This window comes from Pseudomonas sp. YuFO8 (assembly GCF_035065025.1).
Lineage (GTDB): Bacteria > Pseudomonadota > Gammaproteobacteria > Pseudomonadales > Pseudomonadaceae > Aquipseudomonas > Aquipseudomonas putida_AE.
On record NZ_JAXDEQ010000011.1, the window covers coordinates 112,431 to 168,694 of the forward strand.

57 protein-coding genes (2 of these 57 cut by a window edge) are annotated in these 56,264 nt (G+C 59.0%); 12 read left to right on the plus strand and 45 right to left on the minus strand.

Features of this window, described 5'->3' with window-relative positions:
- Window positions 1–433, plus strand: the 3' portion of a protein-coding gene (gene tsaA / locus SOP95_RS12555) for a tRNA (N6-threonylcarbamoyladenosine(37)-N6)-methyltransferase TrmO (RefSeq protein ID WP_323607278.1). The gene continues 266 nt to the left of window position 1, outside the view; the window shows 433 of its 699 coding nt (coding positions 267–699); its start codon lies off the left edge, out of view; its stop codon occupies window positions 431–433.
- A gap of 128 nt (window positions 434–561) precedes the next feature.
- Here the strand turns inward: tsaA and fpr are convergent, their stop codons facing one another.
- Window positions 562–1,341, minus strand: coding sequence for a ferredoxin-NADP reductase (gene fpr / locus SOP95_RS12560; RefSeq protein WP_008054100.1), 780 nt, complete (start codon window positions 1,339–1,341; stop codon window positions 562–564).
- Window positions 1,342–1,480: 139 nt separating this feature from the next.
- On the opposite strand from fpr, the gene SOP95_RS12565 reads away from it, so the two are divergent.
- Window positions 1,481–2,407: a LysR family transcriptional regulator gene (locus SOP95_RS12565; protein ID WP_274073314.1), complete on the plus strand. Its 927-nt coding sequence runs from the start codon at window positions 1,481–1,483 to the stop codon at window positions 2,405–2,407.
- Here SOP95_RS12565 and SOP95_RS12570 read toward each other — a convergent pair.
- The 3 genes from SOP95_RS12570 to SOP95_RS12580 all read right to left on the minus strand — a co-directional run bounded on the left by SOP95_RS12570 (window position 2,404) and on the right by SOP95_RS12580 (window position 4,456).
- Window positions 2,404–2,766, minus strand: a complete 363-nt coding sequence (locus tag SOP95_RS12570) for a diacylglycerol kinase (protein WP_034149863.1) — start codon at window positions 2,764–2,766, stop codon at window positions 2,404–2,406. The genes SOP95_RS12565 and SOP95_RS12570 overlap by 4 nt on opposite strands.
- Window positions 2,767–2,842: 76 nt before the next feature.
- Window positions 2,843–3,493, minus strand: a complete 651-nt coding sequence (gene erdR / locus SOP95_RS12575; RefSeq protein WP_034149864.1) for a response regulator transcription factor ErdR — start codon at window positions 3,491–3,493, stop codon at window positions 2,843–2,845.
- 219 nt (window positions 3,494–3,712) lie between these two features.
- Window positions 3,713–4,456, minus strand: a complete 744-nt coding sequence (locus tag SOP95_RS12580) for a tRNA-uridine aminocarboxypropyltransferase (protein ID WP_274073313.1) — start codon at window positions 4,454–4,456, stop codon at window positions 3,713–3,715.
- Between the two features lie 183 nt (window positions 4,457–4,639).
- On the opposite strand from SOP95_RS12580, the gene SOP95_RS12585 reads away from it, so the two are divergent.
- Window positions 4,640–5,062 (plus strand): PA3611 family quorum-sensing-regulated virulence factor, encoded by a 423-nt coding sequence (locus SOP95_RS12585; protein WP_274073312.1) that lies wholly within the window; start codon window positions 4,640–4,642, stop codon window positions 5,060–5,062.
- Between the two features lies 1 nt (window position 5,063).
- Here SOP95_RS12585 and SOP95_RS12590 read toward each other — a convergent pair whose 3' ends face one another.
- On the minus strand, window positions 5,064–5,258 hold the full coding sequence (locus tag SOP95_RS12590) for a hypothetical protein (RefSeq protein ID WP_180203236.1): 195 nt from the start codon (window positions 5,256–5,258) through the stop codon (window positions 5,064–5,066).
- A gap of 483 nt (window positions 5,259–5,741) precedes the next feature.
- Between SOP95_RS12590 and SOP95_RS12595 the strand changes: the two genes are divergently transcribed.
- Window positions 5,742–6,860: a TIGR00730 family Rossman fold protein gene (locus SOP95_RS12595; protein WP_274073311.1), complete on the plus strand. Its 1,119-nt coding sequence runs from the start codon at window positions 5,742–5,744 to the stop codon at window positions 6,858–6,860.
- 43 nt (window positions 6,861–6,903) lie between these two features.
- Here SOP95_RS12595 and recX read toward each other — a convergent pair whose 3' ends face one another.
- The 5 genes from recX to SOP95_RS12620 all read right to left on the minus strand — a co-directional run bounded on the left by recX (window position 6,904) and on the right by SOP95_RS12620 (window position 11,083).
- Window positions 6,904–7,371, minus strand: a complete 468-nt coding sequence (gene recX, locus SOP95_RS12600; RefSeq protein WP_274073310.1) for a recombination regulator RecX — start codon at window positions 7,369–7,371, stop codon at window positions 6,904–6,906.
- An 8-nt stretch (window positions 7,372–7,379) separates the two neighbouring features.
- Complete coding sequence (gene recA, locus SOP95_RS12605) at window positions 7,380–8,438, minus strand: recombinase RecA (RefSeq protein ID WP_008060630.1); 1,059 nt, start codon at window positions 8,436–8,438, stop codon at window positions 7,380–7,382.
- 83 nt (window positions 8,439–8,521) lie between these two features.
- Window positions 8,522–9,022 (minus strand): CinA family protein, encoded by a 501-nt coding sequence (locus SOP95_RS12610; protein WP_274073309.1) that lies wholly within the window; start codon window positions 9,020–9,022, stop codon window positions 8,522–8,524.
- 105 nt (window positions 9,023–9,127) lie between these two features.
- Window positions 9,128–9,694, minus strand: coding sequence for a glycoside hydrolase family 19 protein (locus tag SOP95_RS12615; RefSeq protein ID WP_274073308.1), 567 nt, complete (start codon window positions 9,692–9,694; stop codon window positions 9,128–9,130).
- Window positions 9,695–10,318: 624 nt separating this feature from the next.
- Window positions 10,319–11,083, minus strand: a complete 765-nt coding sequence (locus SOP95_RS12620) for an SDR family NAD(P)-dependent oxidoreductase (protein WP_323607279.1) — start codon at window positions 11,081–11,083, stop codon at window positions 10,319–10,321.
- Window positions 11,084–11,344: 261 nt separating this feature from the next.
- On the opposite strand from SOP95_RS12620, the gene SOP95_RS12625 reads away from it, so the two are divergent.
- Window positions 11,345–12,289, plus strand: a complete 945-nt coding sequence (locus SOP95_RS12625) for a helix-turn-helix domain-containing protein (protein WP_323607297.1) — start codon at window positions 11,345–11,347, stop codon at window positions 12,287–12,289.
- Window positions 12,290–12,381: 92 nt separating this feature from the next.
- Here SOP95_RS12625 and SOP95_RS12630 read toward each other — a convergent pair whose 3' ends face one another.
- Window positions 12,382–12,813 carry a LysR substrate-binding domain-containing protein gene (locus tag SOP95_RS12630; protein WP_323607280.1) on the minus strand — a complete coding sequence of 144 codons (432 nt, stop codon included), beginning with the start codon at window positions 12,811–12,813 and terminating at the stop codon, window positions 12,382–12,384.
- An 82-nt stretch (window positions 12,814–12,895) separates the two neighbouring features.
- Between SOP95_RS12630 and SOP95_RS12635 the strand changes: the two genes are divergently transcribed.
- From SOP95_RS12635 to SOP95_RS12650, 4 genes are all read left to right on the plus strand, one after another.
- Window positions 12,896–13,465, plus strand: a complete 570-nt coding sequence (locus tag SOP95_RS12635; protein ID WP_323607281.1) for an NAD(P)H-dependent oxidoreductase — start codon at window positions 12,896–12,898, stop codon at window positions 13,463–13,465.
- 126 nt (window positions 13,466–13,591) lie between these two features.
- Entirely contained in the window at window positions 13,592–14,329 is a 738-nt protein-coding gene (locus SOP95_RS12640) for an SDR family oxidoreductase (protein ID WP_323607282.1), read from the plus strand.
- A 122-nt stretch (window positions 14,330–14,451) separates the two neighbouring features.
- Complete coding sequence (locus tag SOP95_RS12645; RefSeq protein ID WP_323607283.1) at window positions 14,452–14,715, plus strand: Atu4866 domain-containing protein; 264 nt, start codon at window positions 14,452–14,454, stop codon at window positions 14,713–14,715.
- A gap of 206 nt (window positions 14,716–14,921) precedes the next feature.
- Window positions 14,922–15,323, plus strand: a complete 402-nt coding sequence (locus SOP95_RS12650) for a GFA family protein (protein ID WP_323607284.1) — start codon at window positions 14,922–14,924, stop codon at window positions 15,321–15,323.
- A 171-nt stretch (window positions 15,324–15,494) separates the two neighbouring features.
- On the opposite strand, the gene SOP95_RS12655 is transcribed toward SOP95_RS12650, so the two are convergent.
- The 4 genes from SOP95_RS12655 to SOP95_RS12670 all read right to left on the minus strand — a co-directional run bounded on the left by SOP95_RS12655 (window position 15,495) and on the right by SOP95_RS12670 (window position 18,795).
- Window positions 15,495–16,151, minus strand: coding sequence for a transposase (locus tag SOP95_RS12655; RefSeq protein WP_323607285.1), 657 nt, complete (start codon window positions 16,149–16,151; stop codon window positions 15,495–15,497).
- Between the two features lie 88 nt (window positions 16,152–16,239).
- Entirely contained in the window at window positions 16,240–16,650 is a 411-nt protein-coding gene (fos, locus tag SOP95_RS12660) for a fosfomycin resistance glutathione transferase (RefSeq protein WP_323607286.1), read from the minus strand.
- A 143-nt stretch (window positions 16,651–16,793) separates the two neighbouring features.
- Window positions 16,794–17,192 carry a DUF5329 domain-containing protein gene (locus SOP95_RS12665; RefSeq protein ID WP_323607287.1) on the minus strand — a complete coding sequence of 133 codons (399 nt, stop codon included), beginning with the start codon at window positions 17,190–17,192 and terminating at the stop codon, window positions 16,794–16,796.
- A 28-nt stretch (window positions 17,193–17,220) separates the two neighbouring features.
- Complete coding sequence (locus SOP95_RS12670; RefSeq protein WP_323607288.1) at window positions 17,221–18,795, minus strand: phospholipase D family protein; 1,575 nt, start codon at window positions 18,793–18,795, stop codon at window positions 17,221–17,223.
- 471 nt (window positions 18,796–19,266) lie between these two features.
- Here SOP95_RS12670 and mutS point away from each other — a divergent pair, with 471 nt between their 5' ends.
- Window positions 19,267–21,834 (plus strand): DNA mismatch repair protein MutS, encoded by a 2,568-nt coding sequence (gene mutS, locus SOP95_RS12675; RefSeq protein ID WP_323607298.1) that lies wholly within the window; start codon window positions 19,267–19,269, stop codon window positions 21,832–21,834.
- A 142-nt stretch (window positions 21,835–21,976) separates the two neighbouring features.
- Window positions 21,977–22,300, plus strand: a complete 324-nt coding sequence (gene fdxA, locus SOP95_RS12680) for a ferredoxin FdxA (RefSeq protein WP_274073301.1) — start codon at window positions 21,977–21,979, stop codon at window positions 22,298–22,300.
- 496 nt (window positions 22,301–22,796) lie between these two features.
- Here the strand turns inward: fdxA and rpoS are convergent, their stop codons facing one another.
- The 8 genes from rpoS to SOP95_RS12720 all read right to left on the minus strand — a co-directional run bounded on the left by rpoS (window position 22,797) and on the right by SOP95_RS12720 (window position 30,019).
- Window positions 22,797–23,804: an RNA polymerase sigma factor RpoS gene (gene rpoS / locus SOP95_RS12685; RefSeq protein WP_046816537.1), complete on the minus strand. Its 1,008-nt coding sequence runs from the start codon at window positions 23,802–23,804 to the stop codon at window positions 22,797–22,799.
- Between the two features lie 108 nt (window positions 23,805–23,912).
- A complete protein-coding gene (locus tag SOP95_RS12690) occupies window positions 23,913–24,770 on the minus strand; it encodes a peptidoglycan DD-metalloendopeptidase family protein (RefSeq protein WP_274073300.1) in 858 nt (285 codons plus the stop codon).
- A 212-nt stretch (window positions 24,771–24,982) separates the two neighbouring features.
- On the minus strand, window positions 24,983–25,618 hold the full coding sequence (locus SOP95_RS12695; RefSeq protein WP_274073596.1) for a protein-L-isoaspartate(D-aspartate) O-methyltransferase: 636 nt from the start codon (window positions 25,616–25,618) through the stop codon (window positions 24,983–24,985).
- Window positions 25,619–25,656: 38 nt separating this feature from the next.
- Window positions 25,657–26,409, minus strand: coding sequence for a 5'/3'-nucleotidase SurE (gene surE, locus SOP95_RS12700; RefSeq protein WP_274073299.1), 753 nt, complete (start codon window positions 26,407–26,409; stop codon window positions 25,657–25,659).
- Window positions 26,397–27,455 (minus strand): tRNA pseudouridine(13) synthase TruD, encoded by a 1,059-nt coding sequence (gene truD, locus SOP95_RS12705; protein ID WP_323607289.1) that lies wholly within the window; start codon window positions 27,453–27,455, stop codon window positions 26,397–26,399. Before truD ends, surE begins: the two co-directional genes overlap by 13 nt.
- The gene (gene ispF / locus SOP95_RS12710) at window positions 27,452–27,925 is read right to left on the minus strand and encodes a 2-C-methyl-D-erythritol 2,4-cyclodiphosphate synthase (protein ID WP_274073297.1); all 474 of its coding nucleotides are present in this window, start codon (window positions 27,923–27,925) and stop codon (window positions 27,452–27,454) included. The genes truD and ispF overlap by 4 nt, the downstream gene beginning before the upstream one ends.
- Window positions 27,926–27,966: 41 nt before the next feature.
- Entirely contained in the window at window positions 27,967–28,815 is an 849-nt protein-coding gene (gene fghA / locus SOP95_RS12715; RefSeq protein ID WP_323607290.1) for an S-formylglutathione hydrolase, read from the minus strand.
- A 91-nt stretch (window positions 28,816–28,906) separates the two neighbouring features.
- The gene (locus SOP95_RS12720; protein WP_015093777.1) at window positions 28,907–30,019 is read right to left on the minus strand and encodes an S-(hydroxymethyl)glutathione dehydrogenase/class III alcohol dehydrogenase; all 1,113 of its coding nucleotides are present in this window, start codon (window positions 30,017–30,019) and stop codon (window positions 28,907–28,909) included.
- A 107-nt stretch (window positions 30,020–30,126) separates the two neighbouring features.
- Here SOP95_RS12720 and SOP95_RS12725 point away from each other — a divergent pair, with 107 nt between their 5' ends.
- Window positions 30,127–31,023 (plus strand): LysR substrate-binding domain-containing protein, encoded by an 897-nt coding sequence (locus tag SOP95_RS12725; protein WP_323607291.1) that lies wholly within the window; start codon window positions 30,127–30,129, stop codon window positions 31,021–31,023.
- A 103-nt stretch (window positions 31,024–31,126) separates the two neighbouring features.
- Here SOP95_RS12725 and ispD read toward each other — a convergent pair whose 3' ends face one another.
- The 22 genes from ispD to tsf all read right to left on the minus strand — a co-directional run.
- Window positions 31,127–31,834 (minus strand): 2-C-methyl-D-erythritol 4-phosphate cytidylyltransferase, encoded by a 708-nt coding sequence (gene ispD / locus SOP95_RS12730; RefSeq protein ID WP_274073293.1) that lies wholly within the window; start codon window positions 31,832–31,834, stop codon window positions 31,127–31,129.
- Window positions 31,831–32,109, minus strand: a complete 279-nt coding sequence (gene ftsB / locus SOP95_RS12735) for a cell division protein FtsB (RefSeq protein ID WP_008057335.1) — start codon at window positions 32,107–32,109, stop codon at window positions 31,831–31,833. Before ftsB ends, ispD begins: the two co-directional genes overlap by 4 nt.
- Before the next feature lie 163 nt (window positions 32,110–32,272).
- On the minus strand, window positions 32,273–33,562 hold the full coding sequence (eno, locus tag SOP95_RS12740) for a phosphopyruvate hydratase (protein WP_077184442.1): 1,290 nt from the start codon (window positions 33,560–33,562) through the stop codon (window positions 32,273–32,275).
- A 151-nt stretch (window positions 33,563–33,713) separates the two neighbouring features.
- Window positions 33,714–34,559, minus strand: a complete 846-nt coding sequence (kdsA, locus tag SOP95_RS12745) for a 3-deoxy-8-phosphooctulonate synthase (RefSeq protein WP_274073292.1) — start codon at window positions 34,557–34,559, stop codon at window positions 33,714–33,716.
- 5 nt (window positions 34,560–34,564) lie between these two features.
- On the minus strand, window positions 34,565–36,196 hold the full coding sequence (locus SOP95_RS12750; protein ID WP_274073291.1) for a CTP synthase: 1,632 nt from the start codon (window positions 36,194–36,196) through the stop codon (window positions 34,565–34,567).
- Window positions 36,197–36,470: 274 nt separating this feature from the next.
- Window positions 36,471–37,799 (minus strand): tRNA lysidine(34) synthetase TilS, encoded by a 1,329-nt coding sequence (gene tilS / locus SOP95_RS12755; protein WP_323607292.1) that lies wholly within the window; start codon window positions 37,797–37,799, stop codon window positions 36,471–36,473.
- 118 nt (window positions 37,800–37,917) lie between these two features.
- Window positions 37,918–38,865, minus strand: coding sequence for an acetyl-CoA carboxylase carboxyltransferase subunit alpha (locus SOP95_RS12760; protein ID WP_274077160.1), 948 nt, complete (start codon window positions 38,863–38,865; stop codon window positions 37,918–37,920).
- A 150-nt stretch (window positions 38,866–39,015) separates the two neighbouring features.
- Window positions 39,016–42,537 carry a DNA polymerase III subunit alpha gene (gene dnaE / locus SOP95_RS12765; RefSeq protein WP_274077161.1) on the minus strand — a complete coding sequence of 1,174 codons (3,522 nt, stop codon included), beginning with the start codon at window positions 42,535–42,537 and terminating at the stop codon, window positions 39,016–39,018.
- 77 nt (window positions 42,538–42,614) lie between these two features.
- Window positions 42,615–43,241, minus strand: coding sequence for a ribonuclease HII (rnhB, locus tag SOP95_RS12770; protein ID WP_274077213.1), 627 nt, complete (start codon window positions 43,239–43,241; stop codon window positions 42,615–42,617).
- Window positions 43,242–43,252: 11 nt separating this feature from the next.
- Complete coding sequence (gene lpxB / locus SOP95_RS12775) at window positions 43,253–44,383, minus strand: lipid-A-disaccharide synthase (protein ID WP_272604841.1); 1,131 nt, start codon at window positions 44,381–44,383, stop codon at window positions 43,253–43,255.
- 2 nt (window positions 44,384–44,385) lie between these two features.
- Complete coding sequence (gene lpxA / locus SOP95_RS12780; protein ID WP_274077162.1) at window positions 44,386–45,162, minus strand: acyl-ACP--UDP-N-acetylglucosamine O-acyltransferase; 777 nt, start codon at window positions 45,160–45,162, stop codon at window positions 44,386–44,388.
- Window positions 45,159–45,599, minus strand: a complete 441-nt coding sequence (fabZ, locus tag SOP95_RS12785; RefSeq protein WP_007978374.1) for a 3-hydroxyacyl-ACP dehydratase FabZ — start codon at window positions 45,597–45,599, stop codon at window positions 45,159–45,161. The genes lpxA and fabZ overlap by 4 nt, the downstream gene beginning before the upstream one ends.
- Before the next feature lie 108 nt (window positions 45,600–45,707).
- Entirely contained in the window at window positions 45,708–46,763 is a 1,056-nt protein-coding gene (gene lpxD / locus SOP95_RS12790) for a UDP-3-O-(3-hydroxymyristoyl)glucosamine N-acyltransferase (protein WP_274077163.1), read from the minus strand.
- A 3-nt stretch (window positions 46,764–46,766) separates the two neighbouring features.
- Complete coding sequence (locus SOP95_RS12795; protein ID WP_008057318.1) at window positions 46,767–47,270, minus strand: OmpH family outer membrane protein; 504 nt, start codon at window positions 47,268–47,270, stop codon at window positions 46,767–46,769.
- Between the two features lie 45 nt (window positions 47,271–47,315).
- Window positions 47,316–49,691: an outer membrane protein assembly factor BamA gene (bamA, locus tag SOP95_RS12800; RefSeq protein ID WP_274077164.1), complete on the minus strand. Its 2,376-nt coding sequence runs from the start codon at window positions 49,689–49,691 to the stop codon at window positions 47,316–47,318.
- A gap of 72 nt (window positions 49,692–49,763) precedes the next feature.
- Window positions 49,764–51,116, minus strand: a complete 1,353-nt coding sequence (gene rseP, locus SOP95_RS12805; protein ID WP_323607293.1) for an RIP metalloprotease RseP — start codon at window positions 51,114–51,116, stop codon at window positions 49,764–49,766.
- 41 nt (window positions 51,117–51,157) lie between these two features.
- Window positions 51,158–52,348: a 1-deoxy-D-xylulose-5-phosphate reductoisomerase gene (ispC, locus tag SOP95_RS12810; RefSeq protein ID WP_274077166.1), complete on the minus strand. Its 1,191-nt coding sequence runs from the start codon at window positions 52,346–52,348 to the stop codon at window positions 51,158–51,160.
- A complete protein-coding gene (locus SOP95_RS12815) occupies window positions 52,345–53,151 on the minus strand; it encodes a phosphatidate cytidylyltransferase (RefSeq protein WP_323607294.1) in 807 nt (268 codons plus the stop codon). Before SOP95_RS12815 ends, ispC begins: the two co-directional genes overlap by 4 nt.
- Entirely contained in the window at window positions 53,151–53,906 is a 756-nt protein-coding gene (uppS, locus tag SOP95_RS12820) for a polyprenyl diphosphate synthase (RefSeq protein ID WP_008057310.1), read from the minus strand. Before uppS ends, SOP95_RS12815 begins: the two co-directional genes overlap by 1 nt.
- Before the next feature lie 13 nt (window positions 53,907–53,919).
- A complete protein-coding gene (gene frr / locus SOP95_RS12825) occupies window positions 53,920–54,477 on the minus strand; it encodes a ribosome recycling factor (RefSeq protein ID WP_274077168.1) in 558 nt (185 codons plus the stop codon).
- Entirely contained in the window at window positions 54,474–55,217 is a 744-nt protein-coding gene (pyrH, locus tag SOP95_RS12830) for a UMP kinase (RefSeq protein ID WP_003222124.1), read from the minus strand. The genes frr and pyrH overlap by 4 nt, the downstream gene beginning before the upstream one ends.
- Before the next feature lie 211 nt (window positions 55,218–55,428).
- Window positions 55,429–56,264: the 3' portion of a translation elongation factor Ts gene (gene tsf, locus SOP95_RS12835; RefSeq protein ID WP_274077169.1), read on the minus strand. Its footprint extends 28 nt past the window's final position; only the last 836 of its 864 coding nucleotides appear in the window; its start codon lies beyond the right edge, outside the window; its stop codon occupies window positions 55,429–55,431.

Below are 56,264 nucleotides of genomic sequence, written 5' to 3' on the forward strand. Positions count from 1 at the left end.
CACGCGCGCCACCCACCGGCCCAATGGCATTGGCCAGTCCGTGGTCAAGCTGGACAAGGTCGAAGCGGATCGCCTGTGGATATCCGGGATCGATCTGCTGGATGGCACACCGATCCTCGATATCAAACCCTACGTGCCATATGCAGACATCATCGACACAGCCAGCAACAGTATCGCCAGCGCTGCGCCGTCGCTTATCGCCGTGCAGTGGACGGACTCGGCCCTGCAACAGGCTCACGGGCATGCTCAGCGCCTTGCAGAGCCCCTGGTTGAGCTGATTGAGCAATGCCTGGCGCAAGATCCGCGTCCGGCGTACCAGACGCCTGCGCCGGAACGGGAATATGGTGCGCAGTTCTGGGATGTGGATGTGCGCTGGCACTATCCGAGTCCGGAGCTGATCCGGGTCCTTGAAATCATTCCCGCAAAAGCCTGAACGCCGCAAACAACTGTGGGAGCGAGCCTGCTCGCGATTGCGGTGTGACAGCCAACATTAATGTCGACTGACACCCCCATCGCGAGCAGGCTCGCTCCCACAGGTAAAACAAAAGCGGTTGCTGGTGCTTATTTCTCTACGAATGCACGCTCGATCAGGTAATCACCCGGCTCGCGCATCCGCGGCGAAACCTTCAGGCCGAAGCTGTTCAACACTTCGCTGGTCTCGTCGAGCATGCTCGGGCTGCCGCACAGCATGGCGCGGTCGTCCTGCGGGTTGATCGGTGGCAGGCCGATGTCGCTGAACAGCTTGCCGCTGCGCATCAGGTCGGTCAGGCGACCTTCGTTCTCGAACGGCTCGCGGGTCACGGTCGGGTAGTAGATCAACTTGTCACGCAGCGCGTCGCCGAAGAACTCGTTCTGCGGCAGGTGCTCGGTGATGAATTCGCGGTAGGCGACTTCATTGACGTAACGCACGCCGTGGCACAGGATCACTTTTTCGAAACGCTCGTAGGTTTCCGGGTCCTGGATGACGCTCATGAACGGCGCCAGGCCGGTACCGGTGCTGAGCAGGTACAAATGTTTGCCAGGCTTCAAGTCATCCAGCACCAGCGTGCCGGTAGGCTTCTTGCTGATGATGATCTCGTCGCCTTCCTTCAGATGCTGCAGCTGGGAAGTCAGCGGACCATCAGGCACCTTGATGCTGAAGAACTCGAGATGCTCTTCCCAGTTCGGGCTGGCGATCGAGTAAGCGCGCATAAGCGGGCGGCCATTGGGCTGTTGCAGGCCGATCATCACGAACTGACCGTTCTCGAAGCGCAGGCCCGGATCACGGGTGCACTTGAAGCTGAACAGAGTGTCGTTCCAGTGATGAACACTGAGGACACGCTCGTGGTTCATGTTGCTCATGTACGGGGACTCCTGGAGATTGGGTCTGCGCTTGCTCTTTCAGGAAGAGACCGGCGGTGCGCAATTGCATCGCATTCTAATAGCGCCGACAATATCTGTTAACTGGATTATTAAGATAAGGGTTATCGGTTATATCGATATGCGATTTACTCTCCGTCAACTTCAAGTGTTCGTCGCCGTCGCCCAGCAGGAAAGCGTCTCCCGTGCTGCGGGCCTGCTCAACCTCTCGCAGTCGGCGGCGAGCACGTCGATTACCGAGCTGGAGCGCCAGTGCAGCTGCCAGCTGTTCGATCGCGCCGGTAAACGCCTGAGCCTCAACGCCCTGGGTAAACAGCTGCTGCCCCAGGCGGTCGCCCTGCTCGACCAGGCCAAGGAAATCGAAGACCTGCTCAATGGCAAGTCGGGTTTCGGCTCATTGGCGGTGGGCGCAACCCTGACCATTGGCAACTACCTTGCGACCCTGTTGATCGGCGGTTTCATGCAGCGCCACCCGGAAAGCCAGGTAAAGCTGCATGTGCAGAACACCGCCAACATTGTGCAACAGGTCGCCCACTACGAAATTGACCTGGGTCTGATCGAAGGCGATTGCAGCCACCCGGACATCGAAGTGCAAAGCTGGGTCGAAGATGAGCTGGTGGTCTTTTGCGCGCCACAGCACCCGCTGGCCAAACGCGGCACCGCGACCATGGAGGAACTGAGCCATGAAGCCTGGATCTTGCGTGAACAAGGTTCAGGCACGCGCCTGACCTTCGACCAGGCCATGCGCCATCACCGTAGCGCGCTGAACATCCGCCTGGAGCTGGAACACACCGAGGCCATCAAACGCGCCGTGGAGTCCGGCCTGGGGATAGGCTGCATCTCGCGGCTGGCGCTGCGGGATGCGTTCCGTCGCGGCAGCCTGGTCGCGGTGGAGACCCCGGACCTGGACCTGGCGCGACAGTTCTATTTCATCTGGCACAAGCAGAAGTACCAGACCTCGGCGATGCGTGAATTCCTCGACCTGTGCCGCGCGTTCACCGCCGGGGTGCAGCGCAGCGACGAGATCGTCCTGCCAGCGATCGCTTAAAGCAGGATCACCGCCCAGACCAGCGCAATCATGGTCAAGGCGACGAATTGCGCGGCACTGCCCATGTCCTTGGCGTTTTTCGACAACGGGTGCAATTCAAGGGAAATGCGGTCGATGGCCGCTTCCACAGCCGAATTGAGCAACTCGACGATCAGCGCCAGCAGGCAGACCGCAATCAGCAACGCCTGCTCGACACGACTCACGTTCAAGAAGAACGACAGCGGGATCAGGATGACGTTGAGCAACACCAGTTGCCGAAATGCCGCCTCGCCGGTGAAGGCTGCGCGCAGGCCGTCCAGCGAGTAGCCGGAAGCATTGAGGATACGTTTCAGGCCGGTCTGGCCTTTGAAAGGTGACATAGAGTAGGAACTGACCAAAAAAGGGAGTGGGAAAGCTAGATTAACCAAAGTCAAAAAAGCGTGAAGGTGCCAGCGCTTAATGGCTTGAAATTGACTCAAGTTGTTGCAGCAGCAGCGCCGCCTGGGTGCGAGTGCGCACATTCAGCTTACGAAAAATCGCGGTGACGTGGGCCTTGATGGTCGCTTCGGACACACTCAGTTCGTAGGCGATCTGCTTGTTCAGCAACCCTTCGCAGACCATGGTCAGCACCCGGAACTGTTGCGGCGTCAAGCTGGCAAGGCCTTCGCTCGCCGCCTTGGCTTCATCTGAAACGCTGACGGCTTCGAACGCCTGCGGTGGCCAGAACACATCGCCATCAAGCACCGCGCGCACGGCTTTCTGGATGACACTCAGGTCGCTGGACTTGGGGATGAAACCGCTTGCACCAAATTCCCGGGATTTCACCATGATCGTCGCTTCTTCCTGGGCCGAGACCATGACCACAGGAATTTGCGGATACTGGCCGCGCAACAGCACCAACCCGGAAAAACCGTACGCACCCGGCATGTTCAGATCCAGCAGCACCAGGTCCCAGTCAGCCTTTTCGGTCAGGCGGGTCTCCAGCTCGGCAATGCTCGCCACTTCCACCAGGCGCACATCCGGGCCCAGGCCCAGGGTCAGCGCTTGATGCAGGGCGGAACGAAAAAGCGGATGGTCATCGGCAATCAGGATTTCGTATGTGGCCATTTTTCAAATGATCCTGTTCTTCATGGGACGCCCGATGCATTCGGGCATCGCCAAAACAACTCGAGGTAACAGCCACGGAGCTGCACCAACAGGGCACGTTCAACGCAAAAAACGGCGTTTCAAACTCTGGCCGCACCCTAATCGGCGCCAAGCATGCCCAGCGAAACCGGGGTGGTCAAGCGACATGGCCGGCACACTTTATTGCAGCATCGGCGACAATCAGTCCATCAATACCACTGCTGGCTGAACATAGGCCATCAACTCGGTGTGCGCCGGGGTCGAAACATTCATTTCCAGCTGACGCTTGGCGTCGAGGTAATGCTGGCTGAACACATCGAAATAGGCATCGAGTGCCGATGCCGCCTCGCCATCGCCCGCCAGATCGAGACACAACGCCGCGACTTCCGCGGTGCACAGGTGTTCGCTGCGGGTGGAACGGCGCAATTGATAGCGCGAGAGCTTCTCGGGCAACAGGCTAAGGATCGGCAGCGCGTCGAAATAAGGGCTCTTGCGGAAAATCTTGCGGGCTTCGGTCCAGGTCGCGTCCAGCAAGATGAACAGCGGTCGCCGGGTGTCATCGACTGCCACGCTGTGAGTCACCCGCTCAGGCGCGACATATTCACCCGGGAACACCAGATAAGGCTGCCATTGCGGGTCGGACAGCAACGCCAGCAACTGTTGATCGACCTCGGTACGCGACCAGATGAAGGCATGGTTGTCACGCACCACATCGGCAATCAGCCAGCCGGTGTTGCTGGGTTTGAACACTTCCTTGCCGGTCATGATCAGGCACACTCCGGAGCGGGTCTCGACCTGCGGACGCCAGGCGCACAGGCAGTGACTCTCGATCACGCGGCACGCGCGGCAACGAGTCGCCCGCCAGCCACGGGCCTGGATCGGCTTGATGCCTTCCTCTTCGCGCTGGTCGCGCAGACGGGCTACGGCGTTGGGGGCATGGTTCATCGCAGGCCACGGCAGAAAAAAGAGATCGACACGAAAAGCACTCGCAGGGTGAAAGTGCAGGCAGTTTACCAGACCCACCAGAGCAAACCTGTACCGTCCAGGCCCGCGCCCCTATAATTCGCCGCCACTGAACGCACAGTCATGTGATGGGTCAAACCCCCATCACTGCCCCAGGAGAGTTTCATGCTGCGCCTTATCGTTCCCACCGCTGCCATTCTGCTGGCGTCGTCCTTCAACGCTCAGGCTGCGTCCTTGAGTGAGCAGAATCTGAACAGAGAGCTGCGCAACGTCGCCACGCAAAGCAGCGTCGGCACTCCACGGGCGATCAATGAAGACATTCTCGATCAGGGCTACACGGTCGAGGGCAATACGCTGATCAACCACCTGAGCGTGCAAAGCAGTCACGCCAACAAAATGCGCGCCGACCCCAAGGCCGTGTACTTCCAGCTTGGCGCCTCGGTCTGCAACAACCCGTCCTTCCGCAAGCTGATGGCCAAGGGCGCGGTCATGCGTTATGACTTCACCGAGGTCAAGACCAACCGTGCGGTGGGCTCTGCCAGCTACCAGGAATCGGATTGCCCGAAAGCGACCCAGAAGAAAAAGTAAGTCAGTGGGATTTTGCGCGCCGCTGTTCATCCTCGGCGCGCAGTTCCGCCACCAGCGCCTGCAAATAGCGTGAACGCCGCTCCGCGCCCATAAGACGCCGGCAGCACTCCTCCTCGAGACTCAAATGATTGATCTCGGCTGATGACTTCAGCAATCGATACAGTTGCGTATCGATCTCCAGAATGACCCTGGCCATGGCTTACCGGCTCCCTGCGCTTCGCTCGTAATGAGCGAAAAATCCTTTAACCGCTTGTACCTTGCGCCCTGCCCTTGACGCCAAGTTGTCGTGTAGTACCTGTAACTTAGTAAATCAGAGCACAGCATACTCGGGGCGGGTTCAGACGAGCGGTGAAACCACCTCGCAAATCGTCAATAAACGGTTGCCAGGAAAGACTTTGCGGCGCAATGATCAAGGCAGCACGAATCATCGCAAGGGTCTAGATTTCAGGTATCCACGTTCATTTGTCAGGGCATGAAAAGGTGCCGCCCGTTACACCTTGCGCTGTGCGAACGTTTCTTTCATCCAAGGGAAAAACAGAGCCGGTATGGATGACTCGATCACCGGTCGGGTCAAGTGGATCGCCCAGGCATGGGCCTGGGCAGACAGCGCCACATGAAGTGGCGTGGCGTAGACGCTGAAGGGTCGACGCCGATGGCTCTGTGCAGAAGGAGAAGTTGAATGCCTTACCAACCGAATGACCTCCTGAGCCGTCATTTTCAAGAAAGCGGCCACGACCTCATCAGCAAGGTCGAAGAACAGCTCAACCTGGTTTCACCCAATAGCCCGAACATCCCGATCTACCGCGACATGATCCTGACTGTGCTGCGCATGGCCCAGGAAGACCACAACCGCTGGAATGCCAAGATAACCCTACAGGCCCTGCGCGAACTCGAGCACGCGTTCCGGGTGCTGGAGCAGTTCAAGGGGCGACGCAAGGTCACTGTTTTCGGCTCCGCACGCACGCCAGTGGAACATCCCTTGTATGGCCTCGCCCGGGAACTCGGCGCCGCCCTGGCGCGCTCGGACATGATGGTCATCACGGGTGCGGGAGGCGGCATCATGGCCGCGGCCCACGAAGGGGCTGGCCTTGAGCACAGCCTGGGATTCAACATCACCCTGCCCTTCGAGCAACATGCCAACCCCACCGTCCAGGGCACGACCAACCTGCTGCCCTTCCATTTTTTCTTCACGCGCAAGCTGTTCTTCGTCAAGGAAGCGGATGCCCTGGTGTTGTGCCCGGGTGGTTTCGGCACCCTGGACGAAGCGCTGGAAGTCCTGACACTGATCCAGACAGGTAAAAGCCCATTGGTGCCCGTGGTACTGCTGGACGCGCCGGGCGGCAAATTCTGGCAGGGCGCGCTGGACTTCATCCGCCAGCAACTGGAGGAAAACCACTACATCCTGCCCGCCGACATGAAGCTGGTGAAGCTGGTCTACAGTGCCGAAGAAGCGGTGGAGCAGATCAACCAGTTCTACAGCAATTACCACTCCAGCCGCTGGCTCAAGCATCAGTTCGTGATTCGCATGAACCACAAGCTCAGTGACCAGGCACTCGAACACATGCAGGAGGCATTCGCCGACCTGTGCCTGAGTGATCAATTCCATCAACATGCCTACAACGGCGAAGAGCACGATGAAGCACAGTTCAGTCACCTGGCGCGACTGGCCTTCACCTTCACCGCCCGTAATCAAGGCCGACTGCGCGAGCTGGTGGATTACATCAACCTGGCGGAAAACTGGGCACAAAACCAACCAACAGTGCAGCCGCGTACGCGAGAGCCAGTAAAGGTCATGTGAGGCAAAAAAAACGGCCCGCTATCGAAATAGCGGGCCGTTTCAGTCAATCATCCATCCCTCGGCCGCTGAACAAGCGGCTGATCATTTCCATGGAATATCCCCGATACGCCAGGAACCTGCCTTGCTTGGCACGCTCCCGAGCGTCTATAGGCAAGTGCCCGGAGAATTTGCGCCGCCAGGTGTCCTGCAGCTGCTCCTGCCAGTCGATGCCGCTCTCGCGCAAGGCGAGTTCGATGTCGCTGCGTTGCAGGCCGCGCTGCCCCAACTCTTCACGAATGCGCAAAGGGCCATAGCCGGAACGGGCACGGTAGGAAACAAAGCTTTCAAGGTAGCGGGCTTCGGACAACAAGCCCTCTTCCGTCAACCGGTCGAGTGCTGTTTCGATCATTTCGGGGAGAGCGCCGCGCTGACGCAGTTTACGCGTCAGCTCGACTCGACCGTGCTCGCGTCGTGCGAGCAGGTCCATTGCGGTTCGCCGCACCGCGACGAGGGTATCGAGTACGGCGGTCATCGGATCAATCAGATATCAGCGTCAGCCAGATCGTCTTCGGTCTCTTTTACCGCAGAAGCCTTGGCGTCCGCTACCGAAGCCGGCGACAGCAGCTTGTCACGCAGTTGTTTCTCGAGCGTTGCGGCAATATCCGGGTTATCCGCCAGGTACTTGGCCGAGTTGGCTTTACCCTGGCCGATCTTGGTGCCGTTATAGGCATACCAGGCACCGGACTTCTCAACGAAACCGTGCAGAACACCCAGGTCGATCATCTCGCCATTGAGGTAGATGCCCTTGCCGTAAAGAATCTGGAACTCGGCCTGACGGAACGGCGAAGCCACCTTGTTCTTTACAACCTTGACGCGGGTCTCGCTACCGACGACTTCATCACCTTCTTTCACCGCACCCGTGCGGCGGATATCCAGACGAACCGAGGCGTAGAACTTCAGCGCGTTACCACCGGTAGTGGTTTCCGGGCTGCCGAACATCACGCCGATCTTCATGCGGATCTGGTTGATGAAGATCACCAGGCAGTTGGCGTTCTTGATGTTACCGGTGATTTTACGCAGCGCCTGGGACATCAGGCGGGCTTGCAGGCCCACGTGCATGTCACCCATCTCGCCTTCGATTTCAGCTTTTGGCACCAGCGCTGCCACGGAGTCGACGATGATCACGTCAACCGCATTGGAACGCACCAGCATGTCGGTGATTTCCAGGGCTTGCTCACCGGTGTCTGGCTGGGAAACCAGCAGGTCGTCGACGTTGACGCCCAGCTTGCCGGCGTACTCAGGGTCGAGGGCGTGCTCGGCATCGACGAATGCGCAGGTCGCGCCGGCTTTCTGGGCCTGGGCGATCACGGACAAGGTCAGTGTGGTTTTACCGGAAGATTCAGGACCGTAGATTTCAACAATGCGGCCTTTTGGCAGACCGCCAATGCCCAAAGCGATGTCCAGACCCAGAGAGCCAGTGGAGATGGCCGGGATCGCCTGACGGTCCTGATCGCCCATACGCATTACGGCACCCTTGCCGAATTGACGTTCGATCTGACCCAGGGCCGCAGCCAAGGCTTTCTTCTTGTTGTCGTCCATTAAAGTCCTCACGTAATCAATAAGGCCTGACGGCCAACACCTGTATAAGTAGACAGTATTATTCCACAGCGTTTGCGGATCGCCTACCCCTGATTTGAGATTTCTCCCGCGGCATGGCGAAGCAGCCCCTCTAGCGCGGCCTTCACCGTTTGTCGGCGGACCTCGTCGCGGTTACCGGCGAAGTGCTGTACCTCGCTGAACACCTGGTCGTCGACGCCCCACGCCAGCCAAACGGTGCCCACCGGCTTGCTGGGAGAACCGCCGTCCGGCCCTGCCACCCCGCTGACCGCCACGGCAAAACGCGCACTGCTTTTTTTCTGTGCGCCACGGACCATGGCCTCGACCACCTCCCGACTGACCGCTCCCACCGTTGAAAACAGCTCGGTCGGGACATTCAGCTGAAGCGTCTTCTGGCGGTTGGAATAGGTGACATAACCGGCCTCGAACCACGCCGAGCTACCCGGTATCCGGGTAATCGCCTCGCTGATACCGCCGCCCGTACAGGACTCGGCGGCGGTGACGTGGGCATTGAGAACCTGCAGACGCCTGCCAAGTTCAGCGGCCAGCTGAGTGATTTCTTTCACGGTCAACTCCTGATCGGACGGAATGAGGCTAACGTACACGAGCGAGTAGCGCTTGCAAGTGACGGACTATCTAGATGTGCGCGGGCAAGCGCTCTGACACAGGCCTCACGGGCTTGCAGGCGGGCATAACACGGCCTTTGCCCGGTCCCACAGCAGCAAACGATCCTGCAACCCGTTCAAGCCACCATTGATACGTCGGGTAATACGGTTGAACTCATCGCCGTCGGCCAGTTCATTGAGGCCGTTTCGCTCCCAGAACCAGGCCGCGGATTCGGCGGCCCACTGTGGCAGTTCCAACAGTTCGGGTTGTTGCAACAAGCGCTCATCAGCAAACAGCGCCCGACTGCACTGCAGATAATTACTGCGGCCGGTGACCTGGATCAGGCCACGACCCCGATAGCGTTGTCCGTCGCCGTCGGGCTCAGGAGAATTGCCCAGGCGCTCGGCCAAGTCCCCGGTATCGTATTTCTCGAAATACTTCTCGTTGCCCAACTCTCGCACATGCTGCAACTGCCCGGACTCGTGGCCGATTTGCGCCAGGAAGGCGGCGATGCGCCCGGGGGTACTGATATTACGGCGCGCCATGGCGTTATTGAGGACCAGGATGAACGCCCCTGCTTGAGTGCGGGCGCCTGGAAAAATCATGAGTAACTGTTGCTCGGTGAGGTGCATCGCTCGCTCCTTGATTGATGCATGAAATTCGCAAGGTGGGGCTGGGAGCGCCACACCCTGAGCACAAGATTACAGGCCTGCCCCACATAAGCCTCGCCGGCAATTGTTGCGCCGTGTTGTGCCGCGCGATCTTTGCATCTGGCGAGAACGCTACTCGTATTTGACTGCGAAACGAGCGCTCCCTTCAGAAAGCACGATTATCTCAATCGAAATGGCTGGCGCCGGTGGCCTTTAGGAACTCGCGCTGATTAAGCCCATATTTACGGAATTGGGGGCGACTTACTTAGACAGGCCTATATAATTCATGGCTCCACATTCTCAACGGTCGCTATGGGTTGGTAACTGCCCTTTGCAACAGGCAACAATCGGCCAATAGCGGCCTATCAACTTGGTACTCTCTAAGAAACCAGGATCTTTTCAGTCATCGTCGAAGGCAGTTTCTCACTGATCATTCTTCAACAATCAAACTGGCAACCCTTGAGCTAAATTTCAGCTTACCCTGCTCTTGGGTAACAAGAGGGGCGCCGAAAAGACGCCCTAATGTCTGCAAGCAATCCTGATCAACTATTGTCCATAAAGTGCTTCAGACAATGTGCTCAAAATGCTAAATGCCGAGTCAGTTGATCAGCCCGCGGTGACGGTCATACCGCCGTCGGCCATGACCACGGAGCCGACGATGAAGCTCGCGCGGTCCGAAGCGAGAAATGCCACAACTTCGGCGACCTCCTCAGGCTGCGCGGCACGACCAATGGGGGCGGCTTCGCCGTGCTGGGCCAAGAAGCCAGGGCCGTCATCAACCACGTCGTTGAGTATGTTGGTCACCACGTCGCCGACGCCGATGGCATTGACGCGAATGCCATGCCCAATCGCCTCGAGCGCCAGCGTGCGGGTCAACTGGGCCAATGCGCCTTTGGACGCGGTGTAAGCGGCAATGGTTGGGAATGCGAAATAGGATGCGTAAGAAGCGATGTTGACTATCGCTCCCGATTTATTAGGCATCATCGCCTTGACCGCTTCGCGGCAATGCAGGAAGGCGGCGGTGGCGTTGACCGCCTGGATGCGCTCCCAGTCTTCTCGGGTCATGTCTATGACTAACTTGTTGATGATGATCCCGGCGTTGTTCACCAGAATGTCCAGCCGACCGAACGTTTCGACGGCCAAACCCACTGCGCGCTCCGCGGCGCCGTCTTCGGTGATGTCGGCCACCAGCGGCACTAACCCAGGGCGGGCAAGTTCTTCGACGGCGCGATTGCGGTCTTCCGCAATGACCTTGGCGCCACGCGCGTGCAGCAACAGTGCGATAGCCTTGCCGATGCCACTTGCTGCGCCGGTGACCAGCGCGACTTTGCCGTCGACTTCGTTGGAAATGCTGTGATTGATCTCGGTCATGATGCTCTCCTGCCATGCGAGCCGACGAGATATTCGTCGGCTCAGCGCCCGTGAGGCGCTGTCGTTATCGACGGCTTTACTGTCTCGCAATGGGGAGAACCGGGCTTTCGCGGGATTGCCGCACCTGTCGGAGTTTTGCGCTAGCGATAAAGCTTTACGCGTCCGATACTGCCTTGGGTGCTGACCCGCCGGGCAACCATGCTCGAGTACGACGATGCTAAGTTACTCTATCAACGCCAGCCCCTGCCTGAGGGCTTTTCGATGGAGCCTCCTGTGCACCATCCTGATCATAAAGACCTGACACCGATCGATGCTCAGCGCATCACGGCCGAATCGATGCCGCATCATCTGCCGGGAACACCACGGGTGGTGCCCCTTCTCCCGCAGATGCAGGATGTGATGGTGCAGTTGTTCAGCCATCACAGCACCGTCGAGCCAATACTGGTGCCTGCCGTGGTGGAGCCTCTGCTGGTATTGGTCCTGGCAGGCATGGCCAGGGTCGAGGAACGCTCCCTTGGTGGGGAATGGAAAGCCGTCAAGGTGCAGGCTGGCGACTTCTTTCTCACCAACACAAGCGAGCCCTACGAAATGCGCTGGCAGACAACGGGGTGCGACACCTTCGAAGTGATGCATCTGTATCTCGGCCTTCCCCTGATCGACCGGGCTGCCCGTGATCTTCTGGGCGAGCACACCGCTGCGGTGACCTTCCTCGATATCTCCGGTGCCCAGGATGAGCGGGTGAATTTCATGTTGAATCAGTTGCGCTTCGAGTTGATCGAGGAGCGTAAGCCCAGCCTGTTGTTCGTTAACAGCCTGGCTCAGGCGCTGACCGTCCACCTGATACGCCGTTATCTCGATCCGCATAGCACTGTCCGTCGCGGCAACGCACTACAAGCGTACAAGCTGCGACGCGTCATCGATGCGATGAACGAGCACCTGGCCGATGACTTTCGCCTTGCGGATTTGGCTCATATCGCTGATTTGAGCGAGTATCACTTCAGCCGGATATTCAAGCGCGCCACGGGACTGTCGCCATCACAGTATTTCATTCGCCTGCGCATGAGTCGCGCCCGACATCTACTGCGCGAGACCGATCGCAGCATTATTGATGTTGGATTGGAAGTGGGTTACTCCAGCCCCAGCCATTTCTCCCAGGTTTTTCGTCGCGAGGTCGGTGTCACACCCAGCGCCTACCGCCAAGCGTGACATGTCCCGCGAGCTCTGCACCTTGAGGCGCTCATCCCGCTTGCGTATCCGCCTGCACACGAAAGTGGCCGCGCGTTATCAGCCCGTTGCGATTAGTGGATCTTGAGGTTCGTTGCCAGAAAATCCATGAAGGCTCTGACACGTGTGGGCAATTTTCCTCCTTGCCCTACGTAAACCGCATGCACCTCTGTCTTCGCGACGGGCATGAAACCCTCTAAAACCGAAACCAGTCGGCCATGCGCCAGATCTTGCTCAACCTGGCAAAACCCTACGCGGGCAAGGCCGAGCCCGAGGATTGCAAGTTCTCGTACTCCGTTGCCGTCACTGACCCGTGCGTTGCCGGTAACGGATACCGGGGTCAGTTGGCCGCCATCGCTCACGAAACTCCACTCCATCATCGGCTGACTGAAGGTGAACCCCAGACAGTTGTGGTCTGCAAGATCGGCTGGAATTTTTGGTGTGCCGCGTGCCGCAAGGTAGTTGTATGCCCCAGACCCGGCTATATCTGCCGTGTTGCCACTCATACTCTAATCCAGAGGCTGAAAGACGGAGGTAAATTTCAGCAAATGACGTGCCACCACTTGGATACCAAGTCTGGAGGATGAGATGAACAGCGAGATAAAACTGGCCCTGATTCACAGTGGTGAGGATGAACAAGGTTCACAGCCTGCGCTGATGAAGTGGGCGACTGATGTGTTAGCGCAACGTGCAGAGTTCGAACCTTGGTTACTAGAACCCGCCAACTTCCTGGGCAGGTCTGACAATGCGGCAGTCGTACAGCGACGGGAAATTCTGCGCCAATTGGCCGAAGCTGATGCATTCCTGATCATTACCTCGGAACAGGGCAATGTTCATCACTGCGCGCTGAAGGCATTCATTGACCAGGTTTCGGATTGCTGGCACGCAAGGCCGGTGGCATTCATCGGTTATGGCGGAGTATCGGGTGGACTGTGCGCGATCAGTCAGCTTCGCCAGATCCTGGCCGGACAGCACGCGGTACCCATCTGCAATTTCGTGTCCTTCCCTGATCCCTGGGGGCTAACCGTGGGGGCTGAGGCAATATTTCAGACTGATCAAGCCAGGCTTTCAATGGCTCGAATGCTGGTACAGCTCAATTGGTGGGCTAGAGCCCTGAAAGCTGCCCGGGAACAAATGCGCTATGAACGGGTGGGGTAAGCGGCGGAAGTCGCCGCTGCAGAAATGGGCAAGGGTTACGCAGTATTCGACTAACGCAAACATGTTGCTCGTCCCTAACCTTGTTTCGAGGCCCGCTTCCTGGGCAAACGGCAGAGGAAACCTATCATGTTGAACATCAAGGACAAAGTCATCGCAATCACCGGCGCAAGCAGCGGTATTGGTGAGGCTACTGCGCGACTGCTGGCTAGCCAGGGCGCAAAAGTGCTGCTCGGCGCTCGTCGTACCGACCGACTTGAAATCATTGCTGGCGAGATCAATGCCTCCGGCGGCAAGGCGGAATTTCGTGCGCTGGACGTCACCGACCGAAAGGATGTCCAGGACTTCATCGCCTTCGCCGTTACCCGGTTCGATCGGGTCGATGTGCTAGTGAACAACGCGGGTGTGATGCCTCTTTCCAAACTCGAGGCACTCAAGGTGGATGAGTGGGACCGTATGATTGACGTGAACATTCGCGGAGTTCTGCACGGTATCGCCGCTACGTTGCCGCTTATGCAGCGCCAACGGGCCGGGCAGATCATCAATATAGCGTCTATTGGTGCCTATGCAGTAAGTCCGACTGCGGCCGTTTACTGCGCCACCAAGTACGCTGTCCGGGCCATCTCGGAAGGCCTTCGCCAAGAGGTTGGAGGCGACATTCGGGTTACGGTCATTGCGCCGGGTGTCACCGAGTCCGAGTTGGCCGACAGCATCTCTGACGAGGGCGGTCGCGCAGAAATGAAGGCGTTTCGCAAAATCGCGATTTCGGCCGACGCCATAGCACGAGCGATTGCCTATGCCGTGGAACAACCTGCGGATGTGGATGTAAGCGAACTGATCGTTCGGCCCACGGCGAGCCCTTTCTAACGGAATGTGCAATTGCCACGCAGGCCTCGCTGCCTGGCGCTCCAGCTCGTCAATTTGACTGGCTTCAATACCGAATGCCATGGGAGGCGATCAGCGTATTAACCCTATCAAGGAGCAACGATATGACTGGTTCTTCAAGCGATCAAAACAAGTATGTCGGTATGTGGGTTACCGTGGATGGCCGCATACGTCATGAGCTGCTTACCGGTGGCCGCTATGCCGAGGCCCGTGGCGATAAGAAATGTGCCTACCAGGGAAGCTATTGGCTCGAAGGAAACCGTATCGAGTATGTGGACGACACAGGCTTCACCGCCGACGGTGAGTTCCGTGACGGGGTTCTCTATCACGCCGGGATGGTTCTCTATGTGGAAGAGGAAAATACTTGATATTCAGTGCTGGCAACTAACAACGGAATGGCGGCAACTGTGGTCGGGACGGGGCTGCTTTTGGCAAATTTCTGCCTATCGCCACTGTCAGCTTTGGGTCGATCTCTGCCCTTCCTGCAAGGTAAGAATCGGCCCGGAAGCGGACGTTCGACTGATCAGATCAAGGTGGCTAAGCTGGCGCCTTTTCCAACGACAGGGACGAACGCATGACAGAGGTCTACCAGGGAAGCTGTCTTTGCACAGCAATCAGTTATCAGCTACTGACTACGCCCAAGGCAGTGAGTCATTGTCACTGTAGTCAATGCCGTAAAGGTCACGGTGCAGCATTCGCTTCGTATGGTAGCGTGCCCCGTAGCGCGTTACGGATACTCAACGGCGCTGGGCAAGTCATTAGGTATTCTTCTTCAGAATCGGTGCTGCGCGAGTTCTGCGCGCAGTGTGGTTCAACTTTGTTCTGGTCACGCTCACAAGGTGAATTTTCCGATTGGGTTTCGATAGCACTGGGCACACTCGACACCCCCTTCACGCCTCAGAAGCAAAAACACGTTTATGTCGCCTCCAGAGTTCACTGGTATACGCCACCCAGCTCATCGCCTCAGATCGATTGACCGCAATCGGCCGATTCTGTTGAAAAAGTCGGATTTTCAGCTCGCCTGAGCTCAGGCACGACCACCACGGGAGAACCTACTCACCACATTGAGTGGTTTCTCGGCCTTTCGTTGACCTTTGCTGCTCTGTTAATGGGTTAGTTTGAGGTTTTTTGCTTCGTGCAGGCGCACCTATCCCGTAGAAGGTGGGCCTTGAGTTGCAAGTTTGGCCAGACGTCGCAGGTTCTGCACCGCGGCCGCCAGCGTGAATTCATCGGTCGCGCCACTCATGCCACGTAGTCGCAAGCGATCCAGTTTCAGGATGCGCTTAAGGTGGGCAAACAACATTTCGACCTTCTTACGTTCGTGGCGAGAGCGCACGTACTCCGGCGTCGCCGCGATGCGTCGAGCCACATCACGAGCGGCTTCATGGACGCTGCGGACGATCTTGCGAATCGAAGTGTTCGGGCAGCACTTGGCTTTCATCGGACAGGCTACGCAGTCGGTCTGCCTGGAGCGGAAGATGATGGTGTTGGCTTTTGTGACGTGCGAACGCTCGTTCTTGAAGGCTCGCCATTCGCGATACGCCAGGTTCAAATGGGCCTCTTCGCACAACCGCCGTTCGGAGCGGATGCCATAGCAGTAGCCCACGATCAGCATGCGAATCATCAGTTCAGGATCAATCGACGGACGCCCAATCGGGCTATAGAAATCGGCGAGGTAATGGCGCAGGTCGCTCACATCGAGACACCGATCAATGCTGCGTAGAAGGTGATTGGCTGGAATGTGATCTTCAAGGTTGAACGAGTAAAACAGCCGCTCCTGCCCACTCGATAACTGTCCCATCATGCTGCGTGCTTCCCTGCTGGCCAATGTAGAGATTTTGCCGCAGGCCAGATAGCAGAGCTACTTTTTCAATAAAATCAGACGAAAACGGTCAGTCAAAAAACTCCATACTTGCATACGGATGGCGCCGACATTGCTCAAGCCTTGAAGCGAGGCTGCCTACATGCACTTCCAGACGATGCCCATCGGGATCCGAAAAATAAAACGAGTTACCTTCGCTCGAATTGGATTTCCACTCAATAACGTTACGAAGCCGCAAGTAAGCGGTGACTTCTTCAAAATCATCCTGCCCCACCGAAAATGCATAGTGGGTGTAATCAGGCTGTTTTTCCGCCACACGGCTCTCATCGAGAGACAGACAAAGCCAGAGATCACCGAGGGAAAGATAAGCTCCCGTCTCCCAGCGGGCAGCCAATCTAAACCCGGGTAGAGCCACATAAAACTCAATGCTGCGAGAGAGGTTCACAACCGCCAATGTAAAATGATTCAAGCCAGTCAACATGAGCATCTATCCAGAATCAGTCCACGAGAACGGTTGAGGATATCAACATCGACTTTTTCAACACAATCGGCCAGGAGCGGATGTTCGAGTTTATGTCCACCCGGGGCATCGCGTTAGTAACTGTTATTGGACTTGAGACAAAATCAATGAAGTTGCCGTTGCCTTTGAAGTTCCCTCTTCAACCAGGTGCTTGCTGGTTCCACGCCTCCTGAACATCGCACCTCATAGGCGCGGCCACTCATACTGCTTTTAGTGGCAGCAAGATCGATGAAATCTTCTGCGCTGTTCACCATGTTCTTGCCTTCGAGATGATTCAGCTTCTGCTCCAGATGCGCCCGAGCGCGGGGTCCTGAGTATTCGCTTCCGTTGCGCACAAACTTGCACTCACTGTGTGAGACAAAGTCCAGCAAGCCGTTTATCTCTTGAGTGGCTTGAGGTGTAGCTGGAACCTGCCCATTGGTGACAGTTGCGATGACGCTGATACCCGCCGCCATCATCAGGTGGCTGATAAGCCGCACTGTCCTCCCCGACCACATCCGCATGATTCTTCCTGGTCCTGAAAGTGATTAGCTACAACATTTTCTCCAGCCCGATCGTGCTGCTGAGCCACGAATTGAAGCGTCGCCACCAACTCCCCGGTTCCCTGGTCAACGTATGCTGTTTGCCGTCATCCTCGGTGACCCAGACCAGCTGATTCTTTTCCAACAGGACATGATAACTGAGCGTGGGGGCCATACCCTCCAGGGCCAGTTCGCGCACCCGCCCGGCGAGTTGCTGATTATCCACCAACACCCCGACCTCGGTGTTCCACAATAATGAGCGAGAGTCGAAATTGAACGAGCCAATGAACGCTTTCTGCTTGTCGAAAACCATCGCCTTGGTATGCAGGCTGGAGTCGGAACTGTTGGAGGATCCGCTGTGAAACAGGCGCGGTCCACTGTCGCTGTCGCCATTGTCGCCGGACTGGCGGCGTAATTCGAACAACTGCACACCATGCTCCAGCAAGGTTTGGCGATAAGGGGCGTAACCACCGTGCGCGGCGGGCACATCGGTGGCTTCCAGGGAGTTGGTCAGCAAGTTGATCGACACGCCGGCGTCGGCACGACCGGTTAAGAACACTACCCCCGGTCGACCGGGCACCATGTAGGCCGAAACCATGATCAGCTCCTGGGTGACCCCGTCAAGCTCGGGTGCCAACTGGGTGGTCAACAGCAAGTGCGGAGCGGGCTCGCCTTCCGACAAGACCTTGCTCGGTGCATCCCACAGCGCTTTATTCCAGGCCCAGATCAACTCCTGGCGCCAGGCATCCAGGCGTGGGTGAGTGGTGTAGCTCATCAATTGCTGGTAGAGCGCATGATTCTGCTTGCGCGTTTCCTCCAGGGATTCGTCCAGTCGGGTCCGGAGATTTATCAGGTCCCTGGTCGTCGGCTGGGTCGAGAGAAACTGCTCGATCGGCTTGCTCAAGGCACTGTTCCAGTACTGGTCAAAACCATGTCCCAACTGTTCTGCAACCGGGCCGACACTGAGCATGTCGATGTCGGTGAAATTCTTGTTGGGCTCGGCATCGAAATACTCGTCCCCCAGATTGCGCCCTCCGACGATGGCCACGCTGTTGTCCGCCAGCCACAATTTGTTGTGCATGCGTCTGTGTTGCTGCGACAGGTTGAACAACCGACCCATCGTACGCGTCACGACGGTGCTGCGACCCAGGTGCAGCGGATTGAACACGCGGATCTGAATCTGCGGATGTGCAGCCAGCGTCGCGATAATTCGCTCCAGGTCATCGCTGGTGGTGTCATCGAGCAGAATCCTCACGCGGACTCCGCGGTCGGCGGCGTCGAGCAGCTCGCTAACCAGTATCCGCGTACTGATGCCGTCGTGGACGATGTAGTACTGCAAGTCGAGGCTGCTTTGGGCGCTGCGAATCAGCTCGGCGCGGGCGGTGAAAGCCTCGGCACTGTCCGATAGCAGGCGAAAGCCCGATTGGCCTTGATGGGGAGCTACCTGGGCCTGGATGGAACGACCGAACGCCGAATCGCTCGCTGGCAAGGCCTGACTGGGTTGGTGAGGGACATTGGGTGTCGTGCAACCACCAGACAGCAAGGTGAGCAACAGGAGAGCAAGCCAGGGCTGTTCGATTCTCACGGAGCGTACTCCGAGTGGTGGCGATCAGGGATGCCGAATCCCGAAGAATAGCCAGTTGCTTCCCATCAGCTTTCTGGTCGTATTGACCTTGTGCACTGTTTCTTCGATCTGCGGGGTTGTTTTTGGAGCGTAGTTGATCCGCCTGCAATTACGGAATTTGCCCAAGACGAAAAACATATTGCCGACAGCAATCGGCAAGAAAAAAAACAACTGCCAAAGGTGATGAAAATGACATCGCGATTCATTTTCGAATCCTCCCTTTAGACGCGTCCCTTCCGACTTGGCGGTTGATCACCAGGTCTTGCGTTTCGAAAAGTGGGGCCAAGGGGTGTAGTTAAAGGCATCATAGCGCCCACCAGAGGAAAATGACGAGCAGCTTGATGGCATCCTGCCCAGAAAACAGATGCTAAAATGCCCCATTTTTGCCCCAGCCATTTTGATGAATCCGCCTAACCACTGATGAATAAAGCAATTTCAGATTTGTCCTCGCACACGCCGATGATGCAGCAGTACTGGCGCCTGAAGAACCAGCACCCTGACCAGTTGATGTTCTACCGCATGGGCGACTTCTACGAGATCTTCTATGAAGACGCGAAGAAGGCCGCCAAGCTGCTCGACATCACCCTGACCGCTCGCGGGCAGTCGGCTGGCCAGGCGATTCCGATGTGCGGTATTCCTTACCACGCGGCGGAAGGTTATCTGGCGAAACTGGTGAAGCTCGGCGAATCCGTGGTGATCTGCGAGCAGGTCGGCGACCCGGCCACCAGCAAAGGCCCAGTGGATCGTCAGGTGGTGCGGATCATCACCCCTGGCACGGTGAGCGATGAAGCGCTGCTCGATGAGCGCCGGGACAACCTGATCGCCGCTGTCCTGGGCGATGAGCGCCTGTTCGGCCTGGCGGTGCTGGACATCACCAGCGGCAACTTCAGCGTGCTGGAAATCAAAGGCTGGGAAAACCTGCTGGCGGAACTGGAGCGAGTGAATCCGGTGGAGTTACTGATCCCGGATGACTGGCCCAAGGATCTGCCGGCCGAGAAGCGTCGTGGCGTGCGCCGCCGTGCACCCTGGGATTTCGAGCGTGACTCGGCACTGAAAAGTCTGTGCCAGCAATTCTCGACCCAGGACCTGAAAGGCTTCGGTTGCGAAAACCTGACCCTGGCCATCGGCGCCGCCGGCTGCCTGCTGGCCTATGCGAAGGAAACCCAGCGCACCGCCCTGCCGCACTTGCGCAGCCTGCTCCACGAGCGCCTGGACGATACCGTCGTGCTGGACGGCGCGAGCCGGCGCAACCTGGAACTGGACACCAACCTGGCCGGTGGTCGCGACAACACCCTGCAATCGGTGGTCGATCGTTGCCAGACCGCCATGGGCAGCCGCCTGTTGACCCGCTGGCTGAATCGTCCGCTGCGCGACTTGCACGTGTTGCTGGCGCGCCAGACCTCGATCACCTGCCTGCTGGACGGCTACCGTTTCGAAAAGCTGCAACCGCAGCTCAAGGAAATCGGCGACATCGAGCGCATTCTTGCCCGGATCGGCTTGCGCAATGCCCGTCCACGGGACCTTGCTCGCCTGCGTGACGCCCTCGGCGCGCTGCCGCAACTGCAAGTGGCAATGACCGAGCTGGAAGCGCCGCACCTCAACCAACTGGCAACCACCACCAGCACCTACCCGGAACTGGCGGCACTGCTGGAAAAAGCCATCATCGACAATCCGCCCGCGGTGATCCGTGACGGCGGCGTGTTGAAAACCGGTTACGACAGCGAACTCGATGAACTGCAATCGCTCAGCGAGAACGCCGGACAGTTCCTGATCGACCTCGAAGCCCGGGAAAAAGCCCGTACTGGCTTGTCTCACCTGAAAGTCGGCTACAACCGCATCCACGGCTACTTCATCGAACTGCCGAGCAAGCAGGCCGAGTCCGCCCCCGCCGATTACATCCGCCGCCAGACCCTCAAAGGTGCCGAGCGTTTCATCACGCCGGAACTGAAGGCATTTGAAGACAAGGCACTGTCAGCCAAGAGCCGTGCCCTGGCGCGCGAGAAGATGCTCTACGAAGCGCTGCTCGAAGACCTGATCGCCCAGTTGCCACCGCTGCAGGACACGGCCGCGGCACTGGCCGAGCTTGACGTGCTGAGCAACCTGGCCGAACGCGCGCTGAACCTCGACCTGAACTGCCCGCGTTTTGTCAGCGAGCCGTGCATGCGCATCAACCAGGGTCGCCACCCGGTGGTTGAACAGGTTTTGACCACCCCGTTCGTGGCCAACGACCTGAGCCTCGACGACAATACCCGCATGCTGGTTATCACCGGTCCGAACATGGGCGGTAAGTCCACCTATATGCGCCAGACGGCGTTGATCGTACTGCTGGCGCACATCGGCAGTTTCGTCCCGGCAGCCAGTTGCGAGCTATCGTTGGTCGACCGGATTTTCACCCGGATCGGCTCCAGCGATGACCTGGCCGGCGGGCGTTCGACCTTCATGGTCGAGATGAGCGAAACCGCCAACATCCTGCACAACGCCACCGAACGCAGTCTGGTGCTGATGGACGAAGTCGGGCGCGGCACCAGTACCTTCGACGGCCTGTCCCTGGCGTGGGCGGCGGCGGAACGCCTGGCGCACCTGCGGGCCTACACGCTGTTCGCCACCCACTACTTTGAGCTGACGGTGTTGCCGGAAGCCCAGCCGCTGGTGGCCAACGTGCACCTCAATGCCACTGAGCACAACGAACGCATCGTGTTCCTGCACCATGTACTGCCAGGGCCGGCCAGCCAGAGCTATGGCCTGGCGGTCGCGCAGTTGGCCGGCGTGCCGAACGAGGTGATCCTGCGTGCCCGTGAGCACTTGAGCCGCCTGGAAGACACTGCCCTGCCCCACGAAGCGCCTGCGCCGACCAAAGGCAAACCGGCCACTCCGCAGCAGAGCGACCTGTTCGCCAGCCTGCCGCATCCGGTGCTGGATGAACTGGCCAAACTCGATCTGGACAACATGACACCACGTCGCGCACTCGAAATGCTCTATACACTAAAGACACGGGTCTAACGCACTGGCTTGCAAGCTGTTAGAATCTCGCGCGGTTTGGGATGCTGCTGGCTTTTAGCCTGGCCTGCAGACTATCGCTCCCAAACCTTGCGACCCCTACGTGAAGGGGCGCAGCAAGCCGCGCCTGAGGAGAAAATTAGAAATGACCTTCGTCGTCACCGACAACTGCATCAAGTGCAAGTACACCGACTGCGTAGAAGTCTGTCCGGTGGACTGCTTTTACGAAGGCCCGAATTTCCTGGTGATTCACCCGGATGAGTGCATCGACTGCGCACTGTGCGAACCTGAATGCCCGGCTGTGGCCATCTTCTCCGAAGATGAAGTACCTGCAGGCATGGAAAACTTCATCCAGCTGAACGTTGAGCTGGCTGAAATCTGGCCGAACATTACCGAACGCAAAGATCCATTGCCCGACTCTGCGGAGTGGGATGGCAAGCCAGGCAAGATCGAACACCTCGAACGCTGATTACCCCCGCGTTCCGGAAAAAGGCCCCACAAGGGCCTTTTTTTAAGATCAAAAGATCGCAGCCTTCGGCAGCTCCTACATGCAGGCAAAAAAAAGGGGCGGTATGACCCGCCCACATTTTTTCCATATTCCCTGTATTCCCTTTTCATCATCCTGATGAATCGCTTCCTGCGATGTCCTTTCCCCCTCGTCCGTGAAGGGCGTGTCTGTCCGTAGACACAACGCCGATACTAGAGTGTTTACCGCCGGGAGCAATCGCCCGCCTGGACCTGGGATGGCTTGTCACATCCCCTTCATATAGAAAAATCTACCGGTTTTTCAGTTAGATAGAACTGACCTCTGAACAATAGGGTCGACTGCCAACCTGTAAAAATAGTGAACACTTACGAAAAGAGTAAGCGATGACTTACACCTGGAAGCTACAAAGCTGCGCTATCGCCCAAAAACGAAAAGCCCCGAACCAGTCGGGGCTTTTCAGTGAGCACTAACGAACGGCTTATTGAAACAACGACTCGCTCGACAGCCCGTTTTTCTCCAGGATCTCCCGCAGGCGTTTCAGACCTTCAACCTGAATCTGTCTGACCCGCTCCCGGGTCAGGCCAATCTCCAGGCCTACATCTTCCAGGGTGCTGCTCTCGTGCCCGCGCAGGCCGAAGCGGCGTACAACCACCTCGCGCTGCTTGTCGGTCAACTCCGAGAGCCACTGGTCGATGCTTTGAGACAGGTCGTCATCCTGCAGCAGTTCGCATGGATCGGTTGGGCGATCGTCGGTCAGGGTGTCCAGCAGGGTTTTATCCGAATCCGGACCCAGCGAGACGTCGACCGAAGAAACCCGTTCGTTGAGGCCGAGCATGCGCTTGACCTCCGCTACCGGTTTTTCCAGCAGGTTGGCGATCTCTTCGGGGGAGGGTTCATGATCGAGTTTTTGCGTCAGCTCCCGTGCAGCCCGCAGGTACACGTTGAGCTCCTTGACCACATGGATCGGCAACCGGATGGTCCGGGTCTGATTCATGATCGCGCGCTCGATGGTCTGACGAATCCACCAGGTTGCGTAGGTCGAGAAGCGGAAGCCGCGTTCAGGGTCGAACTTCTCCACCGCCCGGATCAAGCCGAGGTTGCCCTCTTCGATCAGGTCGAGCAGCGACAGACCCCGATTGACGTAACGCCGGGCGATTTTCACCACCAGCCGCAGGTTACTTTCAATCATGCGTTTGCGCCCGGCCGGATCACCACTTTGCGACAGGCGCGCAAAATGAACTTCTTCTTCGGGGGACAGTAGAGGGGAAAAGCCGATTTCATTGAGGTACAGCTGCGTCGCATCAAGTGCCCGCGTGTAATCGATGTACTTGTGTTGCTTCAATGTCGCGGAGTGTTTGGATTTGGCACGAACGGAAGGTGGAGCCGCCCCTTCATCATTCGACATCGAATCCGTGCCGATGCCGGTCTCCATCAGGAGAACCTCATCGTCGATGTCAAACTCCGGCACTTCTTTACTGAGAGCCATTGTTATAGTCCTTTGGTGAGTTCGACCTCAAGCTCAAGCGGCGCCTTTATCCTTGGCAACGCTGGAGCCTGTCCCCTCTACGTAAGAAACGGAACAGGCTGGAAGCGATCAACGACGTGGCAGGAATTGCAGCGGATCTACAGGTTTACCTTGGCGGCGAATCTCAAAATGCAGTTTCACCCGGTCTGTACCCGTTGACCCCATTTCGGCAATTGTCTGTCCGACCTTGACCTGCTGCCCCTCCCGAACCAACAGCCTGCGGTTATGTCCGTAGGCACTGACGTAGGTTTCACTGTGTTTGATGATGACTAATTCGCCGTAGCCCCTTAAGCCACTCCCGGCGTATACCACCGTCCCATCAGACGCAGCTAAAACAGGCTGTCCCAAATCCCCTGCGATATCAATTCCTTTATTCAAACTACCGTTTGAGGAGAATTTGCCAATTAAAATGCCATTAGATGGCCACCCCCAGCCGGTCGGGGCTGGACCCGGTGGAGGCAGTGGAGCAGGTGCCGGCTTGTTGGCGACGGACGGTACAACCACCGGTGTGGTGGTGGTCGTACCGTCCGCAGAGCGACGGATGACCGTGGTTTTACTCGAGGATGAAGGCGAGGAACTGGACGAGCTGACCACGGCTGTCGGCGTTGAACCGCTGCGACCATCGAAGCGAATCGTCTGACCTGGGTGGATGGTGTACGGCGGCGCGATGTTGTTGCGTGCCGCCAGCGCCTTGTAGTCCCAGCCATAGCGAAAGGCGATGGAAAACAGGGTGTCCTTGGGTCGAACGACGTACTGCCCCGTGGTCACGGCCGGACGCTGGGCGACGGTTTTGTTGCGATCGACAACGCCCACATCGCTGGATTTGTTACTGGAGCAACCGACCAGCAAGGTGCTCATGACAAGGCCAGTCACCAGGCGCTGAAAGCTCGTTGTACCCATACGCTGCGCTATGACTGTGAGACTCACCCGCCGCTCCCTTTGTGGTGGCTGAAAATGTGATTTGCCGTGTTTCGGCACGAAGTGTCGCAAGTATAACGGGCCGTGCCGGCTTTACCCTTATTGAAGCGAAATGGCTTGGCGCACACGTTTGCTGTCTGACAAAACTATCCGTTTAATCAAATCGATGCCGCTGTAAGACAGAGGCAATCGAAGAGAATTCAGCGCGTTTAAATAAATGCTCAGGCCAGTGGACCATTGAGTAACGGGACGAAGCGCACCGACCCCAGGACACGCCTGGAAAAGCCATGTTCCTCCCGGATGATCAGCATTAATTGTTGCACTTCTCCTGAGCCGACCGGGATCACCAGACGCCCCCCTGGCGCCAGTTGATCCAGCAGCGCCTGGGGTACGTCGGTTGCCACGGCCGTCACGATTATGCCGTTGTAGGGCGCCAGCGCAGGCCAACCCTCCCAGCCATCGCCCCAGCGAAATACCACGTTACGCAGGTTCAGCTCGACCAGGCGTTCCTTGGCCCGGTCTTGCAATACCTTGATGCGCTCAACGGAAAAGACCCGCTCGACCAGTTGCGACAGCACCGCCGTCTGATAACCCGACCCCGTTCCGATTTCCATGACCTTGTCCAACGGCCCGGCTTCGAGCAGCAACTCGCTCATGCGAGCCACCATATAAGGCTGGGAGATGGTCTGGTTATTGCCGATGGGCAGCGCCGTGTCTTCGTAGGCCCGGTGCGCCAGCGCCTCGTCGACGAACAGGTGACGCGGTGTACGACGAATGACTTCCAGCACCTTGGCGTTGGAAATCCCCTCTTCGTACAGGCGCTGAATCAGGCGTTCGCGGGTCCGTTGCGAGGTCATGCCGATGCCGCGATGCAGCATGTCGTCTTGTCCACGGGTCATGGGTGCAACCCCTCCAACCAGCCGTCGAGGCTCCTGAAGGCATCATTGAAGGTGCGATCCAGTTGCAACGGGGTGATGGAAACATAGCCCTGCATCACGGCATGGAAATCGGTGCCGGGGCCGCCATCCTCAGCATCCCCTGCCGCCGCGATCCAGTACCCGGACCTGCCTCGCGGGTCGACCACCTTCACCGGTGCCGCCGCGCGGGCGCGATGCCCGAGGCGGGTCAACTGGATACCGCGGATGTGCTCCAGCGGCAAATTGGGAATGTTCACGTTCAGTACCGTACGCGGTGGCAATTCGAGATCCGCATGGGCCTCGACCAGTTTGCGCGCAAAGTAGGCCGCCGTGGGCAGGTTGTCGACCTGTCGCGAGACCAGCGAAAAGGCAAAGGAGGGACGCGCCAGGAAGCGACCTTCGAGTGCCGCCGCCACGGTACCCGAGTACAGCACGTCGTCCCCCAGGTTGGCGCCCAGGTTGATGCCGGACACCACCATGTCCGCCTCACGTTCCAGCAAGCCGTTGAGACCCAGGTGCACGCAATCGGTCGGCGTACCGTTGACGCTGATAAAGCCATTGGCCAGCGTGTGCGGATGTAGCGGACGGTCGAGCGTGAGCGAACTGCTCGCGCCGCTTTTGTCCTGGTCCGGGGCTATAACCACGCACTCGGTGTAATCCGCCAGCGCAGCATAAAGCGCGGCGAGTCCGGGTGCGGTAACCCCGTCGTCGTTAGAAATCAGAATACGCATGGGCTGTCCGTCTGCCCCACCGGCACCAGATCAACAAGCTCGCGCACCAATACGGTGGCGAAGCATCCGGCCGGCAGGACGAATTCCAGTTGCAGAATGTCAGGTTCGGGATAATGCCACGTCAACCCACCGATGGGCAGCCGCAGGATGCGACGTTCGTGGCTCATTCCGGCGTTGATCAACCAATCGCGAAGGTCTGCCTCGCGTGCGGCGATCGCCTGCTCCAGTTCATGGACAGCGCCCGTGGTCGGCGAGTCACCTTCACCCCACTGCGGACCGGTCGGGTGCAGATCGAGAATCGCCAGTCGCGGGTCGCTGCACTCGGCTTCGCCTGCGGGAAAAAAGCTGCGGCTGTCGGTGAACGCCAGCAGATCGCCCACCTGGGCACGCTGCCAGGTGCCGTCGGCGACACGCGCGGCCAACACCTGGTTGAACAGGAAACTGCGGGCGGTCGACAGCAGCCGCGAACGCACGTTACGCTGCTCCGGCAAGGCCTTGCGCGCAGCCCAGGCACGGGCGTCGACCACGTTGCCGCCGTCATGCCCGAAACGCTGGGCACCGAAATAATTGGGGATGCCTTGCCTGGCGATCATCTGCAGGCGCTCTTCGATGGCCGGCTTGTCGCCGGCAAACTGCGTCAGGCGCAATGTGAAGCCGTTGGCCGAATGGGCACCGCGTTGCAGCTTGCGTTTATGCCGGCTGGTCTTGAGGATTTTCAGCGTATCGTTTTCTGCCGCCGACAGATCCGGATCGGCCTTGCCCGGCAGCTGCACGCTGAACCACTGACGCGTCAGCGCCTGGCGATCCTTGAGCCCGGCATAGCTGACGGTACGCAATGACACGCCCGCCGCCTTGGCGATTCGGCGTGCCGCCTCTTCAGTATTCAGGCCGCGTTTTTCCACCCAGATCCACAGGTGTTCGCCGTCACCGCTCAGGGGGATATCGAGGACTTCGTCGACCTGGAAATCTTCCGCGATGGCTTTCAGCACGGCGCTGCCGAGCGCTTCGCCATAGGCCCGCGGGCCGAGCAATTGCAGTTCGTTCATGCGCGCAACAACAGGGCAACGGAGTGCACGGCGATGCCCTCTTCGCGACCGACAAAGCCAAGCTTTTCGGTGGTGGTAGCTTTCACGTTCACTTGATCCAACTCAACTTGAAGATCCGCGGCAATCAGCGCGCGCATCGATTCGATATGCGGGGCCATTTTCGGCGCCTGGGCAACGATGGTGTTGTCGACGTTAGCGACTTTCCAGCCTTTGGCGTGGATCAATGCGACGACATGGCGCAACAGCACACGGCTGTCGGCGCCCTTGAATTGCGGGTCGGTGTCCGGGAAATGCTTGCCGATGTCACCCAGTGCAGCGGCACCGAGCAAGGCATCGCTCAAGGCATGCAGCAGGACGTCACCATCGGAGTGAGCGAGCAGTCCGAAGCTGTGTGCAATGCGCACGCCGCCCAGAGTGATGAAATCGCCTTCAGCGAAACGGTGCACATCATAGCCGTGGCCAATACGCATAAAAAAACGCCCCGAATTTTGTCAGGGCGTGATTCTACCTGCTATTGAGCTGCTAGAGCATGCGCGTGATGCCGCAAGTGATCTTCGATGAAACTGGCGATGAAGAAATAGCTGTGGTCGTAGCCCGGTTGCAGACGCAACGTCAGCGGATGACCGGCCAGTTTGGTCGCCTGTTGCAAGGCTTCCGGCTTGAGCTGGGTGGCGAGGAAATCGTCGCGATCGCCTTGATCCACCAACAGTGGCAGCTTTTCGTCAGCCTCGGCGATCAACGCACAGGCATCCCATTCGCGCCATTTCGAACGGTCCTCTCCCAGGTAGCGGGAAAAGGCTTTCTGGCCCCAAGGGCAGTCCATCGGATTGTTGATCGGCGAGAACGCCGACACCGATAGATAACGCCCCGGATTGCGCAAGGCACAGACCAGCGCACCGTGGCCACCCATGGAGTGACCGCTGATGCCGCGCTTGTCCGACGCCGGGAAATGCGCTTCGACCAATGCCGGCAATTCCTGCACGACATAGTCATGCATCCGATAGTGCCGCGACCAGGGTTCCTGGGTGGCGTTCAGGTAGAACCCGGCGCCGAGGCCAAAATCCCAGGCACCATCCGGATCACCCGGTACGTCGGGACCGCGAGGGCTGGTGTCCGGCGCGACGATAATCAGCCCGAGCTCGGCGGCCACGCGCATGGCGCCGGCCTTCTGCATGAAGTTCTCATCGGTGCAGGTCAGGCCGGACAACCAGTACAGCACCGGCAATTTGCCGCCCTGCTCTGCTTGTGGCGGCAGGTAGACGGCAAACACCATGTCGCAGCCGAGCGTTTCCGAGCGATGGCGATAACGCTTGTGCCAGCCGCCGAAGCTTTTCTGGCAGGAGATATTTTCCAGGGTCATGGGCTTTTTTCAGCTGCAAGCTTCAAGCTCTATGCTGCAAGAGGGCGTCAAACCCACTTGCAGCTTGCGGCTTGAGACTTTCTGCTGCTCCTTAGAAATGAATGACGGAACGGATGCTCTTGCCTTCATGCATCAGGTCAAACGCCTTGTTGATATCTTCCAGGCCCATGGTGTGGGTAATGAAAGTGTCCAACGGGATTTCGCCGGTCTCGGCCATCTCCACGTAGCTTGGCAACTCGGTACGGCCACGCACACCGCCGAACGCCGAACCGCGCCAGACGCGACCGGTGACCAGCTGGAACGGACGGGTCGAAATTTCCTGGCCGGCACCGGCGACGCCGATGATCACCGACTCGCCCCAACCCTTGTGGCAGCACTCAAGGGCGGCACGCATCAATTGCACGTTGCCGATGCATTCGAAGGAGAAGTCGACGCCGCCATCGGTCATGTCGACGATGACCTCCTGGATCGGACGATCGAAGTCTTTCGGGTTTACACAATCGGTTGCACCCAGCTGTTTGGCGATCTCGAATTTGGCCGGGTTGATGTCGATGGCAATGATGCGAGCAGCCTTGGCTTTGACCGCACCGATGACCGCCGACAGACCGATGCCGCCGAGGCCGAAAATGGCCACGGTATCACCAGGTTTCACCTTGGCAGTGTTTAGTACAGCACCGATGCCGGTGGTGACACCACAGCCCAGCAGGCAGACTTTTTCCAGTGGCGCCTCTTTGGCAATCTTGGCCACGGAGATTTCCGGCAGCACGGTGTACTCCGAAAAAGTGGAAGTACCCATGTAGTGGAAAATCGTTTCGCCCTTGTAGGAAAAACGCGACGTGCCATCCGGCATCAGGCCTTTGCCCTGGGTCGCACGAATCGCCTGGCAGAGGTTGGTTTTACCCGACAGGCAGAATTTGCACTGGCGACATTCCGGGGTGTACAGCGGGATCACATGATCGCCCACCGCCACCGAGGTCACGCCTTCGCCGATCGCTTCAACGATCGCCCCACCTTCGTGACCGAGGATCGACGGGAAAATGCCTTCCGGGTCAGCGCCCGATAGGGTGTAGGCATCGGTATGGCAGACACCGGAAGCCACCACGCGCAGCAACACTTCACCGGCCTTGGGCATGGCGACATCGACTTCAACGATCTCAAGCGGTTTCTTGGCCTCGAAGGCAACGGCGGCGCGTGACTTGATCATGGTGATTCTCCAGTGAATAAAAACGAGACAAGGAGTGTAATACATGGCTCCACGATGAATAATCGAGGCAAATGCAAAATATTATTGCCGTACAGGGATAATCCTTCATGTCTGAAAATCGCTGGGAAGGGATCGACGAATTTGTCGCCGTTGCCGAATGCAGCCAATTCACCGCCGCCGCGGAACGCCTGGGGGTTTCTTCCTCGCATATCAGTCGACAAATCGTACGCCTGGAAGAGCGCCTGCAAACCCGCTTGCTCTATCGCAGCACCCGCCGGGTCACACTGACCGAGGCCGGACAAACCTTTCTGCAACATTGCCAGCGCTTGCAGGATGGCCGCGAAGAAGCGTTGCGGGCGGTCGGCGACTTGACCAGCGAACCCAAGGGCATGCTGCGCATGACCTGTGCCGTGGCGTATGGCGAACGCTTCATCGTGCCGCTGGTGACGCGTTTCATGGGGCTTTATCCACAACTGCGGATCGACATCGAACTCAGCAACCGCCAGCTTGACCTGGTGCATGAGGGCCTGGACCTGGCAATCCGCCTGGGGCGCTTGCAGGATTCAAGACTGGTGGCCACGCGCCTGGCGCCACGGCGCATGTATCTGTGCGCGTCGCCTTCCTACGTGGAACGGTATGGTCGGCCACACAGCTTGTCGGAATTGAGCCGGCACAATTGCCTTGTAGGCAGTTCGGACCTCTGGCAACTGGAACAGAACGGGCGGGAGTTTTCGCAACGGGTGCAGGGAAACTGGCGGTGTAACAGTGGGCAAGCGGTTCTGGATGCGGCGCTACAGGGCGTGGGGTTGTGTCAGCTGCCGGATTATTACGTGTTGGAGCATTTGAAAAGTGGCGCACTGATTTCGCTGCTGGAGGCGCATCAACCGCCCAATACGGCGGTTTGGGCGTTGTATCCGCAGCAACGGCATTTGTCGCCCAAGGTGCGCAAGTTGGTGGATTATTTGAAGGAGGGATTGGCCGAGCGGCCGGAGTATCAGGGTTAAGAGCAAAAGATCGCAGCCTTCGGCAGCTCCTACAGGGATCGCGTACAACCATCATTGTGCGGATGTACCGGCCCTTGTAGGAGCTGCCGCAGGCTGCGATCTTTTAGCGGCGGTTGGCCCATCGCAGCCGCAACCATTCCAGGTCTTCGGGGCGCGTAACCTTGAGATTATCCGCCCGCCCTTCAATCAGGCGCGGTGCCATCCCTGACCACTCCATGGCCGACGCTTCATCGGTGATGACAGCGTCAGCCACCAGACTGTCCGCCAACGCCCGATGCAGTGCACCCAGGCGAAACATCTGTGGTGTATAGGCCTGCCAGATCACACTGCGATCCACGGTCTCGACGACACGACCCTGTTTGTCGACCCGTTTAAGCGTATCCCGCGCTGGAACCGCCAACAGACCGCCCACCGGGTCATCCGCCAGTTGCCCCAACAACTTGTCCAGGTCATCGCGACTCAGGTTGGGCCGCGCGGCATCGTGCACCAGTACCCAATCCTCATCGTCCGCACCCAACGCATGCAAGTGCAGCAACGCATTGAGCACCGATCCGGAACGCTCGGCGCCGCCGTCAACGCGTTGAATGCGTTTGTCGCCAGCACACGCCAGGTTCGGCCAATAAGGATCATCAACAGCAAGACTGACCACCAGGCCCTTCAGACCAGGATGATCGAGAAAACAGCCAAGGCTGTGTTCGAGAATAGTGCGCCCGCCCAGTTGCAGGTATTGCTTGGGACGGTCCGCGGCCATACGGGCACCGACGCCCGCGGCAGGAATCACGGCCCAGAAGGCCGGCAGAGACAGGTTCATTGTGCCAACTGGTAAAGGGTTTCACCGTCCTTGACCATGCCCAATTCATGGCGAGCCCGCTCTTCAACGGTCTCCATGCCCTTTTTCAACTCACTGACTTCAGCGTCCATCACCCGATTGCGCTCCAGCAACGTCTGGTTCTCAGCTTGCTGATCGGCAATCTGCTGAGTCAGCTCGGCCACTTGCGCCAGACTGCCATTTCCCACCCACAGGCGGTACTGCAGGCCAGCCAGCAGCAGGAGCAAGACGAGGAACAACCAATTGGGACTGCGCATCGAATATCAGGTATCCAGTGAAAAAAGACAGCCACACCAAAACATGAAGCTACTGATAGCACGAAGCCTGGAAGAACCAGGCTTGTGCTTGCAAGGCATCAGATTAGTGGCAAAAACGTCGCTGTAGCGATTTTTCCGACACAATCCGGTGTCTTTTTTTACATCAGCCGCGGAATTCGCTGCGACCGTTGTACTTGGCTTTACCGTTCAACTGCTCTTCGATACGCAGCAGTTGGTTGTACTTGGAAACGCGGTCGGAACGGCACAGGGAGCCGGTCTTGATCTGGCCAGCCGAGGTGCCCACAGCCAGGTCGGCAATGGTCGAATCTTCGGTTTCGCCGGAGCGGTGCGAGATCACGGCGGTGTAACCGGCGGCCTTGGCCATCTGGATGGCTTCCAGGGTTTCGGTCAGGGTGCCGATCTGGTTGAACTTGATCAGGATCGAGTTGGCGATCTTTTTATCGATGCCTTCTTTCAGGATCTTGGTGTTGGTCACGAACAGGTCGTCGCCTACCAGCTGGGTCTTCTCGCCGATCTTGTCGGTGAGGATTTTCCAGCCAGCCCAGTCGGACTCGTCCAGGCCATCTTCGATGGAGATGATCGGGTAACGCTCCGTCAGGCCTTTGAGGTAGTCGGCGAAACCTTCAGCGGTGAACACCTGGCCTTCGCCGGACAGGTTGTACTTGCCGTCTTCGTAGAATTCGCTGGCTGCGCAGTCCAGGGCCAGGGTCACGTCGGTGCCCAGCTTGTAACCGGCGTTGGCCACGGCTTCGGAGATCACTTTCAAAGCGTCTTCGTTGGAAGCCAGGTTCGGTGCGAAACCACCTTCGTCACCCACGGCAGTGCTCAGGCCACGGGCCTTCAGGACAGCCTTGAGGTGATGGAAAATCTCGGTGCCCATGCGCAGACCTTCCGAGAAAGACTTGGCGCCAACCGGCTGCACCATGAATTCCTGGATGTCGACGTTGTTATCGGCGTGCTCGCCACCGTTGATGATGTTCATCATCGGAACCGGCATCGAGTAGACACCCGGGGTGCCGTTCAGGTTGGCGATGTGAGCGTACAGTGGCAGGTCCTGGTCCTGTGCTGCTGCCTTGGCCGCGGCCAGGGAAACAGCGAGGATCGCGTTGGCGCCCAGGGTTGCCTTGTTTTCGGTACCGTCGAGCTTGATCATCGCGTGATCCAGCGCTTTCTGGTCGCTTGGGTCCATGCCTTTCAACAGGTCGCGGATCGGACCGTTGATGTTGGCGACGGCCTTCAGGACGCCCTTGCCCAGGTAACGGCTCTTGTCGCCATCACGCAGCTCGAGCGCTTCACGCGAGCCAGTGGAAGCACCGGACGGCGCGCAAGCGCTGCCGATGATGCCGTTGTCGAGAAGCACATCCGCTTCCACGGTGGGATTGCCACGGGAGTCGAGAACTTCACGACCTTTGATGTCGACGATTTTAGCCATTGTTGTAAACACTCCAAAGTTGACGAAAACGCTGTACCGCTCGATTTATAAGTTTCGCATTACTTTGTGGGAGCCGGCTTGCTGGCGATGGTGTCCTTTCGGGCCTCATCGCTGGCAAGCCAGCTCCTACACAGGATCGGGGTTGCCGATATTACGCGGTTTCTATGGCAGGAAAACTCTTCACCAGTTCGTCCAGGGCTTTGAGCTGGGCCAGGAATGGCTCCAGTTTGTCCAGACGCAAGGCGCAAGGGCCGTCGCATTTGGCGTTGTCCGGATCCGGGTGGGCTTCCAGGAACAGGCCCGCCAGGGACTGGCTCATGCCGGCCTTCGCCAGATCGGTGACCTGGGCGCGACGACCACCGGCGGAATCGGAGCGACCGCCTGGCATTTGCAGCGCGTGGGTCACGTCGAAGAATACCGGGTATTCGAACTGCTTCATGATGCCGAAGCCGAGCATGTCGACGACCAGGTTGTTGTAGCCGAAGCTCGAACCGCGCTCGCAGAGAATCAACTGATCGTTACCCGCTTCCACGCACTTGCTCAGGATGTGTTTCATTTCATGAGGTGCGAGGAACTGGGCTTTCTTGATGTTGATTACCGCGCCGGTCTTGGCCATCGCGACCACGAGGTCGGTCTGGCGCGACAGGAAGGCCGGCAGCTGGATGATATCGCAGACTTCAGCGACGACCGCGGCCTGCTCAGGCTCGTGGACGTCAGTGATGATCGGCACGCCGAAGGCTTGCTTGATGTCCTGGAAGATCCGCATGCCCTCTTCCAGGCCGGGGCCACGGTAAGAGGTCACGGAGGAACGGTTGGCCTTGTCGAAGCTGGCCTTGAACACGTAAGGGATACCCAGTTTCTGGGTAACCTTCACGTACTCTTCGCAGACCTGCATCGCCATGTCGCGGCTTTCCAGCACGTTCATGCCACCGAAAAGCACCATTGGCTTGTCGTTGGCAATCTCGATATCGCCTACGCGGATGATCTTCTGCGCCATGGGGTTCACGCCTTCTTCTGGTGTTGAGCCAAAGCTGCCTTGACGAAGCCGCTGAACAACGGGTGACCGTCGCGAGGCGTCGAGGTGAACTCAGGGTGGAACTGGCAAGCGACGAACCATGGATGATCCGGTGCTTCAACCACTTCGACCAGCGCGCCATCACCGGAACGACCGGAGATTTTCAGGCCGGCTTCGATGATCTGCGGCAGCAGGTTGTTGTTCACTTCGTAGCGATGACGGTGACGCTCGACGATCACGTCCTTGCCGTAGCAGCCGTGAACCAGGGAACCCGGCTCCAGCAGGCAATCCTGCGCGCCAAGGCGCATGGTGCCGCCCAGATCGGACGCTTCGGTACGAATTTCAACGGCGCCGGTGGCATCTTCCCACTCGGTGATCAGGCCGACGACCGGGTGACCGCTGGCACGATCGAACTCGGTGGAGTTGGCGTCTTTCCAGCCCAGCACGTTACGCGCGAATTCGATCACGGCCACTTGCATGCCCAGGCAGATACCCAGGTATGGCACTTTGTTTTCGCGAGCGTACTGGACGGCAGTGATCTTGCCTTCCACGCCACGCAGACCGAAGCCGCCTGGCACCAGGATCGCGTCGACACCTTCCAGCAGCGCGGTGCCCTGGTTCTCGATGTCTTCGGAATCGATGTAGCGCAGGTTGACCTTGGTACGGTTGCTGATGCCAGCGTGACTCATCGCTTCGATCAGCGACTTGTAGGCGTCCAGCAGCTCCATGTACTTGCCGACCATGGCGATGGTGACTTCGTGCTCAGGGTTGAGCTTGGCGTCGACCACGGCTTCCCACTCGGACAGGTCGGCACCACCGCATTGCAGGCCGAAACGCTCGACGACGAAATCGTCCAGGCCCTGGGAGTGCAGGATGCCCGGGATCTTGTAGATGGTGTCGGCGTCTTCCAGCGCGATCACCGCACGTTCTTCAACGTTGGTGAACTGCGCGATCTTGCGACGCGAGGACACATCGATCGGGTGGTCGGAGCGGCACACCAGCACGTCTGGTTGCAGGCCGATGGAACGCAGTTCCTTCACCGAGTGCTGGGTTGGCTTGGTCTTGGTTTCGCCGGCCGTGGCGATGTACGGCACCAGCGTCAGGTGCATCAGCATCGCGCGCTTGGCGCCGACTTCGAAACGCAGCTGGCGGATGGCTTCGAGGAACGGTTGCGATTCGATGTCACCCACGGTGCCACCGATCTCGACCATCGCAACGTCGGCATCGCCCGCGCCCTTGATGATGCGGCGCTTGATTTCGTCGGTGATGTGCGGAATCACCTGGATGGTTGCACCCAGGTAGTCACCACGGCGCTCTTTGCGCAGCACGTGCTCGTAGACACGGCCGGTGGTGAAGTTGTTGTTCTGGGTCATGGTCGTGCGGATGAACCGCTCGTAGTGGCCCAGGTCCAGGTCGGTCTCGGCGCCGTCGTGGGTGACGAACACTTCACCGTGCTGGAACGGGCTCATGGTGCCCGGGTCGACGTTGATGTACGGGTCCAGCTTCAGCATGGTGACCTTAAGTCCCCGCGCCTCCAGGATGGCCGCCAATGATGCCGATGCAATGCCTTTCCCCAATGAAGAAACAACACCGCCCGTGACGAATATGTAGCGCGTCATGAAAAACCCTAGAAGTCTGCGTTAAAGCGGTCCGAGCCGCCGGGGAAAGCGAAGGAAGGCCGAAGCCCCCGATCACCTGCATTAATCACAGTGCACCTTTCAAAAAAACCGCCGCGTTGGGACAGACCGGGAAATGAAACACCGGTTCGTTGCTCGCTACACATTTTTTGGAATCGCCCAGCAAAGACTGCTTGGTAATCGGCAACTCCTGCAATTCAGGCGAATCCACAGAAGTTGTATCAAGAAGGGAGCGTAGTCTACCGGAAAGCCCCTTTCAGCTCAAACCTTGATCTTCGCCTGGCGGTTGCCAATGTAAATGCCAGCCACCCGTCGCTTCGCCATCCAGCCCCGCCAGGTTAGCCACCGCCAGCAATTGCTCGCCCTTGTACAGCAGCGGCAATCTGCCGCGCACGAACAGCGGCACCCCACGTTCGTTGAGCAAACGCTTCAAGTCGCGATGGCCGCGGCCGGGCAGCTCCATCACTTCGCCCCCTTCACGATAGCGGATCTGCAAGGGGCCATCGGGGATTTGCCCACTGAGCGTGAGCATGCCGTTGTCGGCCAACGCCAGCGGCTGAGCGGGTTCCAGCCATGCGCCAGGCGCTGGAGCCGCGCGCAACCAGGCACCGGATAACCACCAGATACGCCCGCCCGCCCGATGCAGTTCGCCATCGGCCAGGCGCCAGATCGGCCGGGCGTCGCCGGTGGCATCGCGCAAATCGAGCCAACCCGACCAATGGTCGCTATCCGGCAGCTGAGTCAGCGGTTCGAGCCAGTGGCTGAGCGCATTGCGCTGGCGAGCATCGGAGAGTTTTTCCAGCGATGCCAACTCCAGCGAGGGCAATTTAAGCCAATCGAATTCGCTGGCGGCGCTGGCCTGGCTCAAGTCAATTTGCGCCAGATCATCCAGCAACCCCTGCGCCTCGCTCAAATGCGCGGCACTGCGGGCCATTGTCGACATCGCCTGTGGCCAGCGCTGGGTCAATGCAGGAAACACCTGATGACGCAGGTAATTGCGCGAGAATTGCCGGTCCTGGTTGGAAGGGTCCTCGATCCAGTTCAATTGATGCTCCGCCGCATACGCCTCAAGCTCGGCCCGGGTAGCATCGAGCAAAGGCCGCAACAGATTCCCTTTGCCCAACGGGCGCTGGCGTGGCATCCCTGACAGCCCCCTTACGCCGGCCCCTCGCAACAGGCGAAACAGCAAGGTTTCCGCCTGATCGTCACGGTGCTGGGCCGTCAGCAGGACTTCATTGGCTTGAGTGGCGTCAATGAACGCCGCATAACGCGCATCCCGAGCTGCACGCTCAAGGCTTGCGCCGGGTTGCACCTGGACGCGGACGACTTGCAGCGGCACGCCCAGCGCATCGCAGACCGACTGACAGTGATCCGGCCACGCGTCAGCCGCAGCCTGGAGGCCGTGATGGACATGGATGGCGCTCAGTGGCGGCAGGGACTGGGTTTTGGCGAGCGTTGCGAGAAGGTGCAGAAGGACGGTGGAATCGAGGCCACCGGAGAAGGCGATGTGCCAATGTGCAGCATTGCGCCAAGGCTGAAGATTTAGCAAAAGCCGAAAAGGCAGATCACTCTTCGAAGGATTCATAGAGATTGATCGCTTCTCATGGAACCCTGTAGGAGCTGCCGCAGGCTGCGATCTTTTGATCTTAAAAAATCAAGATCAAAAGATCGCAGCCTGCGGCAGCTCCTACAGGGGTACCGCGTTAGAGACCGTAGCTCATCAGACGATCATAGCGGCGCTTCAGCAGCGCATCGTTGTCGAACTTCTTCAGCATTGCCAGTTGCGAGCTCAGTTCGGCGCGGATCGAGGCAGCGGCAGCAGCCGGATCACGGTGTGCGCCGCCAAGTGGCTCGCTGATCACTTTATCCACGATGCCCAGGCCCTTGAGGCGCTCGGCGGTGATGCCCATGGCTTCAGCGGCGTCCGGTGCTTTCTCGGCGGTTTTCCACAGGATCGATGCGCAACCTTCCGGCGAGATCACCGCGTAGGTCGAGTACTGCAGCATGTTCAGCTGATCGCAAACGCCGATGGCCAGCGCACCACCAGAACCACCTTCACCGATCACGGTGGCGATGATTGGGGTTTTCAGGCGAGCCATGACGCGCAGGTTCCAGGCAATCGCTTCGCTCTGGTTGCGCTCTTCAGCGTCGATGCCAGGGTACGCACCCGGGGTGTCGATGAAGGTCAGGATCGGCATCTTGAAACGCTCGGCCATTTCCATCAGGCGACAGGCCTTGCGGTAGCCTTCCGGACGCGGCATGCCGAAGTTGCGGCGAACCTTTTCGCGCACTTCGCGGCCTTTCTGGTGACCGATGACCATTACTGGCTGGTCTTCCAGACGGGCAATACCGCCAACGATGGCGGCGTCGTCGGAGAAGTGACGGTCACCATGCAGCTCGTCGAACTCGGTGAAGATGTGTTCGATGTAGTCCAGGGTATATGGACGCTTCGGGTGACGCGCCAGACGCGCGATCTGCCAGCTGGTCAGCTTGCCGAAGATGTCCTCGGTCAGCGTGCTGCTCTTGTCCTGCAGGCGGGAAATCTCATCGCCGATATTCAGCGAATTGTCATTACCGACCAAGCGCAACTCTTCGATCTTGGCTTGCAGGTCGGCGATCGGCTGTTCGAAATCTAGAAAATTCGGGTTCATAGGCGTCCGTCTTGGGTCGACGTCCAAGAGAGCTTGGGCCGGCCGGTTGTCTATTCGCGCCCTACCATAAGGGACAGGCGCGTTCAGGTCGAGATTAAATTCTGGTCAAGCTCAGGGCCCCGCTCAAAGTTAAAAGCGACACCCTGACCGTTAACGGTATTGGAGGAAGACGTTGTCTCGCCCGAACTGGTCACGCAGGGCTTGAATCAACGCATCCGCCGGGTCGATTCGCCAGCCTTCGCCGAACTGCAGCAAGGCTTTCGCATCGGGACTCGTGTAGTCCATGGTGATCGGGCACGCACCGCGGTGACGCTTCAACAGCTCACCCAGCCAGCGTAGCTGATCGCCCTTGAGATCCTTGGCGTGTAACTTCAGGCGCAGGCTCTCGGCCAGGTTGGTGCGCGCGTCCTCCATGCTCATCACCCGCTTGACCCGCAAGCGCAGGCCACCGGAGAAGTCGTCGTTGCTGACTTCGCCTTCGACCACCACCATCGCATCGGTCTGCAACAGCGATTGCGCGGAATGGAACGCATCGGCGAACAGCGACGCTTCGATCCGCCCCGAACGGTCGTCGAGGGTGATGAAGCCCATCTTGTCGCCCTTTTTGTTTTTCATCACCCGCAGGGCGATGATCATGCCGGCAACCGTCTGGGTATCGCGCGCAGGTTTCAAATCGATGATGCGCTGACGGGCGAAACGGCGGATTTCGCCTTCGTATTCGTCGATCGGGTGACCGGTCAGGTACAGGCCCAGGGTGTCTTTCTCGCCCTTGAGCCGTTCCTTGAGGGTCAGTTCCTTGGCCTTGCGATGATTGGCGTAGACGTCGGCGTCTTCCTCGACGAACAGCCCGCCAAACAGGTCGGCATGGCCGCTGTCATGGGTACGGGCGGTTTGCTCGGCAGCCTTGATCGCCTCTTCCATCGCGGTCAGCAGTACCGCACGGTTGCGGTCGATATTGGCCTGATAGGCTTTGGCTTCGTCGTGGAAATACGGGCCCAGGCGATCCAGCGCACCGCTGCGGATTAAGCCGTCGAGGGTGCGCTTGTTGATGCGCTTGAGGTCGACCCGGGCGCAGAAATCGAACAGGTCCTTGAACGGACCGTCCTGCCGCGCTTCGGTGATCGCCTCCACCGGCCCCTCGCCCACACCCTTGATCGCGCCAAGGCCGTAAATGATCCGGCCTTCGTCGTTCACCGTGAACTTGAACTCGGAAGTGTTCACGTCCGGCGCGTCGAGACGCAGCTTCATCGTGCGCACTTCTTCGATCAAGGTCACGACCTTGTCGGTGTTGTGCATGTCCGCCGAGAGTACCGCGGCCATGAACGGCGCCGGGTAGTGCGCTTTCAGCCACGCGGTCTGGTACGACACCAGGCCATAGGCGGCGGAGTGGGACTTGTTGAAGCCGTAACCGGCGAATTTTTCCACCAGGTCGAAAATGTTACCGGCAAGGTCCGCGTCGATGTTGTTGGTCGCGCAACCTTCGATGAAACCGCCGCGCTGCTTGGCCATTTCCTCGGGCTTTTTCTTACCCATGGCCCGGCGCAGCATGTCCGCACCGCCGAGGGTGTAGCCGGCCATGACCTGGGCGATCTGCATCACCTGTTCCTGATACAGGATGATGCCGTAGGTCGGGGCCAATACGGGCTTGAGGCCTTCGTACTGGTAGTCCGAGTGCGGATACGCGAGTTCCGCGCGACCGTGCTTACGGTTGATGAAGTCGTCAACCATGCCAGATTGCAGCGGGCCGGGACGGAACAGCGCTACCAGTGCGATCAAGTCTTCCAGGCAGTCGGGCTTGAGCTTTTTGATCAGCTCTTTCATGCCGCGCGATTCAAGCTGGAACACCGCTGTGGTTTCGGCTTTTTGCAGCAGCGAATAGGTCGGTTTGTCGTCCAGCGGGATGAACGCGATGTCCAGCGGCGGCTCGTTGACCTTGGCGCGGTCGCGGTTGATGGTCTTCAGCGCCCAGTCGATGATCGTCAGGGTCCGCAGGCCGAGGAAGTCGAACTTCACCAGGCCAGCGGCTTCGACGTCGTCCTTGTCGAACTGGGTTACCAGGCCATCGCCCGCTTCGTCGCAATAAATGGGCGAGAAGTCAGTCAGCTTGGTCGGCGCGATTACCACGCCACCGGCGTGCTTGCCGACGTTACGCACAACGCCTTCAAGCTTGCGGGCCATCTCCCAGATTTCCGCGGCTTCTTCATCGACCTTGATGAAGTCACGCAGGATTTCTTCCTGTTCGTAGGCCTTTTCCAGGGTCATGCCGACTTCGAACGGGATCATCTTCGACAGGCGATCCGCCAGGCCGTAGGACTTGCCCTGCACCCGCGCCACGTCGCGGACCACAGCCTTGGCGGCCATGGAACCGAAAGTAATGATCTGGCTTACCGCGTTGCGGCCGTATTTCTCGGCCACGTAGTCGATCACCCGGTCGCGACCGTCCATGCAGAAGTCGACGTCGAAGTCGGGCATGGAGACCCGTTCCGGGTTGAGGAAACGTTCGAACAGCAGGTCATATTCCAGCGGGTCGAGGTCGGTGATCTTCTGCACATAGGCCACCAGCGACCCGGCACCCGACCCCCGGCCAGGACCTACCGGCACACCGTTGTTCTTGGCCCACTGGATAAAGTCCATCACGATCAGGAAGTAACCGGGGAACCCCATCTGGATGATGATATCCAGCTCGAAATTCAGCCGGTCGACATAGACCTGGCGCTTGGCTTCATAGTCCTCGGTGGTGTCCTTGGGCAGCAGGACGGACAGCCGCTCTTCGAGGCCATCGAAGGACACCTTGCGGAAGTATTCGTCGATGGTCATGCCATCGGGGATCGGGAAGTTGGGCAGGAAGTGCGTGCCCAGCTTGACTTCGATGTTGCAGCGCTTGGCGATCTCGACGGTGTTTTCCAGCGCCTCGGGAATGTCGCTGAACAGCTCGGCCATTTCCTCGGCACTTTTGAGGTACTGCTGATCGCTGTAGTTCTTCGAACGGCGCGGGTCGTCGAGGGCCCGGCCCTCGCCGATGCACACGCGGGTTTCGTGGGCGGCGAAATCTTCCTGCTTGATGAAGCGCACGTCGTTGGTCGCGACCAGCGGTGCGCCGATTTTCTCGGCCAGCGCCACGGCGCCGTGCAGTTGCTCTTCATCGTTGGGGCGGTTGGTGCGCTGGATTTCCAGGTAGAAACGATCCGGAAAAACCGCCATCCACTCACGCGCCAGGGTTTCCGCTTCGTCCGGGTTGCCGCTGAGCATGGCCTGGCCGATCTCGCCCTCTTTGGCCGCCGACAGCATGATGAGGCCGTCGCTGGCTTCGGCCACCCATTCGCGCTCGATGATGATCGAGCCATTGCGCTGACCGTCGATGAAACCTCGAGAGATCAATTCGGTGAGGTTGCGATAACCCGCGGCATTCATCACCAGCAGGCTGATCCGGCTCAGGGGGTTGTCCGGATCCTTGTTCGACAACCACAGGTCGGCGCCGCAGATCGGCTTGATCCCGGCACCCATGGCGTTTTTATAGAATTTGACCAGGGAACACATGTTGTTCTGGTCAGTGACCGCTACGGCAGGCATGTTCATGCCGACCAGGGTCTTGACCAGCGGCTTGATCCGCACCAGACCGTCGACCAGGGAGTATTCAGTGTGCAGGCGTAGGTGAACGAATGAAGCCGGCATAGTGATCCTGCATTAAGTCATGAAAACAACAAGGCCCGGATTGTACCGGGCCTTGGTAAAAAAAATCAGCCTTGCAACTAAGACTCGATGAGACTCTCTCGGGCCTCATAGGCCAGGCGCACCGGGGCAAACGAGCGCCGGTGAATCGGCGTCGGCCCCAGGCGTGCCAGCGCTTCCAGATGAACGGGCGTCGGGTAGCCTTTGTGCCCGCCGATCCCGTAACCCGGGTAGATCAATTCGAAAGCAGCCATTTCACGGTCGCGACTGACCTTGGCCAGAATCGATGCCGCGGCGATCGCCGGGACCTTGCCGTCGCCCTGCACCACCGCTTCGGCACGCATCGGCAACTTCGGGCAACGGTTGCCGTCGATCATCGCCAGTTTCGGCTGGACGTGCAGCCCGGCAATGGCGCGCTGCATGGCCAGCATGGTGGCATGGAGGATGTTCAGCTCATCGATCTCTTCGACTTCCGCGCGGGCAATGCACCAGCTCAGGGCTTTTTCGCAGATTTCGTCATAGAGTTTTTCGCGCCGGGCTTCGGTGAGCTTCTTCGAGTCGTTCAGCCCGAGGATCGGACGGTTCGGATCAAGAATCACCGCCGCGGTCACCACGGCGCCGCATAACGGGCCGCGACCGACTTCGTCGACACCGGCAACCAGTTCTTCCACTTCCGCGACCAAGGTGAAATCCAGCCCCATCTGCATGCTTGTCTTACTCATTTTACTGGGTCGATCAGGTTCAGCACTGCATCCGCAGCCTGGTTGGAGGCATCCAGACGAAGGGTCCGGTGAATTTCATCAAAACCGCGGGTTTGCTCTTCGCCACCCTCGATCAGCGGCGACAGGGTCTGGGCCAGCGCTTCGACCGTGGCATCGTCCTGCAACAACTCGGGCACCAACAGGCGCTGGGCCAGCAGGTTCGGCAAGGACACGTACGGGCTCTTCACCATGCGCTTGAGAATCCAGAACGTCAGCGGTGCCAGGCGATAGGCAACCACCATCGGCCGCTTGTACAACAAGGCTTCAAGCGTTGCGGTCCCCGAGGCAATCAGTACGGCGTTGCAGGCTGCCAAAGCCAGATGGGACTTGCCGTCGAGCAAGGTCAGCGGCAAATCGCGACCGGCCAGCAGCTCTTCAAGCTGCGCCCGGCGCTGTGGGTTGGCACAAGGCACGACAAACCGCACACCGGGGCGCAGTGCCCGCAGGCGTTGGGCCGTATCGAGGAACAATGCACCGAGACGGCCGACTTCGCCGCCACGACTGCCGGGCATCAGCGCCACCAACGGCCCGTCGGGCAATCCCAGTTCGGCCCGCGCCGCAGCGCGATCGGCTTCCAGCGGAATGGCATCGGCCAGGGTGTGCCCGACAAACCGCACCGGCACACCCTTCTCTTCGTAGAATTTCGCTTCGAACGGGAACAGGGTGAGCATCAGGTCGCAACCTTCGCGAATCTTCAGCACCCGCTTCTGCCGCCAGGCCCAGACCGATGGACTGACGTAATGCACGGTCTTGATCCCGGCCTGACGCAGCTTGAGTTCGATGTTGAGGTTGAAGTCCGGGGCATCGATACCGATGAACACGTCCGGCTTCGCGGCGATCAGGTCGGCTACCAGCTTCTTGCGGCGCGCCAGCAATTCCCGCAAACGGCCCAGCACTTCCACCAGGCCCATGACCGACAGGCGTTCCATGGGAAAGTAGGACGTCAGGCCTTCGGCCTGCATCAACGGACCGCCGACTCCGATGAACTCGACCGCCGGATGGCGAGCCTTGAGCGCGCGCATCAGACCCGCGCCCAAAATGTCGCCGGAAGCCTCGCCCGCCACCAGCGCAATACGCAAATTGGCCATGGTTAGCGGGTGATGCCGCGGGTCGAGGACTGTATGGAGTCGCGGAACACCGCCACTTCCGGGAACTGGGCAGAGGATTCGGCCAGTTCGGCGAGCGCCTGCTCAACCGTCAAGCCCTGGCGATAGACCACCTTGTAGGCACGACGCAGGGCGTGGATCGCGTCTTCGCTGAAACCGCGACGGCGCATGCCTTCGAAGTTCATGCTGCGGGCTTCGGCCGGGTTGCCGAACACCGTGACATAGGCCGGGACGTCCTTGCCAATCGCCGTACCCATGCCGGAAAAGCTGTGGGCACCGATGTGGCAATACTGGTGAACCAGGGTAAAACCGGACAGGATCGCCCAGTCTTCCACGTGCACGTGGCCGGCCAGCGCCGTGTTGTTGACCAGGATGCAGTGGTTGCCGATGACACTGTCGTGACCGATGTGGGCGTAGGCCATGATCAGGTTGTGATCGCCCAGGGTGGTTTCCGAACGGTCCTGAATGGTCCCACGGTGAATCGTCACACCTTCGCGGATGACGTTGTGGTCACCCATCACCAGGCGGGTTTCCTCGCCTTTGTATTTCAGATCGGGCGTGTCCTCACCTACCGAGGAAAACTGGTAGATACGGTTGTGCTTACCGATTCGGGTCGGGCCCTTGAGAATCACATGCGGCCCGATCACGGTCCCCTCGCCGATTTCCACACCTGCGCCGATGATCGACCACGGGCCGACCTCGACACCGTCAGCCAGGACGGCCGTCGGATCGATGATTGCGCGAGGGTCGATCAAACTCATAGTTTGCGTTCCGCGCAGATGATTTCAGCGGAGCAGACCGGCTTGCCATCGACCGAAGCCTGGCACTCGAACTTCCAGATCTGCCGCTTGCAGCTGATGAACTTGGCTTCCAGGATCAGCTGGTCGCCCGGCAGAACAGGCTGGCGGAAGCGCAGCTTGTCGGAGCCGACGAAGTAATAAAGGGTGCCGTCGGCGGGTTTCACGTCGAGCATTTTGAAACCAAGGATCCCTGCAGCCTGAGCCATCGCTTCGATGATCAGTACGCCCGGCATGATTGGATGCGCAGGAAAGTGACCATTGAAGAACGGTTCGTTGATGCTGACATTCTTGTAGGCGCGAATGCGCTTGCCTTCAACATCCAGCTCCACTACCCGGTCCACCAGCAGGAACGGGTAACGGTGAGGCAGGTATTCGCGAATCTCGTTGATGTCCATCATTTCGGGGGGAAGCCTATGTAAAGATTGGGAGCGCGCGACTGATGCACACTCCTCTAGCAAATCAAGGACGCAGTCTAGCGGCTGTGCACACTTGATATGGAAATGGTATCAGCCATCTGATGAAGCATTACCGCCAGGGGTCACGTCCCCAGTTTGCTTTTCCAGCTGTCGCAGACGCCGCGCGATGTCATCGAGCTGACGAATACGGGCCGCGCTTTTGCGCCACTCGGCGGCTGGCTGCATCGCCGTTCCGGAAGAATAGGCACCCGGCTCGGTGATCGAGTGGGTCACCATGGTCATGCCGGTGATGAAAACGTTGTCGCAAATATCGATATGCCCCACCAGCCCTACGCCACCGGCGAGCATGCAATGCTTGCCGATTTTAGTGCTGCCGGAGATCCCCACGCAGGCCGCCATGGCGGTGTGATCACCGACCTGAACGTTGTGGGCGATCTGGATCTGGTTGTCGAGTTTCACACCATTGCCAATGACGGTATCGGCCAGCGCACCACGGTCAATGGCGGTGTTCACGCCGATTTCCACGTCATCGCCGACCAGGACACCACCGATCTGGGCAATTTTCTGCCAGATGCCTTTCTCGTTGGCAAAGCCGAAGCCTTCGCCGCCAAGCACCGCACCGGACTGGATCACCACCCGCTTGCCGACGCGTACGTCGTGATACAGCGTGACGCGCGGTGCCAGCCAGCCGCCTTCGCCAACGACGCTGCGGGCGCCGATGAAGCAGTGCGCACCAATGGTCGTACCGGCAGCAATATGCGCCCCGCTTTCAATCACCGCAAATGCACCGATACTCGCCGCCGGATCGACCACCGCATCCGCGGCAATCACTGCCGTCGGATGAATACCGGCTGCCGCCTTGGGCTTGGGATCGAACAGGTGGGAAATACGCGCGTAAGCAGCGTAAGGATCGGGCACCACCAGGCAATCCCCGGCAAAACCTTCGGCGTCAGCGGCCTTGAGCAACAACGCTGCCGCCTGACTGCCTGCCAGGTATTTGCGGTATTGGGGGTTTGCGAGAAAGCTCAACTGAGCTGGGCCAGCCTCCTGCAAGGTGGCTAGCCCAGTAATTGCTTTCTCCGGGTCGCCACGTAGCGTGGCGCCGAGGAACTCGGCCAGCTGGCCGAGCTTAATGGTCACTGTCATGGATTACTTCAGCTGATTCATGCGCTCGATAACCTGGCGCGTGATGTCGTACTGAGGTTTGACATCAATCACTGCACCACGCTCGAAGACCAGGTCAAAAGCACCTTTCTTGATGACTTCTTCCACAGCACTGTCCAGTTTCGGCTTGAGCTGCTTCAGCATTTCACGGTCGGCAACGGCTTTGGCTTCGTTCAGTTCCTTGGACTGGAACTGGAAGTCACGGGCCTTTTGCTTGAATTCAAGCTCCAGACGCTCACGCTCGCCTTGCTGCATTTTGTCGCCACCGGCCATCAGGCGATCCTGGATACCCTTGGCGCTGCTTTCCAGCGTCTTGAGCTTGCTCAGCTGAGGACCGAATTTCTTCTCGGCATCCACGGCGTATTTCTTGGCCGCATCGGATTCCAGCAGGGCCATCTGATAGTTCAGGACGGCGATTTTCATGTCGGCAAATGCCGGACCTGCAACCAGTACGGAAGCCAGGAGAACCAATTGAGTCAACTTACGCACGATGCACTCCTACAAAATCCATTGTCGTTATCTTGGGGCAGACGCTTAGAACGTCTGACCGAGGGAGAATTGGAACACTTGAGTTTCAGCGTCATCCGGTTTCTTGACTGGCATGGCCAACGCAAAACTCAGAGGACCCAGTGCGGTGACCCAGGTCACACCCACACCGACGGAACTGGCCATATTGCTCAGACTGATGTCGTTGCACTTGGTGTTGGACTTCGTGCCATCAGCGTTGGTGGAATCAGAGCACGATGAGTCGAATACGTTACCCACATCCCAGAATACCGAGGTACGCAGGGAACGCTGGTCCTTGACGAACGGCAGCGGGAACAGGACTTCAACACCACCCTGGATCAGGACGTTACCACCGAACGGCAGCGGATCCTGGTCCGGGTCGAGCGCAGTGCCAGGGTTCTTGCCGGTACTTGGTGTACTGCGAGGACCCAGGGTGCTGTCCTTGAAGCCGCGAACCGAGTTGAAACCACCAGCATAGTAGTTTTCATAGAATGGCAAGCCATCGGTCGAACCGTAACCATCGCCATAACCCAGTTCGGTATGCAGGCGCATGGTGTAGTTGTCGCTCAGTGGCTGGAACAACTGGCCACGGTAGTCGAGCTTGAAGAACGACAGGTCGCTGCCTGGAACCGTGGATTCCAGCACGAGGCTCTGGGAATGACCACGGGTCGCCAGTACGCCCTTGTTCAGGGTGGACTCGGACCAACCGGCCGAAGCCTTGAAGTTCAGGTACTTGTCGCCTTCCTTGTTAACGAAATCGAAGATCTCGTCGACGGTATACACACCGGTCTTGATCTCGTCCTGCTGGGCCGTCAGGCCGAAGGTCAGGCGCGAAGTCTCGCTGATCGGATAACCGACGCTCACGCCGGCACCCAGGCTGTCCACGGCATAGCTGGCTACGTCGACGTCGAGGTCATCGTAGTCAGTTGTACGGTAGAACGCGTTGTAGCCCAGGCTGACGCCATCGGCAGTCCAGTAGGGGTCAACGTAACCGAAGTTGTAGCGGCTCTGGTATTCGCTGCGGGTCAAGCCGAGGCTGACCTTGTTACCGGTACCGAGGAAGTTGTTCTGGGTGATCGAACCACCGAGGATCAGGCCCGCACTCTGGGCGAAGCCGACGCTGGCGGTAATCGAACCGGACGCCTGCTCTTCAACGCTGTAGTTGACGTCAACCTGGTCATCGACACCCGGTACAGCCGGGGTTTCAACGTTGACTTCCTTGAAGAAGCCCAGACGCTCCAGACGGGTCTTGGATTGGTCGATCAGGTAGGTCGAGGCCCAGCCGCCTTCCATCTGGCGCATTTCGCGACGCAGCACTTCGTCTTCGGACTTGGTGTTGCCACGGAAGTTGATGCGGTTCACGTAGGCACGCTTGCCTGGATCGACAGCGAAGGTGATGTCTACCGTGTGGTCGTCATCGTGGGGCTGAGGCACGCCATTGACGTTGGCGAAGGTGTAGCCCTCGTTACCCAGGCGACGAGTGATCAGTTCAGACGTGGTGGTCATCAGCTTGCGCGAGAACACCTGGCCTTTCTGTACCAGCAGCAGCGACTTGACCTGGTCTTCAGGGACTTTCAGGTCGCCGCTGAGCTTCACGTCACGAACGGTGTACTTGTCACCTTCGTTGATGTTGACGGTGATGTAGACGTGCTTCTTGTCCGGCGTGATGGACACCTGGGTCGAAGCGATGTCCATGTTGATGTAGCCGCGGTCCAGGTAGTAGGAACGCAGGCGCTCCAGGTCACCGGAGAGTTTTTCACGGGCGTACTTGTCATCGTTCTTGAAGAACGACAGCCAGTTGGTGGTCTTGAGTTCGAACAGGTCGATCAGGTCTTCATCAGGGAAGACCGTGTTGCCTACCACGTTGATGTGCTGGATAGCGGCAACGGTGCCTTCGTTGATGTTGACCTTCAAGCCGACGCGGTTGCGCGGCTGCGGGATCACTTCAGTGTCGACGGTAGCCGAGTAGCGACCCTGGGCGACGTACTGGCGCTGCAGTTCGTTACGTACGCCTTCGAGGGTGGCTCGCTGGAAGATCTCGCCTTCGGCCAGGCCGGATTGCTTGAGACCCTTCATCAGGTCTTCGGTGGAGATCGCCTTGTTGCCTTCGATCTCGATACTGGCAACCGACGGACGCTCGACTACCGTGATAACCAGGACGTTGCCATCGCGGCCCAGTTGGATATCTTGAAAGAACCCGGTTTTGAACAGCGCACGAGTGGATTCCACCAGGCGTCGATCATCCGCCTGTTCACCGACGTTCAACGGCAAAGCACCAAAGACGCTACCCGCGGAGACCCGCTGGAGGCCATTGACGCGAATATCAGAGATAGTGAAGGACTCGGCGTGAACTTCGGCGATCATCAATACGGTGAGAACCGCAGTTAGCAGCAGACGTTTCATGAAGTCCTTTCTTATTCCAACTGGCAATAAAAACTGCCGCAAAATGCGGCAGATTCGCAATTCAGCGAAGCGTTACAGTCGACCCAGATCATTAACCAGAGCAAGCAACATCACCCCGATCACCAAACTGATGCCGATCTGTATCCCCCAACCTTGCACCCGATCCGACAAGGGACGACCACGCGCCCACTCGATCAGATAAAACAACAAATGCCCCCCATCCAGCACAGGAATGGGCAGCAAATTCAGAACCCCCAGGCTAATACTCAGATAAGCAAGGAAATTCAGGAAATCAGCGACACCCGACTGGGCCGAAGCGCCCGCCACTTTAGCAATGGTTATCGGTCCACTCAAGTTTTTTACCGAGAGCTCGCCGAACAACATTTTCTTCAGCGAATCGAGGGTCAGCACGCTCATCGTCCAGGTGCGTCGAGCCCCTTCCCCCACGGCTGCCAACGGCCCGAAACTGACTTCGCGAATCATCTCTGGTGGCCAATCGACAGCTTTTACCCCCGCCCCGAGGTAACCGGTGGGTGCCTTGCTTTCGCCACGGGCAGCCAACATCACAGGAACGTCGATTTGAGCACCGTCACGCTCCACCCGCAGCATGATTTTGGTATCAGGATGCATACGAACGATATCGACGACCTGCTGCCAGTCATCCACGGCCTTGCCATCGAGCGCCAACAGGCGGTCACCGGTCTTCAGGCCGGCGGCCTGGGCCGGGCCTTTGGAATCCAGTTCAGCCAGGACGGGCGGCAATGCCGGGCGCCACGGGCGAATGCCCAGGGAACGAATCGGATCCGGTTCATCGGCACCTTTGAGCCAGTTGTCCAACACCAGCTCGCGCGGCGAATCCACTGTAGTGCCCTGCTCGCGAACCAGCAGCTGCAGGGAACCGCTTTCACCCAGGCGACGGACCAGCTGCAGATTGACCGCAGCCCAGCCGGAAGTGGGCTCGCCGTCGATGGCAACGATTTCCTGGCCTGCGTTCAGGCCCGCCTTGGCCGCCAGGCTACCGGACTCGACAGCGCCGATGACCGGGCGGACCTGCTCGGTGCCAAGCATCGCCAATGCCCAGAAAAACACCATCGCCAACAGGAAGTTGGCAATCGGTCCCGCTGCAACGATGGCAATGCGCTGGCGCACGGATTTGCGGTTGAAGGATTGCTCGAGCTGATCGGCCGGCACTTCGCCTTCACGCTCGTCGAGCATCTTCACGTAGCCACCCAATGGAATGGCAGCCACCACGAATTCGGTACCCTTCTTGTCGTGCCAGCGCAGCAGCGGCATGCCGAAGCCCACGGAGAAACGCAGCACCTTGACCCCACAGCGACGCGCGACCCAGAAATGGCCGAACTCGTGGAAGGTAACCAGCACGCCCAAAGCGACCAGGGTGCCGACAATCATATAGAGCGCGCTCATCTATTTTCTCCGCATTCCTATCCAGTCCTGCATCGCAGCACTTACCGCCCTTGACGACTCAACCATTGTTCAGCCAGCAAACGCGCCTTGGCATCCGCCGTGAACACCGCCTCAAGATCATTCACTGCAACCACAGGTTCGAGATTGAGGACTTCCTCGATGATACTCGCGATTTCCAGGTAACGAACCCGTCCGTCGAGAAAGGCCGCGACAGCGACTTCATTTGCCGCATTCAACATCGCCGGAGCGCTGTTACCCGCCTCGGCTGCCTGGCGCGCCAGTCGCAGGCACGGGAATCGATCTTCGTCCGGGGCCTGGAAGTCCAGGCGCGCGACGGCAAACAGGTCCAGCGGCGGCACGCCCGAGTCGATTCGCTCCGGCCAGGCCAGCGCGTTGGCGATCGGCGTGCGCATGTCCGGGTTACCCAACTGGGCCAATACCGAACCATCGATGTAGTCGACCAGCGAATGAATCACGCTTTGTGGGTGGATCACTACTTCAACCTGGGACGGCTTGGCATCGAACAGCCAGCAGGCCTCGATCAGTTCAAGCCCTTTATTCATCATGCTGGCCGAATCGACCGAGATCTTGCGCCCCATGGACCAGTTAGGGTGGGCACAGGCCTGCTCGGGTGAAACATGCGCCAGCTCGGCCATGGGCGTCTGCCGGAACGGACCGCCAGAGGCGGTCAGCAGGATCCGGCGTACGCCGACCGGTTCCAGGCCACGGGCAAAATCCCGGGGCATGCATTGGAAAATCGCGTTGTGCTCACTGTCGATCGGCAGCAATACCGAGCCGCTTTTGCGCACGGCCTGCATGAACAAGGCGCCGGACATGACCAGCGCCTCCTTGTTGGCCAGGAGGATCTTCTTGCCGGCCTCGACGGCCGCCAGGGTCGGGCGCAGGCCTGCGGCGCCGACGATGGCCGCCATGACCGCATCGACCTCAGGGTCGGCAGCCACCTGGCACAACCCCTCCTCCCCCACCAGCACGCGAGTGGCAAGACCGGCAGCGCGCAGGTCATCCTGCAAGCCGCGGGCAGCAGCGGCCTCAGGCACCACGGCAAACCGCGGGGCGTGACGCACGCACAGCGCCAGCAGCTCGCTCAGGCGAGTGAAACCGCTCAAGGCGAAGACCTGGTAGCGCTCAGGGTGGCGGGCGATGACATCCAGGGTGCTCAGACCGATCGAGCCGGTCGCCCCGAGGACGGTAATCTGCTGAGGACGGCTCATGGTGCAGCCATCCACAACAGTACGGCAAATACCGGGATCGCCGCGGTCAGACTGTCGATGCGATCCAGCACGCCGCCATGCCCCGGCAGCAGGTTGCTGCTGTCCTTGATCCCGGACTGGCGCTTGAACATGCTTTCGGTGAGATCACCCACCACCGAGACGAACACGATCAGCGCGGCGCCGATCAGCCCCTTGAACAATTCAGCCACCGTCCAGTCGCGCACCAGGGCAACCAGGGTGGTGATCACCAGGCTCAGGGCAAGGCCGCCGTACACGCCTTCCCAGCTTTTGCCCGGGCTGACCTGCGGCGCCAGCTTGCGCTTGCCAAACGCACGTCCGGAGAAATAGGCACCGATATCCGCGCCCCAGACCAGCACCATCACCGCCATGATCAACCAGTTGCCCAGCGGGTACTGCTTGATCTGCACCAGGCCTTGCCAGGCCGGCAACAGGATCAACAGGCCGATCAGCAGCTTGCAGGCGTCGCTCGCCCAATGCTCACTGGAGCGCGGGTAGGTCAGCACCAGGTAGGTCGCCAGCGCCCACCAGAGCACCGAAGCCCCCAACACCCAGGGCGCCAGGCCGGGCAGGATGTACATGACGAACAGCATCAAGGCGACGACGGCGGCATAGCCGGCACGAAACGCTTGCGCAGCGAAACCGGCCAGGCGCGCCCATTCCCAGGCGCCCAGGGTTACGACCAGGCCGATGAACAGCGCAAAAGCGGAACCCTCCAGCAGAAAAAACCCACCCAGGGCAATCGGCAGCAGGATCAGCGCGGTGATGATTCGTTGTTTAAGCATTAAACCCGGGCTCCAGCCTCGACCTGCTCGCTCGTTTTACCGAAGCGGCGCTGGCGAGATGCGAAATCGGCCAGCGCATTGCGCATGGCATCGTGTTTGAAGTCCGGCCAGAACAGGTCGGAGAAGTACAACTCGGCGTAAGCCAGCTGCCACAGCAGGAAGTTACTGATGCGATGCTCGCCACCGGTACGGATGCACAAGTCCGGCAACGGCAGGTCGCCGGTGGCCAGGCAGGTTTGCAGCAGTTCCGGGGTAATGTCTTCCGGCCGCAGATGCCCGGCCTGGACTTCACGCGCCAGACGCTGTGCGGCTTGGGCGATATCCCACTGACCGCCGTAGTTGGCGGCGATCTGCAGGACGAAGCGATTGGCGCCGGCCGTCATGGCCTCGGCTTCACGCATGGCGGCCTGGAGCTCCGGGTGGAAGCGCGAGCGGTCGCCAATGATGCGCAAGCTGATGTTGTTGTCGTTGAGGCGCTTGGCCTCACGACGCAATGCCTTGAAGAACAGATCCATCAAGGCACTGACTTCATCGGCCGGGCGCTGCCAGTTCTCACTGGAGAACGCGAACAGGGTCAATACTTCGACCCCTGCCTCGGCGCACACCTCAATGACTGCACGCACCGCATCCACACCCGCTTTATGCCCGGCGACACCCGGCATAAAGCGTTTTTTCGCCCAGCGATTATTACCATCCATGATGATCGCGACATGGCGCGGCACCGCGGAAGGTGCAACCTGCTTGGTCTTTTCCATGAACACGCGACCCTTATACGGCCATCAGGTCTTTTTCTTTCTGCGCCAGGTTCGCGTCGATTTGAGCCACGTACTTCTTGGTCAGATCATCGATTTCGCCAGTTGCGCGACGCTCTTCGTCTTCGCTGATTTCCTTTTCCTTGACCAGATCCTTCAGCGAGCTGTTGGCATCGCGACGGATGTTGCGCACGGCAACGCGGGCATCTTCAGCTACATCACGCGCCTGCTTGGTGAAGCCCTTGCGGGTTTCCTCGGTCAGGGCCGGCATGGAGATCAGCAGCAACTCACCCAGGTTGGTCGGGTTCAGGTTCAGACCTGCACTGCCGATGGCCTTGTCGACGGCACCGAGCATGTTGCGCTCGAAGGCAACGACTTGCAGGGTACGGGCGTCCTTGACGGTGATGTTCGCCACTTGCTTGATCGGGGTATCGGCGCCGTAATACGGAACCATCACACCTTCCAGAATGCTTGGGTGCGCCTGGCCGGTACGGATCCGACCGAAGTTGTGCGCCAGCGATTCCACGGACTTCTGCATGCGCTCTTGAGCGTCTTTCTTGATTTCGTTGATCATTGTTGGCCTTCCTCGATCAGGGTCCCTTCAGCGCCACCATGTACGATGTTCAGCAGGGCGCCGGGCTTGTTCATGTTAAATACGCGCAGCGGCATCTTGTGGTCGCGGCACAGGCAAATGGCCGTCAGATCCATCACGCCCAGCTTGCGATCCAGTACTTCATCGTAGGTCAGATGATCGAACTTCTCGGCATGCGGGTCTTTGAATGGGTCAGCGGTGTAGACGCCATCGACCTTGGTTGCCTTGAGCACGACATCGGCATCGATTTCGATTGCACGCAGGCAAGCCGCCGAATCCGTGGTGAAGAACGGATTACCGGTGCCGGCCGCGAAAATCACCACGTCCTTGGAGTTCAGGTGGCGCATGGCCTTGCGGCGATCGTAGTGATCGGTCACGCCCACCATGGAAATGGCCGACATCACGATGGCCGAGATATTGGCACGTTCCAGCGCGTCGCGCATGGCCAGGGCGTTCATCACAGTGGCCAGCATGCCCATGTGGTCGCCTGTGACCCGGTCCATGCCGGCCTTGCTCAGCGCTTCGCCGCGGAACAGGTTGCCGCCGCCGATCACCAGGCCGACCTGGACGCCGATGCCGACCAACTGGCCGACTTCCAGCGCCATGCGATCCAGAACCTTCGGGTCGATCCCGAACTCTTCCGAGCCCATCAGGGCCTCGCCGCTAAGCTTGAGTAGAATGCGTTTATAGCGAGCCTGATAACCACTGCCCTGCTGAGCCATTGCGAATCTCTCCTGCGGCGTATTTTAAAAATTCTTTGCGAGCTGTTTTTCAGCTGGCGTTCACTCTAGCGTGACGCTGCTTCAGCGCCATCGGAACATGGCTTTGTAAGCCAGTTCCAAGTGGAAGCCAATTAAAAATTGGCAACCCATCTGAAAAGAGGCTGCGCGCGTGAGCGGGCAGCCTCTTCAGGGCGACAGTTAAAAAACCGTCTTATTGCTTGGCGGCAGCCAGTTGTGCGGCAACTTCTTCAGCGAAGTTGTCAACTGGCTTCTCGATGCCTTCGCCCACTTTGAAGTAGGTGAAGGAAACGATTTCAGCGCCGGCTTTCTTGGCCAGGGCACCTACGGTGACTTCCGGGTTCATCACGAAAGCTTGCTCAACCAGGCTGGCTTCGGCCAGGAACTTGGTGATACGGCCGGCAATCATCTTCTCGACGATTTCAGCTGGCTTGCCTTTCATCTTGTCTTCGTTCAAGGACAGGAAAACGCCCTTTTCACGCTCGATGGCTTCTGGCGAAACCTGCGATGGCAGCAGGAACTCAGGGTTGCTTGCCGCCACGTGCATGGCGATCTCTTTGGCCAGCTGAACATCGCCGCCCTTGAGAACAACAGCAACACCGATCTTGTTACCGTGCAGGTAAGTACCGACCACGTCACCTTCAACGCGAACCAGGCGACGGATGTTGACGTTTTCGCCAACTTTGGCCACCAGGGCTTCACGAGCCGATTCCTGAGCGGCGATCAGCGGAGCTGCGTCGGTCAGTTTTTCGTCGAATGCTTTTTCTACGCTGGCAGCAACGAAGTTCTTGAAGTCGTCTTGCAGTGCCAGGAAGTCGGTCTGCGAGTTCACTTCCAGCAGTACGGCGGACTTGTCGTCAGCCTTGATGGCGATGGCGCCTTCAGCGGCAACGTTGCCCGCTTTCTTGGCAGCCTTGATGGCGCCCGAAGCACGCATGTCATCAATGGCTTTCTCGATGTCGCCGCCGGCCTTGGTCAAGGCCTTTTTGCAGTCCATCATGCCTTCGCCAGTACGCTCGCGCAGTTCTT

What these genes read in the sequence shown, in the direction of transcription:
- SOP95_RS12590 (WP_180203236.1), bottom strand. Translation starts at nt 5,258, where the DNA reads ATGGCCAGGGTCATTCTGGAGATCGATACGCAACTGTATCGATTGCTG.
- ftsB (WP_008057335.1), bottom strand. Translation starts at nt 32,109, where the DNA reads ATGCGCAGTCCCAATTGGTTGTTCCTCGTCTTGCTCCTGCTGCTGGCT.
- lpxA (WP_274077162.1), bottom strand. Translation starts at nt 45,162, where the DNA reads ATGAGTTTGATCGACCCTCGCGCAATCATCGATCCGACGGCCGTCCTG.
- fdxA (WP_274073301.1), top strand. Translation starts at nt 21,977, where the DNA reads ATGACCTTCGTCGTCACCGACAACTGCATCAAGTGCAAGTACACCGAC.
- fghA (WP_323607290.1), bottom strand. Translation starts at nt 28,815, where the DNA reads ATGACCCTGGAAAATATCTCCTGCCAGAAAAGCTTCGGCGGCTGGCAC.
- frr (WP_274077168.1), bottom strand. Translation starts at nt 54,477, where the DNA reads ATGATCAACGAAATCAAGAAAGACGCTCAAGAGCGCATGCAGAAGTCC.
- SOP95_RS12595 (WP_274073311.1), top strand. Translation starts at nt 5,742, where the DNA reads ATGCCTTACCAACCGAATGACCTCCTGAGCCGTCATTTTCAAGAAAGC.
- SOP95_RS12565 (WP_274073314.1), top strand. Translation starts at nt 1,481, where the DNA reads ATGCGATTTACTCTCCGTCAACTTCAAGTGTTCGTCGCCGTCGCCCAG.
- recA (WP_008060630.1), bottom strand. Translation starts at nt 8,438, where the DNA reads ATGGACGACAACAAGAAGAAAGCCTTGGCTGCGGCCCTGGGTCAGATC.
- SOP95_RS12665 (WP_323607287.1), bottom strand. Translation starts at nt 17,192, where the DNA reads ATGCGGATGTGGTCGGGGAGGACAGTGCGGCTTATCAGCCACCTGATG.
- SOP95_RS12630 (WP_323607280.1), bottom strand. Translation starts at nt 12,813, where the DNA reads ATGAGTGGCAACACGGCAGATATAGCCGGGTCTGGGGCATACAACTAC.
- rseP (WP_323607293.1), bottom strand. Translation starts at nt 51,116, where the DNA reads ATGAGCGCGCTCTATATGATTGTCGGCACCCTGGTCGCTTTGGGCGTG.
- ispF (WP_274073297.1), bottom strand. Translation starts at nt 27,925, where the DNA reads ATGCGTATTGGCCACGGCTATGATGTGCACCGTTTCGCTGAAGGCGAT.
- pyrH (WP_003222124.1), bottom strand. Translation starts at nt 55,217, where the DNA reads ATGGCTCAGCAGGGCAGTGGTTATCAGGCTCGCTATAAACGCATTCTA.
- SOP95_RS12750 (WP_274073291.1), bottom strand. Translation starts at nt 36,196, where the DNA reads ATGACGCGCTACATATTCGTCACGGGCGGTGTTGTTTCTTCATTGGGG.
- eno (WP_077184442.1), bottom strand. Translation starts at nt 33,562, where the DNA reads ATGGCTAAAATCGTCGACATCAAAGGTCGTGAAGTTCTCGACTCCCGT.
- SOP95_RS12760 (WP_274077160.1), bottom strand. Translation starts at nt 38,865, where the DNA reads ATGAACCCGAATTTTCTAGATTTCGAACAGCCGATCGCCGACCTGCAA.
- rpoS (WP_046816537.1), bottom strand. Translation starts at nt 23,804, where the DNA reads ATGGCTCTCAGTAAAGAAGTGCCGGAGTTTGACATCGACGATGAGGTT.
- SOP95_RS12615 (WP_274073308.1), bottom strand. Translation starts at nt 9,694, where the DNA reads ATGCACCTCACCGAGCAACAGTTACTCATGATTTTTCCAGGCGCCCGC.
- SOP95_RS12585 (WP_274073312.1), top strand. Translation starts at nt 4,640, where the DNA reads ATGCTGCGCCTTATCGTTCCCACCGCTGCCATTCTGCTGGCGTCGTCC.
- ispC (WP_274077166.1), bottom strand. Translation starts at nt 52,348, where the DNA reads ATGAGCCGTCCTCAGCAGATTACCGTCCTCGGGGCGACCGGCTCGATC.
- fpr (WP_008054100.1), bottom strand. Translation starts at nt 1,341, where the DNA reads ATGAGCAACATGAACCACGAGCGTGTCCTCAGTGTTCATCACTGGAAC.
- tilS (WP_323607292.1), bottom strand. Translation starts at nt 37,799, where the DNA reads ATGAATCCTTCGAAGAGTGATCTGCCTTTTCGGCTTTTGCTAAATCTT.
- SOP95_RS12580 (WP_274073313.1), bottom strand. Translation starts at nt 4,456, where the DNA reads ATGAACCATGCCCCCAACGCCGTAGCCCGTCTGCGCGACCAGCGCGAA.
- SOP95_RS12815 (WP_323607294.1), bottom strand. Translation starts at nt 53,151, where the DNA reads ATGCTTAAACAACGAATCATCACCGCGCTGATCCTGCTGCCGATTGCC.
- fos (WP_323607286.1), bottom strand. Translation starts at nt 16,650, where the DNA reads ATGTTGACTGGCTTGAATCATTTTACATTGGCGGTTGTGAACCTCTCT.
- SOP95_RS12720 (WP_015093777.1), bottom strand. Translation starts at nt 30,019, where the DNA reads ATGATCAAGTCACGCGCCGCCGTTGCCTTCGAGGCCAAGAAACCGCTT.
- SOP95_RS12620 (WP_323607279.1), bottom strand. Translation starts at nt 11,083, where the DNA reads ATGACCGAGATCAATCACAGCATTTCCAACGAAGTCGACGGCAAAGTC.
- bamA (WP_274077164.1), bottom strand. Translation starts at nt 49,691, where the DNA reads ATGAAACGTCTGCTGCTAACTGCGGTTCTCACCGTATTGATGATCGCC.
- lpxD (WP_274077163.1), bottom strand. Translation starts at nt 46,763, where the DNA reads ATGACAGTGACCATTAAGCTCGGCCAGCTGGCCGAGTTCCTCGGCGCC.
- lpxB (WP_272604841.1), bottom strand. Translation starts at nt 44,383, where the DNA reads ATGGCCAATTTGCGTATTGCGCTGGTGGCGGGCGAGGCTTCCGGCGAC.
- uppS (WP_008057310.1), bottom strand. Translation starts at nt 53,906, where the DNA reads ATGGAAAAGACCAAGCAGGTTGCACCTTCCGCGGTGCCGCGCCATGTC.
- SOP95_RS12570 (WP_034149863.1), bottom strand. Translation starts at nt 2,766, where the DNA reads ATGTCACCTTTCAAAGGCCAGACCGGCCTGAAACGTATCCTCAATGCT.
- SOP95_RS12645 (WP_323607283.1), top strand. Translation starts at nt 14,452, where the DNA reads ATGACTGGTTCTTCAAGCGATCAAAACAAGTATGTCGGTATGTGGGTT.
- SOP95_RS12625 (WP_323607297.1), top strand. Translation starts at nt 11,345, where the DNA reads ATGGAGCCTCCTGTGCACCATCCTGATCATAAAGACCTGACACCGATC.
- SOP95_RS12655 (WP_323607285.1), bottom strand. Translation starts at nt 16,151, where the DNA reads ATGATGGGACAGTTATCGAGTGGGCAGGAGCGGCTGTTTTACTCGTTC.
- SOP95_RS12725 (WP_323607291.1), top strand. Translation starts at nt 30,127, where the DNA reads ATGTCTGAAAATCGCTGGGAAGGGATCGACGAATTTGTCGCCGTTGCC.
- ispD (WP_274073293.1), bottom strand. Translation starts at nt 31,834, where the DNA reads ATGAACCTGTCTCTGCCGGCCTTCTGGGCCGTGATTCCTGCCGCGGGC.
- kdsA (WP_274073292.1), bottom strand. Translation starts at nt 34,559, where the DNA reads ATGGCGCAGAAGATCATCCGCGTAGGCGATATCGAGATTGCCAACGAC.
- truD (WP_323607289.1), bottom strand. Translation starts at nt 27,455, where the DNA reads ATGAACGAACTGCAATTGCTCGGCCCGCGGGCCTATGGCGAAGCGCTC.
- SOP95_RS12695 (WP_274073596.1), bottom strand. Translation starts at nt 25,618, where the DNA reads ATGACCTCGCAACGGACCCGCGAACGCCTGATTCAGCGCCTGTACGAA.
- rnhB (WP_274077213.1), bottom strand. Translation starts at nt 43,241, where the DNA reads ATGCAGATGGGGCTGGATTTCACCTTGGTCGCGGAAGTGGAAGAACTG.
- SOP95_RS12635 (WP_323607281.1), top strand. Translation starts at nt 12,896, where the DNA reads ATGAACAGCGAGATAAAACTGGCCCTGATTCACAGTGGTGAGGATGAA.
- erdR (WP_034149864.1), bottom strand. Translation starts at nt 3,493, where the DNA reads ATGGCCACATACGAAATCCTGATTGCCGATGACCATCCGCTTTTTCGT.
- SOP95_RS12650 (WP_323607284.1), top strand. Translation starts at nt 14,922, where the DNA reads ATGACAGAGGTCTACCAGGGAAGCTGTCTTTGCACAGCAATCAGTTAT.
- surE (WP_274073299.1), bottom strand. Translation starts at nt 26,409, where the DNA reads ATGCGTATTCTGATTTCTAACGACGACGGGGTTACCGCACCCGGACTC.
- SOP95_RS12640 (WP_323607282.1), top strand. Translation starts at nt 13,592, where the DNA reads ATGTTGAACATCAAGGACAAAGTCATCGCAATCACCGGCGCAAGCAGC.
- dnaE (WP_274077161.1), bottom strand. Translation starts at nt 42,537, where the DNA reads ATGCCGGCTTCATTCGTTCACCTACGCCTGCACACTGAATACTCCCTG.
- recX (WP_274073310.1), bottom strand. Translation starts at nt 7,371, where the DNA reads ATGACCGCCGTACTCGATACCCTCGTCGCGGTGCGGCGAACCGCAATG.
- fabZ (WP_007978374.1), bottom strand. Translation starts at nt 45,599, where the DNA reads ATGATGGACATCAACGAGATTCGCGAATACCTGCCTCACCGTTACCCG.